Annotated in this window: 43 protein-coding genes and 1 tRNA gene; 22 read left to right on the plus strand and 22 right to left on the minus strand. The window is 61.3% G+C overall.

All coding sequences use genetic code 11. The annotated features are described in order from the left end of the window. Positions 1-249: 249 nt before the first annotated feature. The 4 genes from garD to kdgD form a co-directional block, all read right to left on the minus strand. Complete coding sequence (garD, locus tag J3361_RS06015) at positions 250-1,803, minus strand: galactarate dehydratase (RefSeq protein ID WP_207963256.1); 1,554 nt, start codon at positions 1,801-1,803, stop codon at positions 250-252. Between the two features lie 12 nt (positions 1,804-1,815). Beyond that, positions 1,816-3,180, minus strand: a complete 1,365-nt coding sequence (locus tag J3361_RS06020) for an MFS transporter (RefSeq protein ID WP_207963258.1) — start codon at positions 3,178-3,180, stop codon at positions 1,816-1,818. 85 nt (positions 3,181-3,265) lie between these two features. Continuing rightward, entirely contained in the window at positions 3,266-4,711 is a 1,446-nt protein-coding gene (locus J3361_RS06025) for an aldehyde dehydrogenase family protein (protein ID WP_207963260.1), read from the minus strand. 130 nt (positions 4,712-4,841) lie between these two features. Beyond that, entirely contained in the window at positions 4,842-5,753 is a 912-nt protein-coding gene (gene kdgD / locus J3361_RS06030; protein WP_207963262.1) for a 5-dehydro-4-deoxyglucarate dehydratase, read from the minus strand. A 382-nt stretch (positions 5,754-6,135) separates the two neighbouring features. Between kdgD and J3361_RS06035 the strand changes: the two genes are divergently transcribed. After that, positions 6,136-6,528 (plus strand): hypothetical protein, encoded by a 393-nt coding sequence (locus J3361_RS06035; RefSeq protein WP_207963264.1) that lies wholly within the window; start codon positions 6,136-6,138, stop codon positions 6,526-6,528. A gap of 219 nt (positions 6,529-6,747) precedes the next feature. Here J3361_RS06035 and J3361_RS06040 read toward each other — a convergent pair whose 3' ends face one another. From J3361_RS06040 to J3361_RS06055, 4 genes are all read right to left on the minus strand, one after another. Continuing rightward, positions 6,748-7,494 (minus strand): FadR/GntR family transcriptional regulator, encoded by a 747-nt coding sequence (locus tag J3361_RS06040; RefSeq protein WP_030139831.1) that lies wholly within the window; start codon positions 7,492-7,494, stop codon positions 6,748-6,750. A gap of 280 nt (positions 7,495-7,774) precedes the next feature. Then, entirely contained in the window at positions 7,775-9,502 is a 1,728-nt protein-coding gene (locus J3361_RS06045) for an ABC transporter ATP-binding protein/permease (protein ID WP_207963266.1), read from the minus strand. Between the two features lie 91 nt (positions 9,503-9,593). Further along, positions 9,594-10,154 carry a response regulator transcription factor gene (locus tag J3361_RS06050; protein ID WP_003177957.1) on the minus strand — a complete coding sequence of 187 codons (561 nt, stop codon included), beginning with the start codon at positions 10,152-10,154 and terminating at the stop codon, positions 9,594-9,596. Further along, positions 10,151-11,410: an ATP-binding protein gene (locus J3361_RS06055; protein WP_207963268.1), complete on the minus strand. Its 1,260-nt coding sequence runs from the start codon at positions 11,408-11,410 to the stop codon at positions 10,151-10,153. Before J3361_RS06055 ends, J3361_RS06050 begins: the two co-directional genes overlap by 4 nt. Before the next feature lie 382 nt (positions 11,411-11,792). Here J3361_RS06055 and J3361_RS06060 point away from each other — a divergent pair, with 382 nt between their 5' ends. Then, positions 11,793-12,509: an SIMPL domain-containing protein gene (locus J3361_RS06060; protein WP_207963270.1), complete on the plus strand. Its 717-nt coding sequence runs from the start codon at positions 11,793-11,795 to the stop codon at positions 12,507-12,509. 200 nt (positions 12,510-12,709) lie between these two features. On the opposite strand, the gene J3361_RS06065 is transcribed toward J3361_RS06060, so the two are convergent. Beyond that, positions 12,710-13,093 carry a DUF6124 family protein gene (locus tag J3361_RS06065; protein ID WP_207963272.1) on the minus strand — a complete coding sequence of 128 codons (384 nt, stop codon included), beginning with the start codon at positions 13,091-13,093 and terminating at the stop codon, positions 12,710-12,712. A 1,917-nt stretch (positions 13,094-15,010) separates the two neighbouring features. Here J3361_RS06065 and J3361_RS06070 point away from each other — a divergent pair. The 8 genes from J3361_RS06070 (at position 15,011) to J3361_RS06105 (ending at position 25,819) form a co-directional block, all read left to right on the plus strand. After that, positions 15,011-16,636, plus strand: a complete 1,626-nt coding sequence (locus J3361_RS06070) for an ABC transporter substrate-binding protein (protein WP_207963274.1) — start codon at positions 15,011-15,013, stop codon at positions 16,634-16,636. A gap of 398 nt (positions 16,637-17,034) precedes the next feature. Continuing rightward, positions 17,035-18,636, plus strand: coding sequence for an ABC transporter substrate-binding protein (locus J3361_RS06075; RefSeq protein WP_207963276.1), 1,602 nt, complete (start codon positions 17,035-17,037; stop codon positions 18,634-18,636). Between the two features lie 171 nt (positions 18,637-18,807). Next, the gene (locus J3361_RS06080; protein ID WP_207963278.1) at positions 18,808-20,181 is read left to right on the plus strand and encodes an OprD family porin; all 1,374 of its coding nucleotides are present in this window, start codon (positions 18,808-18,810) and stop codon (positions 20,179-20,181) included. A gap of 74 nt (positions 20,182-20,255) precedes the next feature. Then, positions 20,256-21,851, plus strand: a complete 1,596-nt coding sequence (locus tag J3361_RS06085; protein ID WP_207963280.1) for an ABC transporter substrate-binding protein — start codon at positions 20,256-20,258, stop codon at positions 21,849-21,851. 76 nt (positions 21,852-21,927) lie between these two features. Then, positions 21,928-22,938 carry an ABC transporter permease subunit gene (locus tag J3361_RS06090; protein ID WP_053118417.1) on the plus strand — a complete coding sequence of 337 codons (1,011 nt, stop codon included), beginning with the start codon at positions 21,928-21,930 and terminating at the stop codon, positions 22,936-22,938. A 10-nt stretch (positions 22,939-22,948) separates the two neighbouring features. Beyond that, entirely contained in the window at positions 22,949-23,860 is a 912-nt protein-coding gene (locus J3361_RS06095; protein WP_039592279.1) for an ABC transporter permease subunit, read from the plus strand. 10 nt (positions 23,861-23,870) lie between these two features. Continuing rightward, positions 23,871-24,839 (plus strand): ABC transporter ATP-binding protein, encoded by a 969-nt coding sequence (locus J3361_RS06100; RefSeq protein WP_207963281.1) that lies wholly within the window; start codon positions 23,871-23,873, stop codon positions 24,837-24,839. After that, positions 24,839-25,819, plus strand: a complete 981-nt coding sequence (locus J3361_RS06105; RefSeq protein WP_207963283.1) for a peptide ABC transporter ATP-binding protein — start codon at positions 24,839-24,841, stop codon at positions 25,817-25,819. Before J3361_RS06100 ends, J3361_RS06105 begins: the two co-directional genes overlap by 1 nt. Positions 25,820-26,059: 240 nt before the next feature. Here J3361_RS06105 and J3361_RS06110 read toward each other — a convergent pair whose 3' ends face one another. Then, on the minus strand, positions 26,060-26,311 hold the full coding sequence (locus tag J3361_RS06110) for a hypothetical protein (protein ID WP_207963285.1): 252 nt from the start codon (positions 26,309-26,311) through the stop codon (positions 26,060-26,062). 1,068 nt (positions 26,312-27,379) lie between these two features. On the opposite strand from J3361_RS06110, the gene J3361_RS06115 reads away from it, so the two are divergent. Continuing rightward, positions 27,380-27,739, plus strand: coding sequence for a DUF6124 family protein (locus J3361_RS06115; protein ID WP_207963287.1), 360 nt, complete (start codon positions 27,380-27,382; stop codon positions 27,737-27,739). Positions 27,740-28,218: 479 nt separating this feature from the next. Continuing rightward, positions 28,219-28,581, plus strand: a complete 363-nt coding sequence (locus tag J3361_RS06120) for a DUF4440 domain-containing protein (protein ID WP_207963289.1) — start codon at positions 28,219-28,221, stop codon at positions 28,579-28,581. An 84-nt stretch (positions 28,582-28,665) separates the two neighbouring features. Here the strand turns inward: J3361_RS06120 and J3361_RS06125 are convergent, their stop codons facing one another. Together J3361_RS06125 and J3361_RS06130 are read right to left on the minus strand one after the other, a co-directional pair. Next, positions 28,666-30,255 (minus strand): peptide chain release factor 3, encoded by a 1,590-nt coding sequence (locus tag J3361_RS06125; RefSeq protein WP_207963291.1) that lies wholly within the window; start codon positions 30,253-30,255, stop codon positions 28,666-28,668. A 214-nt stretch (positions 30,256-30,469) separates the two neighbouring features. Further along, entirely contained in the window at positions 30,470-30,799 is a 330-nt protein-coding gene (locus tag J3361_RS06130; RefSeq protein WP_030139816.1) for an XRE family transcriptional regulator, read from the minus strand. Between the two features lie 487 nt (positions 30,800-31,286). On the opposite strand from J3361_RS06130, the gene J3361_RS06135 reads away from it, so the two are divergent. The 6 genes from J3361_RS06135 (at position 31,287) to J3361_RS06160 (ending at position 39,578) form a co-directional block, all read left to right on the plus strand. Then, complete coding sequence (locus J3361_RS06135) at positions 31,287-32,003, plus strand: ABC transporter permease (RefSeq protein ID WP_207963293.1); 717 nt, start codon at positions 31,287-31,289, stop codon at positions 32,001-32,003. 25 nt (positions 32,004-32,028) lie between these two features. Further along, a complete protein-coding gene (locus J3361_RS06140; RefSeq protein WP_207963295.1) occupies positions 32,029-32,931 on the plus strand; it encodes a glycine betaine ABC transporter substrate-binding protein in 903 nt (300 codons plus the stop codon). Positions 32,932-32,946: 15 nt separating this feature from the next. Further along, complete coding sequence (locus J3361_RS06145; protein ID WP_207963297.1) at positions 32,947-33,600, plus strand: ABC transporter permease; 654 nt, start codon at positions 32,947-32,949, stop codon at positions 33,598-33,600. Then, positions 33,597-34,754: an ABC transporter ATP-binding protein gene (locus J3361_RS06150; protein WP_207963299.1), complete on the plus strand. Its 1,158-nt coding sequence runs from the start codon at positions 33,597-33,599 to the stop codon at positions 34,752-34,754. The genes J3361_RS06145 and J3361_RS06150 overlap by 4 nt, the downstream gene beginning before the upstream one ends. Positions 34,755-35,299: 545 nt before the next feature. After that, positions 35,300-36,463, plus strand: a complete 1,164-nt coding sequence (locus J3361_RS06155; protein ID WP_207963300.1) for a type III PLP-dependent enzyme — start codon at positions 35,300-35,302, stop codon at positions 36,461-36,463. A gap of 589 nt (positions 36,464-37,052) precedes the next feature. Further along, positions 37,053-39,578, plus strand: coding sequence for a sulfite reductase flavoprotein subunit alpha (locus J3361_RS06160; RefSeq protein WP_207963438.1), 2,526 nt, complete (start codon positions 37,053-37,055; stop codon positions 39,576-39,578). Between the two features lie 137 nt (positions 39,579-39,715). On the opposite strand, the gene J3361_RS06165 is transcribed toward J3361_RS06160, so the two are convergent. The 4 genes from J3361_RS06165 to ptsP form a co-directional block, all read right to left on the minus strand. After that, positions 39,716-41,257, minus strand: a complete 1,542-nt coding sequence (locus J3361_RS06165; RefSeq protein WP_207963302.1) for an alkaline phosphatase D family protein — start codon at positions 41,255-41,257, stop codon at positions 39,716-39,718. A gap of 192 nt (positions 41,258-41,449) precedes the next feature. After that, on the minus strand, positions 41,450-43,195 hold the full coding sequence (locus tag J3361_RS06170; protein ID WP_207963304.1) for a PTS fructose-like transporter subunit IIB: 1,746 nt from the start codon (positions 43,193-43,195) through the stop codon (positions 41,450-41,452). Between the two features lie 14 nt (positions 43,196-43,209). After that, entirely contained in the window at positions 43,210-44,151 is a 942-nt protein-coding gene (pfkB, locus tag J3361_RS06175; protein ID WP_207963306.1) for a 1-phosphofructokinase, read from the minus strand. Continuing rightward, complete coding sequence (ptsP, locus tag J3361_RS06180; protein ID WP_207963308.1) at positions 44,151-47,015, minus strand: phosphoenolpyruvate--protein phosphotransferase; 2,865 nt, start codon at positions 47,013-47,015, stop codon at positions 44,151-44,153. The genes pfkB and ptsP overlap by 1 nt, the downstream gene beginning before the upstream one ends. A 289-nt stretch (positions 47,016-47,304) precedes the next feature. On the opposite strand from ptsP, the gene cra reads away from it, so the two are divergent. Further along, positions 47,305-48,300, plus strand: coding sequence for a catabolite repressor/activator (gene cra, locus J3361_RS06185; RefSeq protein WP_207963310.1), 996 nt, complete (start codon positions 47,305-47,307; stop codon positions 48,298-48,300). 20 nt (positions 48,301-48,320) lie between these two features. Further along, positions 48,321-49,097 carry a TatD family hydrolase gene (locus J3361_RS06190; protein ID WP_207963312.1) on the plus strand — a complete coding sequence of 259 codons (777 nt, stop codon included), beginning with the start codon at positions 48,321-48,323 and terminating at the stop codon, positions 49,095-49,097. A 116-nt stretch (positions 49,098-49,213) separates the two neighbouring features. On the opposite strand, the gene J3361_RS06195 is transcribed toward J3361_RS06190, so the two are convergent. The 4 genes from J3361_RS06195 to J3361_RS06210 all read right to left on the minus strand — a co-directional run bounded on the left by J3361_RS06195 (position 49,214) and on the right by J3361_RS06210 (position 55,218). Next, positions 49,214-51,244 carry a methyl-accepting chemotaxis protein gene (locus J3361_RS06195; RefSeq protein WP_207963314.1) on the minus strand — a complete coding sequence of 677 codons (2,031 nt, stop codon included), beginning with the start codon at positions 51,242-51,244 and terminating at the stop codon, positions 49,214-49,216. A 302-nt stretch (positions 51,245-51,546) separates the two neighbouring features. Beyond that, positions 51,547-52,383, minus strand: a complete 837-nt coding sequence (ampE, locus tag J3361_RS06200; RefSeq protein ID WP_207963316.1) for a regulatory signaling modulator protein AmpE — start codon at positions 52,381-52,383, stop codon at positions 51,547-51,549. Then, positions 52,380-52,940, minus strand: coding sequence for a 1,6-anhydro-N-acetylmuramyl-L-alanine amidase AmpD (gene ampD, locus J3361_RS06205; RefSeq protein ID WP_207963318.1), 561 nt, complete (start codon positions 52,938-52,940; stop codon positions 52,380-52,382). The genes ampE and ampD overlap by 4 nt, the downstream gene beginning before the upstream one ends. A 64-nt stretch (positions 52,941-53,004) precedes the next feature. Next, positions 53,005-55,218, minus strand: a complete 2,214-nt coding sequence (locus J3361_RS06210; protein ID WP_207963320.1) for a DUF1631 domain-containing protein — start codon at positions 55,216-55,218, stop codon at positions 53,005-53,007. A 225-nt stretch (positions 55,219-55,443) separates the two neighbouring features. Between J3361_RS06210 and nadC the strand changes: the two genes are divergently transcribed. After that, a complete protein-coding gene (nadC, locus tag J3361_RS06215) occupies positions 55,444-56,292 on the plus strand; it encodes a carboxylating nicotinate-nucleotide diphosphorylase (RefSeq protein WP_207963322.1) in 849 nt (282 codons plus the stop codon). Positions 56,293-56,361: 69 nt separating this feature from the next. Here nadC and J3361_RS06220 read toward each other — a convergent pair whose 3' ends face one another. After that, positions 56,362-56,667 carry a DUF6388 family protein gene (locus J3361_RS06220; protein ID WP_207963324.1) on the minus strand — a complete coding sequence of 102 codons (306 nt, stop codon included), beginning with the start codon at positions 56,665-56,667 and terminating at the stop codon, positions 56,362-56,364. A 305-nt stretch (positions 56,668-56,972) separates the two neighbouring features. Here J3361_RS06220 and J3361_RS06225 point away from each other — a divergent pair, with 305 nt between their 5' ends. Continuing rightward, positions 56,973-57,521 carry a hypothetical protein gene (locus J3361_RS06225; protein ID WP_186705988.1) on the plus strand — a complete coding sequence of 183 codons (549 nt, stop codon included), beginning with the start codon at positions 56,973-56,975 and terminating at the stop codon, positions 57,519-57,521. 10 nt (positions 57,522-57,531) lie between these two features. On the opposite strand, the gene J3361_RS06230 is transcribed toward J3361_RS06225, so the two are convergent. Beyond that, positions 57,532-57,607: transfer RNA gene (locus J3361_RS06230), tRNA-Thr, on the minus strand. Between the last annotated feature and the right edge of the window lie 64 nt (positions 57,608-57,671).

Raw genomic sequence — 57,671 nt, forward strand, 5'->3', positions numbered from 1 at the left:
CCTGCGATCGCAAAACCCACACTCCCCCCACATCCCTGTGGGAGCGGGCTTGCTCGCGAAGACGGCAGCACATCCAACATCAATGCCAACTGAACCACCGCTTTCGCGAGCAAGCCCGCTCCCACACCGGTTCTCCTGCGATCGCAAAACCCACACTCCCCCGCTCCCACACTGGTTCTCCTGCGATCGCAAAATCCACATTCACCCCACATCCCTGTGGGAGCGAGCCTGCTCGCGATCAGCGCCGGATCAGGTAATCGGCGCCGGGTTGAACAACGTGATGTCGTTGTACAGCTTGTGCCGCTCGGCCCAGGTCTGTTTCTTGCCGCTGGCCACTTCCAAGTAGTAGTGGAACAGTTCCCAACCCAACTCTTCGATGGTCGCCCGCCCGGTGGCGATGCGGCCGGCGTCGATGTCGATCAGGTCCGGCCAGCGCTGGGCCAGTTCGGTGCGGGTCGAGACCTTCACCACCGGCGCCATCGCCAGGCCGTACGGCGTGCCCCGGCCGGTAGTGAACACGTGCAGGTTCATCCCCGCCGCCAGTTGCAGCGTGCCGCAGACAAAATCACTCGCCGGCGTAGCGCAGAAGATCAGGCCCTTTTGCTTGAAGCGCTCGCCCGGGCCAAGCACGCCGTTGATGGCGCTGCTGCCGGATTTGACGATCGAGCCCAGGGACTTCTCGACGATGTTCGACAACCCACCCTTCTTGTTGCCCGGCGTGGTGTTGGCACTGCGATCGGCTTCGCCCTTGGCCAGGTAACGGTCGTACCAGTCCATTTCCCGCACCAGTTCCTGGGCCACTTCCTGGGTTTGCGCCCGTGAAGTCAGCAGGTAAATCGCATCGCGCACTTCGGTGACTTCGGAGAACATCACCGTTGCCCCCGCCCGCAGCAACAGGTCCGAGGCATAGCCCAACGCCGGGTTGGCGGTGATGCCGGAAAACGCATCGCTGCCGCCGCACTGCATGCCCAGGATCAATTCCGAGGCGGGTACAGTTTCGCGCCGGCGCTGGTCGAGTTTCTTCAGGCGGGTCTCAGCCAGTTCCATGATCTGCTCGATCATTTCGGTGAAGCCGTGGCTGGAATCCTGCAAGCGATACAACCACGGCTCGCTGAGGTCCACCGAACTGTCGCCTTCATGCATCACCTGCCCGGCCTGCAATTTCTCGCAGCCCAGGCTGATCACCAGCGCCTCGCCCCCCAGGTTCGGGTTGCGCGCCAGGTTGCGCACAGTGCGGATCGGAATGTAGGCATCGGTGGCGGTGATCGCCACGCCACAGCCATAGCTGTGGGTCAGCGCCACCACGTCATCGACGTTCGGGTACTTGGGCAGCAGCTCATCCTTGATGCGCTTGACCGCATGGTCCAACACCCCGGTCACGCACTGCACCGTGGTGGTGATGCCCAGGATGTTACGCGTGCCGACGGTACCGTCGGCGTTGCGATAACCCTCGAAGGTGTAGCCCTCCAGCGGCGCATCGGCCGCCGGCACATCGGTGGACAGCGGCAAGCTGTCCAGCGGCGGCGCGGTAGGCATGCGCAACTGGTCTTCCTTGACCCAACTGCCACGGGGAATCGGTTGCAGCGCGTAGCCAATGACCTGGCCGTAGCGAATCACCTCGCCGCCCTCGGGAATGTCCACCAGGGTGACTTTGTGGCTTTGCGGGACGAAGTCGACGGTGACCAGGCCGTCCGGGAACTCGGTCCCGGCCGGTACGCCTTGGTCGTTGACGACAATCACCACGTTGTCGCGCTCGTGCAGGCGGATGTAACGGGGCGAATCGGCATGTTCAATCAGATTCATCGATGCCGCTCCTCAGGATTTGGCTTCAGACAGGCTGGAAAGATCGGCTTCTTTGGCCGCTGGTTCCTTGAGCACTACTCGCTTGATCGGGCCCACGATGACCAGGTAGCTGAACACCGCCATCAACGCGTTGCAACCGACGAACACCAGTGCCCATTTGAACGAACCCGTGGAGCTGATGATGTAGCCGATGACGATTGGCGTGGTGATCGACGCCAGGTTGCCAAAGGTGTTGAACAGGCCACCGCTCAAGCCGGCGATCTGTTTTGGCGAGGTGTCGGAGACCACGGCCCAGCCCAGTGCGCCGACGCCTTTACCGAAGAACGCCAGGGCCATGAAGCCCACCACCATCCATTCGATGTCGACGTAGTTGCACGCCACAATACTGCTGGACACCAGCAGGCCGGCGATGATCGGCGCCTTGCGGGCGAAGGTCAGCGAGTGGCCCTTGCGCAGCAGGTAATCGGAAATCACCCCACCGAGCACGCCGCCGATGAAGCCGCAGATCGCCGGCAAGGAGGCAATGAAACCGGCCTTGAGGATGGTCATGCCGCGTTCCTGCACCAGGTACACCGGGAACCAGGTCAGGAAGAAGTAGGTGATGCCGTTGATGCAGTATTGGCCCAGGTATACGCCGAGCATCATGCGGTTGGTCAGCAGTTGACGGATGTAGTCCCACTTCGGACCGTCGGCTTTCTTTTCCTTGCCCTTGTCCTGGTCCATATCGACCATCGCGCCGTTGGAAGCGATGTGATTGAACTCGGCCTCGTTGATCATCGGGTGCTGGCGCGGGCTGTGGATAATCTTCAGCCAGACCAGCGAGAACACGATGCCGATCACGCCCATCACGATGAACACGTGCTGCCAGCCGAAGCGATAGACGATCCAGCCCATCAGCGGTGCGAACAACACGGTGGCGAAATATTGCGCCGAGTTGAAGATCGCCGAGGCAGTACCGCGTTCAGCGGTGGGGAACCAGGCGGCGACGATCCGGGCGTTGCCCGGGAAGGAAGGCGCTTCGGCCAACCCCACCAGAAAGCGCAGCATGAACAGCGCAACCACGGCCGTGGACATGCCGAATTCACCGACATAGCCCTGCAGCACGGTGAACAGCGACCAGGTGAAAATGCTCAAGGCATAGATTTTTTTCGAGCCGAAACGGTCGAGCAGCCAGCCGCCGGGAATCTGCCCGGCCACGTAGGCCCAGCCGAAGGCGGAGAAGATATAACCGAGGGTGACGGCGTCGATGCCGAGGTCTTTTTGCAGGCTGGAACCAGCGATCGCGATGGTGGCACGGTCGGCGTAATTGATCGTTGTCACCAAAAACAGCATGAGCAGGATCAAATAGCGGACGTGCGTCGGCTTGGTCTCTTGCATGTAATCTACTTCCACTATTTATTTTTATGCGGGAAATCAAATTGTACGGTCGGCGCCGGAGCCCGGCGCCGACCGGTGTTGCGTATTACGAGCCGATGTAGGAGGTCTTCACCACGGTGTAGAACTCTTGCGCATAGCGACCTTGCTCACGTGAACCGTAGGACGAACCTTTGCGCCCGCCGAACGGCACGTGGTAATCCACGCCGGCGGTGGGCAGGTTGACCATTACCATGCCCGCCTGGGAATGGCGCTTGAAGTGGTTGGCGTACTTCAACGACGTCGTGGCGATACCGGCCGACAAGCCGAACTCGGTGTCGTTGGCCATCGCCAGCGCCGCCTCGTAGTCGGCCACGCGCACAACGTTGGCCACCGGGCCGAAGATCTCTTCGCGGCTGATGCGCATCGAAGCTTCGCTGTCGGCGAACAGGGTCGGCGCCAGGAAGTAACCTTCGGTGTCGCACGTCACCACACCGCCACCGCTGACCAGCCGCGCACCTTCGCTCTGGCCGATGTCGATGTACTTCAAGTCCTGGTTGAGCTGGGCATCGGACACCACCGGGCCGATGTCGGTGCCAGCCTTCAACGCATGGCCGACCTTGATCGATTGCATGCGCTCGGCCATCGCCGCGACGAACTTGTCGTGGATGCCGGCCGTGACGATCAGGCGGCTCGACGCGGTGCAACGCTGGCCGGTGGAGTAGAACGCGCTCTGCACCGCCAGTTCGACGGCCTGCTTGAGGTCGGCGTCGTCGAGGATGATCTGCGGGTTCTTGCCGCCCATTTCCAACTGCACCTTGGCCTGGCGCGACACGCAGTTGACCGCAATCTGCCGACCCACGCCCACCGAACCGGTGAAGCTGATGCCGTCGACTTTCGGGCTGTTGACCAGGATGTCACCGACCACGCGGCCGCTGCCCATCACCAGGTTGAACGCACCGGCCGGGAAACCGGCGCGGGAAATGATCTCGGCCAGGGCCCAGGCGCAACCCGGCACCAGCTCGGCAGGCTTGATCACCACGCAGTTGCCGTAGGCCAGGGCCGGGGCGATTTTCCACGCGGGAATGGCAATCGGGAAGTTCCACGGGGTAATCAGGCCAACCACGCCGAGGGCTTCGCGGGTCACTTCGACGTTGACGCCCGGACGCACCGACGGCACGTAATCGCCGGACAGGCGCAGGCATTCACCGGCGAAGAATTTGAAAATGTTGCCGGCGCGGGTCACTTCGCCGATGGCTTCGGGCAAGGTCTTGCCCTCTTCCCGGGCCAGCAGTTGGCCGAGCTCTTCACGGCGGGCGAGGATCTCGCTGCCGACTTTGTCCAGCGCATCATGGCGGGCCTGGATGCCCGAGGTCGACCAGGCCGGGAACGCGGCGCGGGCGGCTTCGATGGCGGCGTTGACTTGCGCTGCGTCAGCCTTGGCGTATTCGCCGATGACATCGGACAAGTCAGACGGGTTGATGTTGGTGCAATAGTCAGCACCGGCCACCCACTCGCCGTTGATGTAGTTATCGAAACGCTTTGCATCTGCCACGGAGCTTCTCCTCTCACAAAAGCTGTCTAGGAACGCAGTGCGTCCCTGGCTGCGTTCCCACGCCAGAGCGTAGGAACGATCAAGCCTTACGCAAAAAGCCGCTGATTGCTCAGCGGCCTTATCGGGTCTGTTACTGTTTGCCTTGCTTGTCGATCAGCGCGGCCAGGGCTTCGTATTCTTCTGGCAGCAGGTCGGTCAGTGGCGTGCGCACAGGGCCCGCGTCATAGCCAACGATCTTCGCGCCAGCCTTGACGATGCTTACCGCGTAACCGGCCTTGCGGTTGCGGATGTCCAGGTACGGCAGGAAGAAGTCGTCGATGATCTTGCCGACAGTGGCGTGATCTTCGCGGGCAATGGCGTGGTAGAAGTCCATCGCGGTTTTCGGGATGAAGTTGAACACCGCCGAAGAGTAGACCGGCACGCCCAGGGCCTTGTAGGCCGCGGCATAGACTTCAGCGGTCGGCAGGCCGCCCAGGTAGCTGAAACGATCGCCGAGGCGACGACGGATCGACACCATCAGTTCGATGTCGCCCAGGCCGTCCTTGTAGCCGATCAGGTTCGGGCAGCGCTCGGCCAGTTGTTCCAGCTGAGTGGCGTTCAGGCGGCAGACGTTGCGGTTGTACACCACGACGCCGATCTTCACCGATTTGCACACGGCTTCAACGTGGGCGGCAACGCCGTCCTGGCTGGCTTCGGTCAGGTAGTGCGGCAGCAGCAACAGGCCCTTGGCGCCCAGGCGCTCGGCCTCTTGAGCGTATTCGATGGCCTGGCGGGTGGCACCGCCGACACCGGCAAGGATTGGCACGCTGGTGGCGCAGGTATCGACGGCCGTCTTGATGACTTGCGAGTACTCACTGGCGGCCAGGGAGAAGAATTCACCGGTGCCGCCCGCTGCGAACAAAGCAGAGGCGCCGTACGGGGCCAGCCACTCAAGGCGCTTGATGTAGCTGTCGCGATTGAAATCGCCATTGGCAGTGAAATCGGTGACCGGGAACGACAGCAGGCCAGACGAGAGGATGGACTTCAGTTCTTGTGGATTCATTATTCGAACACCCTGGACGCAAATGTTGTGTTGTAAGGAAACGGTTCAGCTTCATGTGAAGTTGTAGGTCATCGTACAACTTAAAATATGAACGTCAACTGTATTTCGTCTCTTGGCGGGTGCCGGGGTTGGGGGGTTTGTCGCGAAGCCTTGTAGATCGGGGGTTTGGGGGTGATGGGGAGACGGATGAAACTTGCCGGTTGGGGCACCAGGACCGCTCGTCGCCACTGTCAACTCTGCCAGTAGGCGGCGTTACGGCATGGGGGCATAACCAAGCATGGCTGTGCTGTGCTGTGCTGTGCACGGCCATAGCCTCTTCTATAATTTTTCAAGTGAGTCGCCCGTACCCGACGACAAGGGCCGCCTCACAAGGAGCGACACCATGACGACGCTTGCCAAGCCAGCTATTAAGGGTTTCCCGACAGATCCATCTACGGGAAAAGTCGGTATCAGCCTGTCAGCGATAAAAGATGGGAGCGGATTAATCGTCACGATTACGGATGGCCAACAAATCAGCCCATACGACTCTGCTTTCTTGATGCTTGGTTCCGATCGCGAAAACCCCGAATGGAAAAGCTCATGGGCAGAACGCGCAGAAATGGGAGAAGGTGGAGGCCCAGAGGAAGATCCCAAGCTGAAGACCGGGGTTACATTGACTCTGCCCAAGCAATATCTAACCACCTACAAGGACAAAGAGGTCCAACTACGCTATGTGACGCGTGGTGAGTCAGGGTTAAACAATTTTTCCGAACCGATCACGCTGAAGGTCCAGTAGTAAGCGATTCAGATCAAACCTGCATATTTTTGCGTGCTAAACCGGCGCACGGATCTGAAGTTAAACAAAGCACCTCTGTGGCGAGGGAGCTTGCTCCCGCTCGGTTGCGCAGCAACCGCCATCAACCTGGGGCCGCTTCGCAGCCCAGCGGGAGCAAGCTCCCTCGCCACAACAGCATCCTTGCCACGAAAGCAATCTTGCCAGTGGGCAGTGTGCGATTCAGCCCTGCGCCTGCGCCTCTTCATGGGCCTGGCGCAGCCGTTCGCGGCTGTTGGTCAAATGCAAGCGCATGGCCGCGCGGGCCGCATCCGAATCCTGGCGAGCGATGGCTTCGTAGATTTCCTCGTGCTCGCGGCTCAGGCGGTCCATGTAGTGCTGGTGGTCGTCATGGGCCAGGCGTGCCGAGTTCAACCGGGTGCGCGGAATGATGCTGGTGCCCAGGTGGGTCATGATGTCGGTGAAATAGCGGTTGCCGGTGGACAAGGCGATTTCCAGGTGGAAGGCGAAGTCCGAGGCCACCGCATCGCTGGCGTGGGCCGCGCTTTCGTTCAAGGCATCGAGGGCCGCGCGCATGGCCGCCAACTGTTCATCGCTGCGCCGCTGTGCCGCCAGCCCGGCGGATTCCACTTCCAGGCTGATGCGCAATTCGAGGATCGCCAGTACATCGCGCAAGGTGACCACCGTCGCCGGATCGATGCGAAAGCCGCTCGGGCTGGGCGTGTCCAGCACGAAAGTGCCGATACCGTGACGGGTTTCCACCTGGCCGGCCGCCTGCAACCGGGAAATCGCCTCGCGCACCACGGTGCGGCTGACGCCATGGGCCTCCATGATCGCCGACTCGGTGGGCAATTTATCGCCACGCTTGAGCAATCCGTCGCGAATCTGCTCGGTCAGTACCGTCACCAGCTCCTGCGCCAGGCTGCGGCGCTTGCGGGGAAGGCGTGGGACGTTGATCGGGTTTTCCATGGTGTGTCTCTATATTTGGCAAGCGGCTAAGTGAGCATCATAGCGCAAGGTGGTTGTACGATCACTGTTGGTGCATTGGGTGGGTCTGGCGCAAATACCGAGTCGCCGTCTTCGCGAGCAGGCTCGCTCCCACATTGGATCGGCTTTTGACACTGGCATCCGGTTCACCAGCAAACCCTTGTGGGAGCGGGCTTGCTCGCGAAAGCGGTGCGTCAGATATAGCTATTACAACTGACACACCGCCTTCGCGAGCAAGCCCGCTCCCACGGGTTCTGAGGTGTCAGGCGGTCACTGCCTGCTCCACCAGTTGGCCATTTTCGATACGCACATGTCGCGGATGGAAACGTTTCAAGCTGCTTCGATGGCCAACGCTGACAATGCTCAGGCCCGGCAACTGGTCGATCAACGCCTGGTACAGCGTTGCTTCGTCCTCTTCGTCCATCGCCGACGTGGCTTCGTCCATGTACAGCCATTGCGGTGCATAAAGCAGTGCGCGGGCAAAGGCCAGGCGTTGTTGCTCGCCAGGCGAGAGCATCCGCTGCCAGTGATTGCTCTCATCCAGCCGCGGGATCAGGTGCGGCAGGCGGCAGGTTTCCAGCACTTGTGCATAACGTTCGTTGGGGTAGATGTCGCCGGCCTGTGGATAACTCAATACTTCCCGCAGGCTGCCAATCGGCAGATAGGGCTTTTGCGGCAGAAACAGGTAACGCGCCGCCGGCAGCCGGATCGTCCCGTGCCCTGCAGGCCACAAATGCCCCATCGCGCGGAACAGCGTGGACTTGCCACTGCCGGAACGACCGCTGAGCATGACCCGATCGCCAGGTTCCACATTCATATCGGCGTTGTCGAGCAGATGACGTCCGTCAGCCAGGTCCAACCCGAGGTTTTGAACCGTCAACGCGCTGCCCTGGTTCTGCACATCGATAGCCGGCACGCGGTCTTCGTTGTCGCTCATGGCCTGGCGGAAGCTCAGCAGACGATCACAGGTGGCGCGCCACGCGGCGAGGTCGGCATAGGCGCTGATAAACCAACTGAAATTCTCCTGCACATTGCCGAAGGCCGAGTTGATCTGCATGAGCTCGCCCAGTTGGATCTTGCCGGCGAAGTAGCGCGGCGCGGCGACGATGAACGGGAAGATGATCGCGATCTGGCCGTAGCCGGAGGTGAAGAACGTCAAGCGCTTGGACACCCGCATGATGTCCCAGAAGTTATGCCAGACCAGGCCGAAACGCCCGCTCAGGCGACGGTTCTCGTTCGGTTCGCCGTTGTACAGTGCGATACTCTCGGCGTTTTCACGCACCCGGACCATGGAGAAACGCAGGTCGGCTTCGAAGCGTTGCTGGTTGTTGTTCAGCCCGATCAGGCGCCGGCCGATCAGGTGCGTCAGCCAACTGCCCACCGCCGCATACACCAACGCAGCCCAGAACATATAGCCGGGGATGGTGTAGCCGAACACTTCGATGCTGCCGGACACGCCCCACAGGATGATCGAAAACGACACCAGGCTGACCACGGTGCGCAGCAATCCCAGGCCCAGGCCCAGGGTGTTGGTGGTGAAACTGTTGAGGTCTTCGGAAATCCGCTGGTCCGGGTTGTCGGTGTAGCCGCCCTGCTCCAGCCGGTAGTAGTTCTTGTTGCCCAGCCAGCGGGCAAAATGCTGCTCGGTGAGCCAGGCCCGCCAGCGAATGGTGAGCATCTGCGTGAGGTACAAACGGTACACCGCGCCGAGGATCGCCACCGCCGCGATGCCGCAGAAATACAGGATCAGCCGCCAGAACGCCACGCTGTCCTTCTCTTGCAGGGCGTTGTAGAAATCCTTGTACCAACTGTTGATCCACACCGAAATCGCCACGCTGAACAGCGACAGCGCGATCACGGCGATCAACAGCGTCCAGGCCTTGCCCTTCTCCTCACTGCGCCAGTACGGCGTGGTCATTTGCCAGACACGGCGGAAAAACTGGCCGCGCACCGCGTCATTGACCGCGGAATATTCAGCGTTCTGATTCATGCTAAAGGCTCATAGGAGAAAAAACTCGGGCCGATCATAAAGCAACGGCCCGACGTGTCGCGAGGGTGGACAGCATTTGTTCAGCGCAGGTTCAGCGACGTACCGGGCGCTTCTGCAATTTGCGCTGCAACGTCCGCCGGTGCATGCCCAAGGCGCGGGCGGTGGCGGAGATATTGCCTTCGTGCTCGGTCAGCACCCGCTGGATGTGTTCCCATTGCAGGCGATCCACCGACATGGGGTTTTCCGGCACCAGGGTGTCGAGGTCGGCGTGTTCGGACAACAGCGCCGCCAGCACGTCATCGGCATCCGCTGGTTTGCACAGGTAGTTGCAAGCGCCGCGCTTGATGGCCTCGACCGCGGTGGCGATGCTCGAATAACCGGTGAGGATCACCACGCGCATCTCCGGGTCCAGCTCCAGCAGTTTGGGCAGCAGCACCAGGCCCGAATCGCCGTCCATTTTCAGGTCCAGGGCAGCATAGTCCGGCAGGTCGGCCTGAGCGATGGTCAGGCCCTCTTCGGCGGAACCTGCGGTACTCACGCGAAAACCGCGGCGAGACATGGCCCGGGCCATGACGCGGGTGAAGGTGGCGTCGTCATCCACCAGCAGCAGGTGCGGCAGTTCTTCGCCGTCGACTTGGATCTCGTCACTCATGTTTCGTCTCCTCGGTCGGCATGGGGCAGGCGCAGCTCGGTGAGCGTGCCGCCTTCCTCATGGGGGTAGAGTTTCACCGAGCCGCCGGCGCGTGTCACGCTGGCTTTGCTCAAGAATAGGCCCAGGCCGAAACCCTTGCCCTTGGTCGTGAAAAACGGTTTGCCGATCTGCTCGGCAATCGCCAGCGGCACACCGGCGCCGTGGTCGCGGATACAGATCGTCAATTCATAGGCGTCCCAATCCAATACCACTTCCAAACCTTCGGGGCAGGCGTCGGCGGCATTGTTCAGCAGGTTCAGCAAGGCCTGGGTCAAATCCGGCGGCGGCGCCATGCGCGGCACCGTGCCCTTGCCCAGGCACTGGAAACGATAACTGGCCTCCGGACGCATCAAATGCCAGCGATTCAGGGCATCGTCGAGCCAGAAGGTGACCGCTTGCATGTCGATGTCCAGTCGACGATTGGCCTCGGCGGCGCGCACCAGATATTGCAAAGTCTCCTTGCAGAGCTTGACCTGGTCCTGCAGCACGCTGAGATCTTCCTGCAACGCCGGGTCTTTATGATCCTGGCGCATTTCCTTGAGCAGCACGCTCATCGTCGCCAGCGGCGTGCCCAACTCATGGGCGGCGCCGGCGGCCTGGGTCGCCACGGCCAACAGCTGCTCGTCCCGCAGCCCTTCTTCGCGGCGGATCGCCCGCAGCTCCTCCTGGCGACGCAACTCCTCGGCCATGCGCGCGGCAAAAAAAGTGATGACCGCCGCGGCCAGGGCGAAACTCAGCCACATGCCGTAGATCTGCAGGTTTTCCCGGGCGATGGGGAAAGTTTCCAGCGGATAGAAACGCGCCAGCAGCAAGGTGTACAGCGCCAGGGCGATGCCGGAAAGGATCAGCGAATACCGCCACGGCAACGTCACCGCGGCGATGGTCAGCGGCACCAGGTAATAGGAGACGAAGGGATTGGTGGAGCCGCCGGAGAAATACAGCAGCGCACTGTGGATAAACAGATCGCAGGCCAGCTGCACGGCGTATTCCAACTCGGTCACCGGCCACGAGGCGCGCAGGCGAATCGCCGTCAGCGCGCAGAGCACGCTGGAACAGACCAGGGTGATCGCCAGTTGCAGCCAGGGCAGCGGCAGCAGGTCGAACCAATAGGCGAGCCCCACCGAACCGGCCTGGGCCGCCAGGACCAGGATGCGGATGAATGTCAGGCGCCAGAGGTTCTGGCGAGAGGCGGAAGTCATTTGCAAAGGGGCGAGCATGAGCTCTCCTGATGAGCGCTCCAGGCGAATCGCACGGAGTATAACCAAGGCGCGGCTTGCAGCGGCAGATATGCGGCAAAGCGCCACAGCCTCCAGCCTCGCCGCCTGCCCTCATGTGGTGAAGAGATACTGTGGGAGCAAGGCTTGCCCGCGATGAAGGCGCTGCGGTCTTTCAAGGATAGAGGTGCCTGTTTCGCGAGCAAGCTTTGCTCCCACAGCGGGGCGGTGTGACGTTTCGCTAAATCCCCTCGCCACAAAAGCTCCACCAACCTTCGCATCTGTATAGAAGTTGTAACTGTGCGAACCCGCCCATAAAAGCTAGAGTCTTATCGTTCACGCAGGCCTGGAACCTACCCCTGCGCATCATTTCCAAGGAGCTTTCATGCACACGTTCAGTCGCCCCGCCGCCCTGCTCGCCCTCAGCCTCGGCACTGTCGCCAGCCTGCCGGCCCTGGCCGCCGACGAGCTTCACTACAACCAGATTTCCCTGCGCGCCGAAGCCAGCCAGGAAGTGGCCCGCGACCTGATGATCGTCACCCTCTACACCGAGGAACAAAACACCGACCCGGCCAAACTCGCCGCCGCCGTCAGCACCACGCTGAACAAAGCCATCGGCCAGGCCAAAGAGGTCAAGGACATCAACCTGCGCCAAGGCAGCCGCAACAGCTACCCGATCTACGACAACAAAGGCCAGAAAATCACCGGTTGGCGCGAGCGCGCCGAACTGCGCCTGGAAAGCGCCGACTTCGCCGCCCTGTCCAAACTCACCGGCGAACTGCTGGGCGGCATGAAAATGGCCGGCATGGACTTCGCCATCGCCACCGCCACCCGCCAGACCAGCGAAGACGCCCTGCTCAAGGACGCCGTCAACGCCTTCAAGGCCCGCGCCCAACTGGCCACCGAAGCCTTGGGCGGCAAGGGTTATAAAATCGTCAACCTGAACTTCAATACCAACGGTTATCCACAACCGTACATGCGCCCGCAAATGATGATGAAAGCGGCGTCGATGGATGCCGAGTCGGTGACGCCAGAAGTCGAAGCGGGCACCAGCAAGGTGACGATGACGGCGGATGGGGTGGTTGAGGTGTTGATGCAGTGATGGTGGACAGCGGGTTCAGCCAGCTTCGTACTGGCTGAACCCTGAAGCCCTGCGACAAAATTCCCGTGGCGAGGGAGCTTGCTCCCGCTGGGTTGCGCAGCAGCCCCCAAACCTGACACCTCGGTGTATCAGATGGATACAGTCGCCTCTGTTGGGGCCGCTTCGCGCCCCAGCGGGAGCAAGCTCCCTCGCCACAGGGGTCACGGTGCAGGGCTGGCCGGTGCTTCGAGCTGATCCAACGCCTTATCCACCAGCAACTGGCACAACTCCACCAACTGATGAATCCCCAGCGCCACACTGCGCCGCGTGCCCTCCACTTCGAAAGCCAGGTCCTCGGCCATGGCTTTTATCGAGGCCAGGGTTTCGGAGGTGCTGGTCAGTAGTGTGTCGGCGTCGGCTTTTGCGGTGACGGAGAACAGGCTGTCGATGCGCTGATCGGTGCTTGGTTCTTGGGGTTTGGGATTGAGGTAATGATTGAGGGCGCGCTCGGCGGCGGCGCGGTCTTTGAGTAGGTCTTCGATGGAGTCGAAGCCGGAAAGGGGGTTGGTTTTGTTGAAGGGTGGGTCGGGGACTGACTTATCCATATGTAATACTCCTGTATAAAATTGGAGCCATCCCTGTGTCGTTTCCACGCGACAATAGGTGGCAGCGGTACGCGGGGTGGAAATACCGGTTAACAGGACCCGGCCAGACCGAAGTCTGCCCACGCACAGCCGCCAAGACGCAGTTTGCAGACGAAATGAGACGTCGGCAACACGATGTTCAGCCATGCACTGTTAAAAGGTTCAGGTTTCCACACCCGGTCGCTGAATGGCAGCGACGTTCAAAGGTTAGAGAGCCCACTTCCGAGCGGCAACCTTAAAAAGCTGTGGGATGTTTCCTTTCGGGGCCGGTGATCCTTCCGACACAAATGAATGACTCATCACACCTCCTGGCGCTGCAACCCCCATGGCGAGGGAGCTTGCTCCCGCTGGGCTGCGCAGCGGCCCCCAAACCTGACGCCTCGGTTCGTCAGATGGATGCAGTCGCTGCTGTTGGGGCCGCTTCGCGCCCCAGCGGGAGCAAGCTCCCTCGCCACGGGTTTGGTGGTCGACGGGACATAGGCATCTCGCTTCGACCTCTGCACAATAGTTTTGACGTCTCCAAAAACAGCACGACAGAACTGTCCACGTTTTATGGAATGTGGACAGCGAAAGATTAGGGCTCCTTGAAAAGTAAGAATATTTTTCTTAGGCATGAAATAACCAGTCTTCACACCTGGGCTTTCAGGCCACCTTCGCGAACAAACCCACACACAACTGATCGGGCACATTCGTGAGAGATAGGCCGGCTACTAGGCCGCCTTCGCGAGCAGGCTCGCTCCCACAATGAATTGGGGTATGACCGGGAGAGCCAGGTCGGCTACCAGGCCGCCTCGCGAGCAAGCTTTGCTCCCACAGATTTGAAGGGTGCACGACCGCAAGAGCCAGGTCGGCTATAAGGCCGCCTCGGCCCGGCTTTTGATCTTGAGGCCCCGTTAACCACGATGGCCGAACGCAGGCATTGCGCAGTGGGCATCCCGGCATGGATGCCGGGATAGCCGCGCTGGGCCATGGATGGCCCTTCGCGGCGGACCCACGGAGCAATGCCGGAGTGAGGGCACACCGAGCCTTAGCGAGGCGCCAAGTGGTGGGGCATAAGCGTTTTGGTTACTTTTGCGCTTTTCAAAAGTGACCCGCCGTCAGGGCGGAACCCTAAGCAGCCGTTACCGCAGCAATGGATATGTACTCGACCAACAAGACCAACCGTAGGGCCGCCTTCGCGAGCAAGCCCTCTCCCACACTCAGATCGGCGTACGACCGGGAAGCCAGGCCGGCTATTAGGCCGCCTCGCGAGCAAGCTTTGCTCCCACAAGCCTGACTGGTGCACACCGAGTGAGACAGCCTCACCCTCCAAAACAACAAGGCGCCACCCAGGGAAGCCGCAGGTAGCGCCGAGTACCACCCCCAACTCATGAGCAATGACGGTGCAACGCGCATCCCCCTAACGCACGAATGCCCAGCACAAATCCCCCAGCAGAATGAAATCAAGACCATCGTCAGCAAGAATGAAACAAGCACATCAAGCACGCAAAAAATGGCGGACATGCTGCAACGATTTACATCTGCCACCCCGATAACCAACAACTGACTAGCACGATAAACAGGGATTTCAAACCCAGTCCATTCGGCCTCACACCCTTCTACGGCGTGGGTTTGAAGAAGTGATACCCGCCCATTTCCGGTGCGTTACGGCCGCGCAGCGCACCGGGAAAGAGCGAGTTTTGCCCCTAAAAAACGCGCGCAAACGATCAAATGCGTCAGAAGTTACACAGATGCGACATTAAGGTACGTTCGTGCCACTGTTTCAGACTTGAAACCGCTCTGGATCTTGCATTGGGTATGGGGCCTGCATAAGTATCCGCAGGACGACTCACGAGGTCGCCCTCAAATCCAAAAATGACAACAAATCATGAGGCCAACATGCTTAAACACGCGGTCATTCCGTTTTTAGTCGGTGCAGGCTTGTTAGCCAGCGCTCCCTTCGCTTCCGCCGCGACTAACCTGGTGTTCTGCTCCGAAGGCAGCCCGGCCGGTTTCGACCCTGGTCAGTACACCACCGGAACCGACTTCGACGCCTCTGCAGAAACCATGTTCAACCGCCTGACCCAGTTTGAGCGCGGCGGCACCGCCGTGATTCCTGGCCTGGCCACCAAGTGGGACATTTCCGAAGACGGCCTCACCTACACCTTCCACCTGCGTGAAGGCGTCAAGTTCCACACCACCCCGTACTTCAAGCCGACCCGCGAATTCAACGCCGACGACGTGCTGTTCACCTTCAATCGCATGATCAGCAAGGATGACCCGTTCCGTAAGGCCTACCCGACCGAATTCCCGTACTTCACCGACATGGGGATGGACACCAACATCACCAAGATCGATAAAGTCGACGACCACACCGTCAAGTTCACCCTCAAAGATGTCGACGCCGCGTTCATCCAGAACATGGCCATGAGCTTCGCCTCGATCCAGTCCGCCGAATACGCCGCCCAGTTGCTCAAGGATGGCAAGGCCCCCGACATCAACCAGAAGCCGGTCGGCACTGGCCCGTTCGTGTTCAAGAGCTACCAGAAAGACTCCAACATCCGCTACACCGGGAACAAGGACTACTGGAAGCCTGATGACGTGAAGATCGATAACCTGATCTTCGCCATTACCACCGACCCGTCGGTGCGCATTCAGAAACTCAAGAAGAACGAATGCCAGATCACCCTTTTCCCGCGCCCGGCCGACCTCAAGGCCCTGAAGGAAGACAAGGCACTGAAGATGCCTGACCAGGCGGGTTTCAACCTGGGCTACATCGCCTACAACGTGATGGACAAGATCAAGGGCAGCAACGAGCCGAACGTGCTGGCTGACCTGAAAGTCCGCCAGGCGCTGGACATGGCGGTCAACAAGCCGCAGATCATCGATTCGGTCTACCAGGGCGCCGGCCAACTGGCCGTCAACGCCATGCCGCCAACCCAATGGTCCTACGACACCACCATCAAGGACGCCAAGTACGACCCTGAGAAAGCCAAGGCGCTGCTCAAGGAAGCCGGCGTCAAGGAAGGCACCAACATCACCCTGTGGGCAATGCCGGTGCAGCGTCCGTACAACCCGAACGCCAAGCTGATGGCCGAGATGCTGCAGTCCGACTGGAAGAAGATCGGCCTGAACGTCAACATCGTCAGCTATGAATGGGGCGAGTACATCAAGCGTTCCAAAGGCGGCGAGAACCAGGCGATGATCATCGGCTGGAGCGGTGATAACGGTGACCCGGACAACTGGCTCAACGTGCTGTTCGGCTGCGACTCGCTGGCCGGCAACAACTTCTCCAAATGGTGCGACAAGAAGTTCGACGGTCTCGTGAAAGAAGCCAAGCGCACCACCGACCAGGCCAAGCGCACCGAACTGTACAAACAGGCACAACACGTCCTCAAGGACGCTGTGCCGATGACACCTATCGCTCACTCGACGGTGTATCAACCCATGCGCGCCAACGTGCAGGACTTCAAGATCAGCCCATTTGGCTTGAACTCCTTCTACGGCGTCAGCGTCAGCAAATAAAGTGACCTGTGGCGAGGGAGCTTGCTCCCGCTGGGCCGGTCCGACGCCTCGGGCGTTACGGCCCCTTTTTTAAGCGCGATGGCGGTGTACCAACAACACCATCGCGAGCAGGGCTCGCTCCCACGGCATGCCGTTGCTTTAAGCCAAGACTCAGGAAATCGCCTACATCCAAAAGCACTGCGTACCACAGCAGTTGGTTAGGGACGTATCGCCTTTTCCTACAAGTCTTTCAGGTATTACGCATTTACCGCCCGGCCCACGGCTCATACCGTCGGCACCGGGGCGACTTGCCAGCCCTGCGGCATCGCTACGCAATGGAATGAGCTCAGTGCGCCGGACCTGCCCTCGGACAGACACCGGCTCACTGTTACAACACCCCGAACGAGAGAGGGAGCGTCATGCGCCATACCTTGGTTTTATCCGCATTGCTGGGCACCGGCCTGTTGGCCGCGACATCCGCAGCCCAGGCCGCCGGCGGCAGCCTGGTGTTCTGTTCCGAAGGCAGCCCTGCTGGGTTCGACACCGCGCAATACACCACGGCCACCGACAACGATGCCGCCGAACCGCTGTACAACCGCCTGGCCGAGTTTGAAAAGGGCGCGACCAACGTCGTCCCGGGCCTGGCGACGAGCTGGGACATTTCCGAAGACGGCCTGAAGTACACGTTTCACCTGCGCGAAGGGGTGAAATTTCATACCACCGATTACTTCACGCCGACCCGGGATTTCAACGCCGACGACGTGCTGTTCACCTTCAACCGCATGCTCGATCCGCAGCATCCGTTCCGCAAGGCCTACCCCACCGAGTTCCCCTACTTCAACGGCATGAGCCTGAACAAGAACATCGCCAAGGTGGAAGCGACCGGGCCGTTGACCGTGGTCATGACCCTCAACAGCGTGGACGCCGCGTTCGTTCAGAACATCGCCATGAGCTTCGCCGCGATCCTGTCGGCCGAATACGCCGACCAGTTGCTCAAGGGCGGCAAGCCGAGCGACATCAACCAGAAGCCGATCGGCACCGGGCCGTTCGAATTCAAGAGCTACCAGAAAGACTCCAACATCCGCTACGTCGCCAACGATAAGTACTGGGCGCCGGAACGGGTGAAGCTGAAAAACCTGATTTTCTCCATCAACACCGACGCGTCGGTGCGGGTGCAGAAGCTCAAGGCCAATGAATGCCAGGTCACCCTGCATCCGCGTCCGGCCGACGTGCCGGCCTTGAAGAACGACCCCAAGCTGCAACTGATCGAAAAGCCTGGCTTCAACCTCGGCTATATCGCCTATAACACCCGCCACAAACCGTTCGACCAGGTCGAAGTGCGCCGGGCGCTGGACATGGCGGTGAACAAGCAAGGCATTCTCAATGCCGTGTACCAGGGCGCGGGGCAACTGGCGCAGAACGCCATGCCGCCAACCCAATGGTCCTACGACGACACCATCAAGGACGTGCCCTACAACCCGGAAAAAGCCAAGGAGTTGCTCAAGGCCGCCGGGGTCAAGGAAGGCACCGAAATCACATTGTGGGCGATGCCTGTACAACGCCCCTACAACCCCAACGCCAAGCTGATGGCCGAAATGCTCCAGGCCGACTGGGCGAAGATCGGCCTGAAAGTGAAGATCGTCAGCTACGAATGGGGCGAGTACATCAAGCGCACCAAGAATGGCGAGCACGACATCAGCCTGATCGGCTGGACCGGCGACAACGGCGACCCGGACAACTGGCTGGGCACGCTCTACAGCTGCGACGCCATTGGCGGCAACAACTACTCCATGTGGTGTGACCAGGACTACGACAAGCTGATCAAGCAGGCCAAGGTCGTCACCGACCGCGACCAGCGCACCGTGCTCTACAAACAGGCCCAGCAGTTGCTCAAGCAGCAAGTGCCGATCACCCCTGTTGCCCACTCGACGGTCAACCAGCCGCTGAGTGCCAAAGTCGAAGGGTTCAAAGTCAGCCCCTTCGGTCGCAACGTGTTCTCGGGCGTCAGCCTGAACCCATAACCGTATAGCCACACAGCGAGGGCTTCCCTGGAAGCCCTCACGCAGATGTCTTGCCTGAATTCGTCGATCTGGCGTGATGCAAACGTTTGCTAGCTGTGGATGAGTTGTAAACCGTTAGCCGAATCATCCAAAAAGATCGGCACTAAAAAGAAAGAAAAAGGAGCGTTACCGATGAAACTGAGCAGCACCGCGATACTGGCCTTGGCCATCAGCAGCATTACCGCAACGGCTTTCGCAGAATCCCAGAGCCAGGATTTCGTTCCGACCGAACTGGCGAGCACCAGCGCCCAATCCGAAGCCAAGGGTTTCGTCGACGGCCAAAGCCTGTCAGGCACCACGCGTAACTGGTACGCCAACGAGCTCCTGAAGCGGGGCAACTTCAGCTATCAGAAACACGGTGAGACACGTCCCACCGATCGTCGTATCAACTGGGTCCAGGGCACCATCCTCAACTACACCTCGGGCTTTACCCAAGGCACCGTTGGTTTCAGCACCGAAGTCGCTGCCTACAACGTAGTGGTCCTGGACCGCAGCCGCAAGGATATCGCCAACGGCGGTAACCGTACCCTGGCTGAAAACAACGGCGACGCCGTTGATCAATGGAGCAAGCTGGGCCTGGCCAACGTCAAGGCGCGGGTTTCCAATACCACGCTGACCGCCGGTCGACAGAACTTCAGCACCCCGATTGTCGATGTCATCGGCAACCGTGCCCTGCCTTCGAGCTTTGAAGGTGTAAGCCTGCACAGCGAAGAGTTCAGCAATCTATCGTTTGACGCTGGCGTGTTCGACCGCGTATCGCCACGAACCGAACAGAGCCTGTCGAAGTTCCGCTCCGAATACACCAACAATAAAGCTGAAACCGATAAGGTCAGCGTCGTCGGCCTGAACTATCAGCCGCTCAAGAGCCTGAAGACCAGCCTGTACGCGTCCAAGGTCGAAGACTTCTGGAACCAGTACTACTTCGGCGCCACCCACGAGTTGGGCGACGCATCGGTGCTGGCGCTGACGACCGGTCTGAACTACTACAAGACCGTGGATGAAGGCAAAAAAGAGATGGGTGAAATCGACAACGATACCTACTCTCTGTCGCTGGGCCTGACCCACCAGGCTCACAGCTTGACGTTCTCTTACCAGGCTGTGAACGGTAACGAGTACTTCGACTACCTGCACGAAACCAACGGCATCTACCTGGCCAACTCCCTGTTGTCGGATTTCAACGGCCCGAACGAGAAATCCTTCCAGATCGCCTACGGCATCAACATGGCCGAATACGGCGTACCAGGCCTCAAGTTCAACGTCTACCGTGCCCGTGGCTGGGGCATCGACGGCACCCACTACACCGGCACCGCCTATGACGTGCGCGGCCTGAATGATGAAAACCACTATGAAACCGGCGTCGGCGCTTCCTACGCCGTACAAAGTGGCCCTCTGAAGGCCACGGCGATCCGTGCCACCTACACAGAACACCGCTCCAGCCGCAATCAACTCGATGGCAGCATCAACGAGTTCCGCCTGGTCACCACCATCCCGTTCAACATTCTCTAAACTGCCACCGGGCGGTCGACTCACGAGGTCGTCCGCCCGGTCTTTTGCCATTACCCGATTGCAGAGGATTGACGATGAACATGATTCCCCTACGCGCCGCCATCGCCGCCGCGCTGCTGAGCGTTGCCGTTGGCGCCACGGCCAAGCCCCTGGTGGTTTGCACAGAAGCCAGCCCGGAAGGCTTCGACATGGTCCAGTACACGACTGCAGTCACAGGCGACGCGGTGTCCGAGACCATTTTCAATCGTCTGGTGGGCTTCAAGCCCGGCACTACCGAAGTGATTCCCTCCCTGGCAGAGACTTGGGAAATCAGTGAAGACGGCCTGACGTACACCTTCCACCTGCGCAAAGGCGTCAAGTTCCACACCACCGACTACTTCAAGCCGACCCGCGACATGAACGCCGATGACGTGGTCTGGAGCTTCCAGCGCCAGCTGGACCCGAACCACCCGTGGCACAAACTGTCGAGCGTGGGCTTTCCCTACTTTGAAAGCATGGGCTTCAAGGAACTGCTGAAGAATGTCGAGAAAGTCGACGAACACACGGTCAAGTTCAGCCTGACCCGCCGTGAAGCGCCTTTTTTGGCCGACATCGCCATGGCCTTCTCTTCGATCTATCCGGCCGAATACGCCGACCAATTGCTCAAGGCCGGCAAGACCGGCGATCTCAACAGCAAGCCAATCGGCACCGGCCCGTTCGTCTTCCAGCGCTACAACAAGGACGCTCAGGTTCGCTTCAAGGCCAACCCGGACTACTTCCTCGGCAAGCCGCCGGCGGATGCGCTGGTATTGGCCATCGCCACCGACAACAACGTGCGCATGCAGAAACTCAAGACCAACGAGTGCCAGATCGCGCTGTACCCCAAACCCGATGACATCCCTGGCATCAAGAAAGACCCGAACCTGAAGGTCACCGAGCTGGACGCGATGACTGTCTCGTACACCGCGTTGAACACCAGCAAGAAGTACATGAGCGACGTGCGGGTGCGCAAAGCCATTGACCTGGCCTTCGACAAGGAGGCCTACGTCAACGCGTTGTTCGGCAAGGGCAACGCCACCGCGGCGGTCAACCCGTACCCGCCGACCCTGCTGGGCTTCAACCACGACCTGAAGAACCCGACCCGCGACCTGGACAAAGCCCGCCAGTTGCTCAAGGAAGCCGGCGTGCCGGAAGGCACCGTGTTCACCCTGTTCACCCGCAACGGCGGCGGCCCGACTAACCCCAACCCGATGCTCGGCGCGCAGATGATGCAGGCCGACCTGGCAAAAGTCGGGATCAAGGTCGACATCCGCGTGATGGAATGGGGCGAAATGCTCAAGCGCGCGAAAAACGGCGAGCACGACATGGTGTCCGCCGGATGGGCGGGCGACAACGGCGACCCGGATAACTTCCTGACGCCTATGCTCAGTTGCGAGGCCGCCAAGAACGGCGAAAACTACGCGCGCTGGTGCAACGAGAAATTCCAGGCGCTGCTCGACCAGGCACGCGCCTCAGTGAACCCCGAGGAACGCGCCAAGCTCTATGAACAGGCCCAGGTGATTTTCAACCAGGACCAGCCATGGATCAGCATGGCCCACACCCGCATGTTCACGGCAATGCGCAAGAACGTAGAGGGTTATGTGATTAGCCCGCTCACCACCAACAACTTCGCCACCACCCAGGTGAAGTAGATAAGAAAACGCCCGACGATTCTTGACCCCAAGAGTCGCCGGGCACGCCTAACCGGCTGATGAGGTACACCTGAAGATGTTTAGTTTTATTGCCCGCCGACTGGGATTACTGATCCCTACGTTCTTCGGCATCACCTTGCTGACCTTCGCGTTGATTCGCATGATCCCCGGCGACCCCGTGGAAGTGATGATGGGCGAACGTCGGGTCGATCCCGAAATGCATGCACAGGCAATGGAACGCCTTGGCCTCAACAAACCGCTGTATGCCCAGTATCTGGACTACATCGGCAAACTGGCCCAGGGCGATCTCGGCGAATCGCTGCGCACCCGTGAAAGCGTCTGGACCGAGTTCAGCTCCCTGTTTCCCGCGACCCTGGAACTGTCCATGGCCGCCCTGTTGTTCGCCGGTATCCTGGGCCTGCTGGCCGGGGTGATCGCGGCACTCAAGCGAGGATCCCTGTTCGACCATGGGGTGATGGGCATCTCCCTGGCGGGGTATTCGATGCCGATCTTCTGGTGGGGCCTGATCCTGATCATGTTCTTCTCGGTGTCCCTGGGCTGGACGCCGGTGTCGGGACGGATCGACCTGCTCTACGACATCGAACCGAAAACCGGCTTCATGCTCATCGACACGCTGCTGGCCGACGAGCCAGGCGCGTTCCTCGATGCCCTGCACCACCTGATCCTGCCGGCCATCGTGCTGGGCACCATTCCGCTGGCGGTGATCGCCCGCATGACCCGTTCTTCGATGCTCGAAGTGCTGCGCGAAGACTACATCCGTACCGCCAAGGCCAAGGGCCTGTCGCCGTCGCGCGTGGTGTTCGTGCATGGCTTGCGCAACGCGCTGATCCCGGTGCTGACCGTGGTCGGCCTGCAAGTCGGCACGCTGCTGGCCGGTGCGGTCCTGACCGAAACGATCTTCTCCTGGCCGGGCATCGGCAAGTGGCTGATCGAAGCCATCGGCGCCCGGGACTATCCCGTGGTGCAGAACGGCATCCTGTTAATCGCCTGCCTGGTGATTCTGGTCAACTTCGTCGTGGACATCCTCTACGGCTTTGCCAACCCACGCATCCGTCACCAGCGCTGAGATCAAGACCATGAGTACTCCAACTACCGCGGTAGCAGTCGATCAAAGCCTGCTTTACCCATCCCCGTACAAAGAATTCTGGCAAGCGTTTTCCCGCAACAAGGGCGCCGTCGCCGGGCTGCTGTTCATGACCCTGATCGTGTTCTGCGCGATCTTCGCCCCGTGGGTTGCGCCTCATGATCCGAGCGAGCAATACCGCGATTTCCTGCTGACGCCACCGGCGTGGCTTGAAGGTGGGCAGATGCAATTCCTGCTGGGCACCGACGAACTGGGCCGCGACCTGCTGTCGCGCCTGATCCAGGGCTCGCGGCTGTCGTTGCTGATCGGCTTGTCGTCGGTGGTGATGTCGTTGATCCCGGGCATCCTGCTGGGGCTGTTCGCCGGGTTCTTCCCGCGCATCCTCGGCCCGACCATCATGCGCCTGATGGACATCATGCTCGCCCTGCCGTCGCTGCTGCTGGCCGTGGCGATCGTCGCCATCCTCGGCCCAGGCCTGATCAACACCGTGATCGCCATCGCCATCGTCTCGCTGCCGTCCTACGTGCGCCTGACCCGTGCCGCCGTGATGGGCGAACTGAACCGCGACTACGTGACCGCCGCCCGCCTGGCCGGCGCCGGCCTGCCGCGCCTGATGTTCATCACCGTGCTGCCCAACTGCATGGCACCGCTGATCGTCCAGGCGACCTTGAGCTTTTCCTCGGCGATCCTCGACGCCGCTGCCCTGGGCTTCCTCGGCCTTGGCGTGCAACCGCCCACCCCTGAGTGGGGCACCATGCTGGCCTCGGCCCGCGACTACATCGAACGCGCCTGGTGGGTCGTGAGCCTGCCTGGCTTGACCATTTTGCTCAGCGTGCTGGCAATCAACCTGATGGGCGACGGGCTGCGCGATGCGCTGGACCCGAAACTCAAGAATGCCGCCTGAGGAGATTCCCATGTCACTGCTAGAAATCAAGAATCTCAACGTCCGCTTCGGCGATGCCACCGCCGTGCCGGTGGTCGACGGCCTCGACTTGAGCGTGGAAAAAGGCGAAGTCCTGGCCATCGTCGGCGAATCGGGCTCGGGTAAATCCGTGACCATGATGGCGCTGATGGGCCTGATCGAGCACCCTGGTATCGTCACCGCCGATGCGCTGAACTTCGACGGCAAGAACATGCTCAAGCTGAGCAACCGCCAGCGCCGGCAGATCGTCGGCAAGGACCTGGCGATGGTGTTCCAAGACCCGATGACCGCGCTCAACCCCAGCTACACCGTGGGTTTCCAGATCGAAGAAGTACTGCGCCTGCACCTGAAGATGTCCGGCAAGGCCGCCCGCAAGCGCGCCATCGAGCTGCTGGAAAAAGTCGAGATCCCCGGCGCCGCCAGCCGCATGGACGCCTACCCGCATCAATTGTCCGGCGGCATGAGCCAGCGCGTGGCGATTGCCATGGCGATTGCCGGTGAGCCGAAACTGCTGATTGCCGACGAACCGACCACCGCCCTCGACGTGACCATCCAGGCCCAGATCATGGACCTGCTGCTGGCCCTGCAAAAAGAGCAGGACATGGGCCTGGTGCTGATCACTCACGACTTGGCCGTCGTCGCTGAAACCGCTCAGCGCGTGTGCGTGATGTACGCCGGCCAAGCCGTGGAAGTGGGTAAGGTGCCGGAGCTGTTCGACATTCCGGCCCATCCGTACAGCGAAGCGCTGCTGGCGGCGATCCCCGAACACAGCATGGGCGCCGAGCGCCTGGCGACCTTGCCCGGCATCGTCCCCGGTCGCTACGACCGTCCGCAAGGCTGCCTGCTGTCGCCGCGCTGCCCGTACGTGCGAGACAACTGCCGTCAACAGCGCCCGGCCCTCGATCCGAAATCCAACAGCCTCGCCCGCTGCTTCTACCCGTTGAACCAGGAGGTGGCATGATGGCCGTCGTACTTACCGCCCGTGACCTGACCCGTCATTACGAAGTGTCCCGTGGCATGTTCAAGGGCCATGCGACCGTGCGCGCCCTCAACGGTGTGTCGTTCGAACTGGAAGCCGGCAAGACCCTGGCCGTGGTGGGTGAATCCGGTTGCGGCAAGTCCACCCTCGCCCGGGCCCTGACGCTGATCGAAGAGCCGTCCGCCGGCTCCTTGAAAATCGCCGGCCAGGAAGTAGCCGGCGCCAACAAGGCCGAACGCAAGCAACTGCGCAAAGACGTGCAGATGGTCTTCCAGAGCCCTTACGCGTCCCTCAACCCACGGCAGAAAATCGGTGATCAACTGGCCGAGCCATTGCTCATCAACACCAACCTGTCGGCCACCGAGCGGCGGGAGAAAGTCCAGGCGATGATGAAGCAGGTGGGCCTGCGCCCCGAGCATTACCAGCGCTACCCGCACATGTTCTCCGGCGGCCAGCGCCAGCGCATCGCCCTGGCCCGCGCCATGATGCTGCAGCCCAAGGTGCTGGTGGCGGATGAGCCAACGTCGGCGCTGGACGTGTCGATCCAGGCCCAGGTGCTGAACCTGTTCATGGACCTGCAACAGGAATTCAACACCGCCTACGTGTTCATTTCCCACAACCTGGCGGTGGTGCAGCATGTGGCTGACGACGTGATGGTGATGTACCTCGGCCGCCCAGTGGAAATGGGCCCCAACGAGTCCATCTACAGCCGCCCGCTGCACCCGTACACCCAGGCGCTGCTGTCGGCCACCCCGACCATCCACCCGGACCCGAACAAGCCGAAGATCAAGATCGTCGGCGAACTGCCCAACCCGCTCAACCCGCCGTCCGGCTGCGCCTTCCACAAGCGCTGCCCGTATGCGACCGAGCGTTGCAAGACTGAAGAACCGGCGTTGCGGCCGTTGGATAACCGGTTGGTGGCGTGTCACTACGCCGAGCGGTTCCTCGAAGGCGCGGCGTAAGGCAAAAAGGCAAAAAGGCAAAAAGGCAAAAAGGCAAAAAGGCTAAGGGGCTAAGGGGCTAAAAGGCAGAAAAGCACTTAAGGCAGAAAAGCACTTGTGGCGAGGGAGCTTGCTCCCGCTGGACTGCGCAGCAGTCCCAAAAAAGGGCCGCTACGCGCCCCAGCGGGAGCAAGCTCCCTCGCCACGGGCAATAAAAAACCTCCAGTCCGATCAAGGCTGGAGGTTTTTCATGTTGGATATCTACGTCTGGCTATCGCCCTCCGAATCCTCATCCTCATCCGGCGTGTCGATTGGCGAACCATCATCATCCTCGCCATCATCCGGATCGCCTGCATCCGCATCGGTCGCGGCAAGCATCAACTCACCCTGCGCCACCGATCCGCTCGATGCATGTTTTTCATGCTCATCGCACTCAGCCCAGGCAACCGTTGAACCGAGGGACAGCATCACCAATACCTTTAGCAAAAACATCATGCGCAGCAGCTTATTCATAGCCCAATTCCTTCTTTGCGGATAAAGCAGAGCCCGACGGCGCTCAAGAGAACCTATATATGAATAGCTCGGTTCACCAGATAAGACGCCCCGGAAGAGCCAGAAATGCCGCCGTTCTACAGATTGGTTTCGAATAAGCCTTATCTCCAAACCAACTAACCACGCAAATCCCTGTGGGAAGCTAGCTTGCTCGCGATGACGTTGGCACATTCAACATCCAGGCAAGCCGACCCACCGCTTTCGCGAGCAGGCTCGCTCCCACAGAGAGATCTGCGCCGGATACAAATTTTCTGTTCTATGAAGATCCAGTGTGGGAGCGAGCCTGCTCGCGAAGAGGCCGGCACATCCAACATCCAGGCAAGCTGACCTACCGCTATCGCGAGCAAGCTTTGCTCCCACAGAGGAAACAGTGCCGGACACAAGTTTCTTGCCCACTGAAGATCCAGTGTGGGAGCGAGCCTGCTCGCGAAGAGGCCAGCACATCCAACATCCTGGCAAGCTGACCCACCGCTTTCGCGAGCAGGCTTAGCTCCCACAGAGGGATCTGTGCAGAACACAAGTTTCTTGCCCACTGAAGATCCAGTGTGGGAGCGAGCCTGCTCGCGAAGAGGCCAGCACATCCAACATCCTGGCAAGCTGACCCACCGCTTTCGCGAGCAAGCTCGCTCCCACAGGTTGGGTTCGCATGATATTGGTGCTAACACCCGCCCTTCTTAAAGCCTTACAGACGTATACCCAATAACACGGAGCACTAGTCCCGAGGCTACGTTGCCTTGCGCCTTTGCCTACAACTAAGCCAGAATCCGCCCGCTTGTGCGCCTTGGGGCGGGACTTTATGGTTACCGGGTCGCTGAACATCAGCGGTCGGGTTTAGCAGCCTGAATCCCTAGACGCACAGTGCTCCACATTATGAGCAGGCCTTGATGCCTGCCATGTAATGGCGGTTGTGCGTGGGAGACCTTCGGGTCTGCCGGCTCTAGGGGTCCGGTCTGCTAACCCGCGTACAGTCGCCACCCTCTTCGTTTAGCAGCGATACCTGGCGGCTCCATTACCCCTAGGAGCGTCATCATGTTCAAAGCCACACCCAACCCACCAGAATCAGACCCCACCTCGTCCTACTCAAGCCTCGACCCGGAAAAATTCCACGAAGCCACTGAGCGGGCGCTCGATTACTACTTGAAGCCGGAACAGGCCAAGGCCAAGAAAGAGCCGCGAGCAGCTCAGCTCTTGACCGTCGTGGAGGGGATTGATAGCGAAAGCCTGCTCGCCAACCTCAGCGAAAACCTGGCCTCCGCCAACGCCATGATCAGCGACTTGGCATTCGACCTTGAAGGCTCTCGCCGGCATGTTGCGATGGGGATCCTGCAAGTGATTGAGGTCAGTGAGCTGCTGGCGAATCGGGCGTTGGATATCGCCGATCCGCGTTAGCAACGTGCCCCATACCAAAAGGGCTGGCCGGCATTTGTAGATACTTCGACTACAAGGCCGGCAGCTCTCCCCATGCAAGCTGACACACCGCCATCGCGAGCAGGCTCGCTCCCACAGGGGACTATGGGCGAGCGGGAAATTGAGGGCTGACACAAAACCCGTGTGGGAGCGAGCCTGCTCGCGATGACGACGGCACATCCAACATCCAGGCGAGCTGACCCACCGCTTTCGCGAGCAAGCCCGCTCCCACAGGGGACTATGGGCGACCGGGAAATTGAGGGCTGACATAAAACCCGTGTGGGAGCGGGCTTGCCCGCGAAGAGGCCGGCACATCCAACATCCAGGCAAGCTGACCCACCGCTATCGCGAGCAAGCTTTGCTCCCACAGTTACCTCACAAAGGTCTTTAACGGGAGCTCGCATCCGCGAAAGGCCCCGCCTGCGCTATGGTAGACCGAAACTCTTCAAAGGCTCCCCGACATGAATCTGTCGCAAACCCTGATGCAACTGGAACATAGCCTTTTGTCCCAAGACACACGGCGTGACGCAGCGGCAATCTCTCGCCTGATCGCCGAGGACTTCATCGAATTCGGCGCCAGCGGTAGCGTCTGGGCCAAGGCTCAGGTGGTCGAGCAGTTACCCCAACAACCCTTCACTCAACGCACCATCAGCGAGTTTTCAGCCAAACCGCTGTCGGAACACACCGTGTTGGTCACCTATCGATGTCACAACCTGTCCGCCGATAGACAGTCATCCACCCACAGCCTGCGCAGTTCGATCTGGCGCAAGCGAGGTGAAGAGTGGGAAATGGTGTTTCATCAGGGAACACCCATTCCCCAGTGAAACTGTCCATGCTCAAGACAAAGCGCAGGCCATAAAAAACCCCGCTACTTTCGCAGCGGGGTTTTCGGTTTCAACGCTTGATGCTTAGTGATGCTCCCGCGTCGCACGGAATTTCACATCCGGCCAGCGCTCTTCCATCAGCGCCAGGTTGACCCGGGTCGGGGCCAGGTAGGTCAGGTGACCGCCGCCATCCAGCGCGAGGTTTTCCACGGCCTTGTTGGAGAATTCCTCGAGCTTCTTCTTGTCACCGCATTCGACCCAACGCGCCGAATACACGGTGATCGGCTCGTAGGAGCACTCAACCTTGTATTCCTCTTTCAAGCGACTGGCGACGACGTCGAACTGCAGCACACCGACGGCACCAAGAATGATGTCGTTGCTGCGCTCCGGGAAGAACACCTGGGTGGCGCCCTCTTCGGCCAATTGCTGCAAACCTTGGCGCAGTTGCTTGGACTTGAGCGGGTCCTTCAGGCGTACGCGGCGGAACAGTTCCGGGGCGAAGTGCGGGATGCCGGTGAAGCCCAGGGCTTCGCCTTCGGTGAAGGTGTCGCCGATCTGGATGGTGCCGTGGTTATGCAGGCCGATGATGTCGCCAGCAAAAGCTTCTTCCAGTTGCTCGCGCTCCGAGGAGAAGAACGTCAAGGCGTCGCCGATGCGCACGTCCTTGCCGGTGCGCACGTGGCGCATCTTCATGCCTTTTTCGTATTTGCCGGAGCAGATGCGCATGAAGGCGATGCGGTCGCGGTGCTTGGGGTCCATGTTCGCCTGGATCTTGAACACGAAGCCCGAGAACTTCTCTTCCACCGGCTCCACGGTGCGCTCGTTGGCAACGCGTGGCAGCGGGCGCGGGGCCCAATCGACCACGGCGTCGAGCACATGGTCGACACCGAAGTTGCCCAGGGCGGTACCGAAGAACACCGGGGTCAGTTGGCCGTCGATGAATTCCTGCTGGTTGAACTCATGGCAGGCGCCCTGCACCAGCTCCAATTGCTCGACGAAACGATCGTATTCGTCGCCCAGGTGGGCGCGGGCTTCATCGGAGTCGAGCTTCTCGATGATCTTGGTTTCGGTGCGCTCGTGCCCGTGACCGGCGGTGTAGACGATGATGTAGTCATCGGCCAGGTGGTACACACCCTTGAAGTCGCGGTAGCAACCGATCGGCCAGGTGATCGGCGCGGCCTTGATCTTCAGGACCGCTTCGATCTCGTCGAGCAGTTCGATCGGGTCGCGGATGTCGCGGTCGAGTTTGTTGATGAAACTGACAATCGGCGTGTCCCGCAGACGGCAGACGTCCATCAGCGCGATGGTCCGTGGCTCGACGCCCTTACCGCCGTCGAGGACCATCAAGGCCGAGTCCACCGCCGTCAGGGTGCGGTAGGTGTCTTCGGAGAAGTCTTCGTGGCCCGGGGTGTCGAGCAGGTTGATCATGTGATCGCGATACGGGAACTGCATGACCGACGTGGTAATGGAAATACCCCGTTGTTTTTCCATTTCCATCCAGTCGGAGGTGGCATGGCGATCGGACTTGCGGGATTTCACCGTGCCGGCCACCGCAATCGCCTTGCCCATCAGCAAGAGCTTTTCGGTGATGGTGGTCTTACCGGCATCGGGGTGGGAAATAATGGCAAACGTGCGTCTGGCATTGACTTCATTGACAATTTTGCTGTCGGACATCGTTCAAAATCTCGATTGTGCATGCTGTTATGCACACACTGAAAAATTTGCTTTTGGCCGATTGCACAGGCCAGTACAGGGAACCGCGCATTGTAACAAAGGGCGGACGGGAGTGCTCGGTACGATGCCCTATGGCGCTTGGCTGGAACTGCGCCCTCGCCGAAAGAGGATGACTGAAAAACCAAAAGGCCATCCGTCTGGATGGCCTTTTTTCTTACTTGAAGTCCGCGTTCAGGTCACGAAGACCTTCCAGCTTCACGGGGCCACGACCTGGAAGCCGGGCAACCAATTCCAGCGTTCCCCCCATAGCCTCAACATATTCACGCAGCGTAGAGAGCAGCATGTCGGTACGCTTCTCCACTTTAGAGACGTTGCCTTGCTTCATGTGGAGAAGACCGGCCATAGTCTCCTGCGTGAGATTCAGCTCCTTGCGCAGTTCCTGCAGGGTCATCTGTTCTGCAATGAGCTCTGCGCCGCGCTGTTCGATCTTCTGTCGACGGGCCGCGGGAAGCCCTTTCATAATCTCGTCGATTGACTTAGCCATTGCCTTACCCTTTCTTCAGTGTGCTTAGGTGCCGGTCAAAGCGGGCATCTGCTGTCTTGATTAAGTCCTTATAGAACTTCTTCTGGCTTCCGCCTGACTTGTCATCACCAATCAGCAGACGATCCCGGCCAATTCCATACGGCATGTTTGGTCACGGGAAATCGCCTGGCGGGTGACTCAAAAAAGGGCAGAAACTATAGCCCAACTTGTGCCAGGCACCGAACCGTTGAGCACATCCAGGGTGGTCAGATCTTCCCTTACATGGGAACCTTTAGCCCCGTGGAGGCGTCCACCTCCCTGATACGAGCAACCGTCAGGGCCTGAAAAATCAGCAAGTTAGCCTGACGAGGCTGCGCTCATGGCTCGCTTCGACGGTCCTTTGACCCACATCGAAAAGAGCTGCTTCTCGCGAACGTTTTCCCGGCAACCCATGACGGTTTGTCGCCCGGGACAGCGTGCGCCGACTGAAAGATAAAGGAGTCCGCCTGTGGCTATCCGCTATGGCAAAGGGCTTATTGGAGGTGCGGTCGTCGTCGCCCTCCTTGCCCTGTTGGTCCACTGGATCGGCATCGATACGATCCAACGCTACCGCGACGATCTGCTGTTCTACCTGCAAGCACACCTGATGCTTGTCTTGGCCTCCATGCTGGCGGCCCTGATTGTCGGCATCCCCGCCGGCATCGCCCTCAGCCGCCCCGGCATGGTCGGGCGTGCCGAACGCTTCATGCAAGTGTTCAACATCGGCAATACCGTGCCGCCCCTGGCTGTACTGGCCATCGCCCTCGGCATCCTGGGCATCGGCAGCGGGCCCGCCATCTTCGCCCTGTTCCTCGCCTCACTGCTGCCCATCGTGCGCAACACCTATGAAGGCCTGAAGAATGTCCAGGGCTCCCTCAAGGAAGCCGCCGTCGGCATCGGCATGACGCCACGCCAGGTGCTGTGGAAAGTCGAGTTGCCCAACGCCGTGCCGATCATCGTCGGCGGCGTGCGCGTAGCGTTGGCGATCAACGTCGGCACCGCCCCGCTGGCTTTCCTGATCGGCGCCAACAGCCTCGGCAGCCTGATCTTCCCTGGCATTGCCTTGAACAACCAGCCGCAATTGTTGCTCGGCGCCGCTTGCACGGCGCTGCTGGCGCTGCTGCTCGACGGCCTGGTGACTCTGGCCAGCCGCCTCTGGCTGGAACGCGGTCTGCGACCGTCATAAGCCGGCTGGATAAAGGAAATCGTTTATGAAGAAGTTGAGCTTGATACTGGGCTGTGTCCTGCTGTTCGCAGGGTTCGCCCAAGCCGATGAAAAACCGCTGATCCGCCTCGGCGCCCGGGTGTTCACCGAGCAGACGCTGCTGGCGGAAATCACCGCGCAATACTTGCGCAGCAAGGGCTACGACGCGCAGATCACCGGCGGCCTGGGCAGCACCCTAGCCCGCAGTGCTCATGAGACCGGGCAATTGGACGTGCTCTGGGAATACACCGGCGTGTCGCTGGTGTCCTACAACCATGTCACGGAAAAACTCGACAGCGCCCAGTCCTACGCCCGAGTCAAAGAACTCGACGCCAAAAAAGGCCTGGTCTGGCTCGAACCGTCGAAATTCAGCAACACCTTCGCCCTGGCCCTGCCGGAAAAAGTTGCGCGGGAATATCCGCAGATCAACACCATCAGCCAGTTGAACACGGTGTTGCAGGCCGAGGCCGACCAGAACCACCTGGTGGCCCTGGACACCGAGTTCGCCAACCGTTCCGACGGTTTGGCCGGCATGGTCAAGCAGTACGGCATGAACCTGACCCGCGAGAACATCCGGCAGATGGACGCGGGACTGGTTTATACGGCGCTGCGCAACAGCCAGGTATTCGCCGGCCTGGTCTACACCACCGACGGGCGCCTGAATGCTTTCAAATTGAAGCTGCTGGAAGACGACAAACACTACTTCCCCGACTACACCGCCGCGCCGGTGGTGCGCCGGGCGTTCCTCGACGCGCACCCGCAACTGGCCGCACAGCTCAAGCCTATGGTCGAGCTGTTCGATGATGAAACCATGCGCCAGCTCAACGCCCGCGTGGACGTCGATCACGAGAGCCCTTCCGCCGTTGCCGCCGATTTCCTGCGCCAGCATTCGCTGCTCTCACCCCAATGACCTGGAGGAAAAGCCATGGATTTTCTTGACGCCTTTTCCCATCTGGACTGGCCGCTGGTGCTGCACCTGACCTGGCAGCACATCACCCTGGTGGGCATCGCCGTGACCCTGGCGATTTTCATAGGTGTGCCGCTGGGCATTTTCATGACCCGCTTTCCGGCACTCGCCGGCCCCTTGCAGGCCAGCGCCACGGTGCTGCTGACGATTCCGTCGATCGCCCTGTTCGGCCTGCTGCTGCCGTTCTATTCCAAGTTCGGCCAGGGCCTGGGGCCGATGCCGGCGATCACTGCGGTGTTTCTCTATTCACTGTTGCCAATCATGCGCAACACCTACCTGGCCCTGACCGGCGTCGAACCCGGCATTCGTGAAGCCGCCCGAGGCATCGGCATGACCTTCGGCCAGCGCCTGCGCATGGTCGAACTGCCCATCGCCGTGCCGGTGATCCTGGCCGGCGTACGCACCGCCGTGGTCATGAACATCGGCGTCATGACCATCGCCGCCACCATCGGTGCCGGTGGCCTGGGCGTGCTCATCCTCGCTTCCATCAGTCGCAGCGACATGTCGATGCTGATCGTCGGCGCCGTGCTGGTCAGTCTCCTGGCCATTTTCGCCGACCTGCTCCTGCAATGGCTGCAACGCTCGCTGACTCCAAAAGGATTACTGAAATGATCGAACTTCAAAACCTCAGCAAAACCTTCAAGAGCAACGGCAAAGACGTCAAAGCCGTGGACTCGGTGAACCTGACTGTCAACGAAGGCGAGATCTGCGTGTTCCTCGGGCCGTCGGGCTGTGGCAAAAGCACCACGCTGAAGATGATCAACCGATTGATTCCGCCGACCTCGGGCAAGGTGTTGATCAACGGCGAAGACACCACTGGCCTCGACGAGGTGACCCTGCGCCGCAACATCGGCTACGTGATCCAACAGATCGGCCTGTTTCCGAACATGACCATCGAGGAAAACATCACCGTGGTCCCGCGCCTGCTCGGCTGGGACAAGCAGAAATGCCACGCCCGCGCCCGCGAATTGATGAGCATGATCAAGCTCGAACCCAAGCAATACCTGCACCGCTACCCTCGTGAATTGTCCGGTGGCCAACAACAACGAATCGGTGTGATCCGTGCCCTGGCGGCCGATGCGCCGTTGCTGCTGATGGACGAACCCTTCGGCGCGGTCGACCCGATCAACCGCGAGATGATCCAGAACGAGTTCTTCGAGATGCAACGGGCGCTGAACAAGACCGTGATCATGGTCAGCCACGACATCGACGAGGCCATCAAGCTGGGGGACAAGATCGCAATCTTCCGCGCCGGCAAGCTGGTCCAGTGCGATCACCCGGACACGTTGCTGGCGCATCCGGCCGACGAGTTTGTCAGTAATTTTGTCGGTCAGGACAGCACGCTCAAGCGCCTGTTGCTGGTCAAGGCCGAAGACGCGGCGGACAACGCCCCGTCGGTCAGCCCCGAGACGCCAGTGGCTGAGGCACTGGAGTTGATGGACGAACATGACCGGCGCTACGTGGTGGTCACCTGTGCCGAGAACAAAGCCCTGGGCTACGTGCGCCGCCGCGACCTGCACCGCCAGACCGGCACCTGCGGACAATACCTGCGCGAGTTCAACGCCACCGCCGCCTACGACGAACACCTGCGGATCCTGCTGTCGCGCATGTACGAGTTCAACCGCTCATGGCTGCCGGTATTGGATGCCGAGCGGGTGTTTCTTGGCGAAGTGACCCAGGAATCGATTGCCGAGTACCTGAGCTCGGGGCGTTCGCGCGGGGGCAAGACCAGCATTGTCTCGCCGGCCGAGACTGCGTCAGCCTGATCGGGCACCGCAGCCTTTGTTGCTGGCTTTTGTGGCTGCTTTTGTGGCTGCTTGTGTGGCTGCTTGTGTGGCTGCTTGTGTGGCGAGGGAGCTTGCTCCCGCTTGAGTGCGAAGCGCTCATCGCTTTTTTGGGGCGGCTTCGCCACCCAGCGGGAGCAAGCTCCCTCGCACAAAGGCAAAAGCCATATCGAGCAGGCTCGAATACCAATCCGGGGGAACATCAATCTGTCACGCAGGTCGGTTACATCATGAGCTGTCGCGGGCCGCACGACGGATGTGTGCAAAAACGCGACATTTTTAGTTGATCTCAGGCCCCTCACGCCCTAAAGTTCGCGCCGAACGTCCATGCTGGAAACGATCCATCCGGCTCAAGTACTGACGACGAGACAGCAAGGCCAAGGGAATCAAGCGTCCCATGGCCTTTTTGCTTTCGGCGACATGCCTTGGGAAGTAGGCGAACCAAAGTGGGGATACGGAGGACGTTCACGAGGGCTGCTTGCCCTCACACCCATTGATCCTGATGTTTGCCAGTAGGAGTCCCAAGTATGTCGATCCAGGTCGAAGATTATTTCGCGCGCGAAACTTTCCAGAAAATGAAAGCGTTCGCCGACAAGCAGGAAACCCCGTTCGTGGTGATCGACACCGCGATGATCTCCCAGGCCTATGACGACCTGCGCGCTGGTTTCGAATTCGCCAAGGTCTACTACGCCGTCAAGGCCAACCCGGCGGTAGAAATCATCGACCTGCTCAAGGAAAAAGGCTCGAACTTCGACATCGCCTCGATCTATGAGCTGGACAAGGTCATGAGCCGCGGCGTCGGCCCGGAGCAGATCAGCTACGGCAACACCATCAAGAAATCCAAGGACATCCGCTACTTCTACGAGAAGGGCGTGCGCCTGTACGCCACCGACTCCGAAGCCGACCTGCGCAACATCGCCAAGGCCGCGCCGGGTTCGAAAGTCTATGTGCGGATCCTTACCGAAGGCTCGACCACCGCTGACTGGCCGTTGTCGCGCAAGTTCGGCTGCCAGACCGACATGGCCATGGACCTGCTGATACTGGCTCGCGACCTGGGCCTGGTGCCGTACGGCATTTCGTTCCACGTCGGCTCGCAACAGCGCGACATCAGCGTCTGGGACGCGGCCATTGCCAAGGTCAAGGTGATCTTCGAGCGCTTGAAGGAAGAAGATGGCATCGTCCTGAAGCTGATCAACATGGGTGGCGGCTTCCCGGCCAACTACATCACCCGCACCAACAGCCTGGAAACCTACGCCGAGGAAATCATCCGCTTCCTGAAGGAAGACTTCGGTGACGATCTGCCGGAAATCATCCTGGAGCCGGGCCGTTCGTTGATCGCCAACGCCGGGATCCTGGTCAGCGAAGTGGTGCTGGTGGCGCGCAAGTCCCGTACCGCTGTCGAGCGTTGGGTGTACACGGATGTGGGCAAGTTCTCCGGCCTGATCGAAACCATGGACGAAGCCATCAAGTTCCCGATCTGGACCGAGAAGAAAGGCGAGATGGAAGAAGTGGTCATCGCCGGGCCTACCTGTGACAGCGCTGACATCATGTATGAGAACTACAAGTACGGGTTGCCGTTGAACCTGGCCATTGGTGATCGCCTGTATTGGCTGTCGACCGGGGCCTATACCACCAGCTATAGCGCGGTGGAATTCAATGGCTTTCCGCCGCTGAAATCGTTTTACGTGTGATGCGTTTGGGCGCTTGAGCTCGTAGTTCTTGCCCTGTTGCGTAATAAAAAACGGCGCCTTTCAGAAATGGAAGGCGCCGTTTTTTTTCCGGTCGCACTCCGATCCAATCGTGGGAGCGGGCTTGCTCGCGAAGGCGGTGTCCCAGTTGGCGAAAATGTTGGATGTACTGGCCTCATCGCGAGCAGGCTCGCTCCCACAGGGGGATTGGGTGCACATGGGTATTGTGTCTGCTGAAAATCCAATGTGGGAGCGAGCCTGCTCGCGAAGGCGATCTCCCAGTCGGCGAAAATGTTGGATGTACCGGCCTCATCGCGAGCAGGCTCGCTCCCACAGGGGGATTGGGTGCACATGGGTTTTGTGTCTGTTGAAAATCCAGTGTGGGAGCGGGCTTGCTCGCGAAAGCGGTGTTCCAGTCGGCGAAGATGTTGGATGTGCCGGCCTCTTCGCGAGCAGACTCGCTCCCACAGGATTTCGTCGCCTGCCCGTTCATGCAAATGATCGAGGCTTTTAGGTGTGTTTATGAATGCTTCTCGATAACACACGGCATAATGCACGCCGTGATGAACAGTAGATGAACAAGGCGAGCGACGTGTTGAAGAAAACCCTGTTCCAGTTGCACTGGTTTTTCGGCATCAGTGCCGGGCTGGTCCTGGCGTTGATGGGCGTTACCGGGGCGGTGGTGTCGTTCCAGGATGAAATCCTGCGGGCCTTGAACCCGCAGGTGCTGACGGTGGAGAAACAACCGGCCGGCGTCCTGCCGCCCGCCGAACTGGTGGAACAGATCGAAGCCACCGCCGGCAAGACCGTCGCCATGCTCTGGGTCGAAACCGACAGCGGCAACGCCGCGCGGGTGATCTTCGCGGCGCCCCCCGGGGAAAAACGTGGCGCCATGCGCTATTTCAACCCCTACACCGCACAGTTCATGGGTGAGGTGACCGGCCAGGATTTTTTCGGCCTGATGCTCAGGCTGCACCGCGTCCTGACCCTGGACGACGTGGGTCGGCAGATCACCGGTGCCTGCACGCTGATCCTGGTGTTCTTCTGCCTGTCCGGGTTGTACCTGCGCTGGCCGCGCCAGTGGAAAAACTGGCGCGCCTGGCTAACCCTCGATTGGCGAAAAAAAGGCCGCGGCTTCAATTGGGACCTGCACTCGGTGGCGGGCACCTGGTGCCTGGTGTTCTATTTGCTGGCGGCACTCACCGGACTGACCTGGTCCTACGAGTGGTACAACAAAGGCGTGACCCGCCTGCTCTCCGATTCGCCGGAAGAGGAACGGGTGCGCAATCGCGGCCCGGCGCCGAGCGGTCCACTGCCCGTGGCTGATTATCGGGCCATGTGGAGCAGCATCTACAGCGCCGCCGGCCCGGGCCTGTCCGCCTACAACGTGCGCATGCCGCCCGTGGCCGGGCAACCGGCGACCGTGTTCTATCTGCTGGAAAGTTCGCCCCACGACCGGGCACTGAACCAGCTCATCCTCGACCCGGCCACTGGCGTCGTCAGCCGGCACAGCCGCTACAGTGACAAGAGCCTCAAGGCGCAATTGCTCACCAGCGTCTATGCCTTGCATATCGGCAGCTACTTCGGCCTGGTCGGGCGGGTCCTGGTCACCGTGGCCGCGCTGACCATGCCGCTGTTCTTCATCACCGGCTGGCTGCTGTACCTGGACCGTCGCCGCAAGCAGCGCCAGGCCAGGAACGCCCGCCAGGCCCTGAGCGCCAACCCGACCGATGCGCCGGCCTGGCTGATCGGTTTCGCCAGCCAAAGCGGTTTCGCCGAGCGACTGGCCTGGCAGACCGCCGGCCAGCTCCAGGCCGCCGGCTTGCCCGTGAACGTCCAGCCTCTGGCCGGTGTGCGTGAGCAAGACCTGAACAACGCCACCCACGCGCTGTTTGTCGTCAGCACCTTCGGCGACGGCGAAGGCCCGGACAGTGCCCGCGGTTTCGAACGCAAGGTCTTGGGCCAAGCCTTGAGCCTGGAGCGCCTGCAGTATTCGGTGCTGGGCCTGGGCGACCGGCAATATGAACACTTCTGCGGCTTCGCCCGGCGCCTGCACGCCTGGCTGGCGGAACACGGCGGCAAGACCCTGTTCGCGCCGGTGGAAGTGGACAGCGGCGACCCTTACGCCCTGCGTCACTGGCAACAACAATTGGCGGAGCTGACCGGCCAAGCCCCGCTGGACACTTGGCAGGCGCCAAGCTTCGAAAACTGGACCCTCAGCCAGCGTACCCTGCTCAACCCCGACAGCAGCGGCTCGGGCGTGTACCTGCTGGGCCTCGCCGCCCCTGGGCCGAGCAGTTGGCTGGCCGGTGACCTGGTGGAAATCCTGCCGCGCAATGACCTGTCGGCCATCGAACATTTCCTCGATGGCCTCGGCCTATCCGGCCACGCGCGCGTGCAGATCGATGGCCTGCCGCAGAGCCTCGACCAGGCCCTGGCGACCCGCCAATTGCCGGAGAACCGCACCCATCTGGTCGGCCTGCATGCCCAAGCCCTGGTGGATGCACTGGCACCGCTGGCGATACGCGAGTACTCCATCGCCTCGATCCCGGCCGACGGCGTGCTGGAGCTGATCGTGCGCCAGGAACGCCACCCCGACGGCAGCCTGGGCGTCGGTTCCGGCTGGTTGACCGAGCACGCAGCGCTGGGCAGCGCCATCAGCCTGCGACTGCGCCGCAACAGCAGCTTCCACCTACCGGCACAGGGCGTGCCGATGATCCTGCTGGGCAACGGCACCGGCCTGGCGGGCCTGCGCAGCCTGCTCAAGGCGCGTGTCACCGAGGGCATGCAGCGCAACTGGCTGCTGTTTGGCGAACGCCACCGCGAACATGATTTCCACTGCCGTGATGAGTTGCAGGAATGGGTGACTTCCGGCGACTTGGAACGCTTGGACCTGGCGTTCTCCCGGGATCAGAAGCAGAAGATCTACGTCCAGGACCGCCTGCTGGAATCGGCCGCGCTGCTCAAGCAATGGCTGGCAGACGGTGCGGTGATCTATGTCTGCGGCAGCTTGCAGGGCATGGCCTCCGGGGTGGATCACGTGCTCAACAGCGTGCTGGGGCGCGAGGCCGTGGAACGGCTGATCGAGCAAGGGCGGTATCGGCGGGATGTTTACTGATCCTGACCAAGACCTCAAATCCTGTGGGAGCGAGCCTGCTCGCGAAGGCGGTGTGTCAGTTTGCACAAGTGTTGCCTGGGACACCGCTTTCGCGAGCAGGCTCGCTCCCACATGGGTTCTGTGTTGAGCTTCAGAACTCACACCGGCTGCAACTTCTTCTCGAACACCGCCACGCCTTCCAGATCCCGCAACACCACGCCCATCTCCCCGCTCTGCCCGTCGATGTTCACCTCGCCAAAGAACTGATACCCGGCGAACGGCGAGGTGTTCTGGGTCGCAGGCGCTTTCTGGAACACCACCTCCGGGCCAAAGGTCTTGTCCAGGGCGTTGGGCCCGAAGCTGCCGGCGTTCAATGGCCCGGCGACGAACTCCCAGAACGGTTCGAAATCCTGGAACGCGGCCTGTTCGGGGTGGTAGTGATGGGCGGCGCAATAGTGAACATCGGCGGTGAGCCAGACATAGTTGCGCACCTGATGCTTGCGCAGGTAACCGAGCAGTTCGGCGATCTCCACTTCGCGCCCCTGGGCCGCGCCCGGGTCACCATTGGCGACCGCTTCCCAACGCGGCACACCGGGGCTGACCTCGCCATCCGGCACACCGAGGCCGATGGGCATGTCGGCGGCGATGACTTTCCATTGGGCCCGGGACTGCTTCAACTCGCGCTTGAGCCAATTCAGTTGCTCCCGCCCCAGGAACGGTTTGGCCGCGCCGAGGTTGGCGTCGTTGGCTTCGCGGTAGCTGCGCATGTCCAGCACGAACACATCCAGCAGCGGCCCGTAACCGAGCTTGCGGTAGATGCGTCCGCCGCCGTCGGCCTTCTGCCGGCGCATCGGCGCGTACTCCAGCCAGGCCTGGCGCGCACGGCCCACGAGGCTGTGGATATCCTTGGTCTGGTAGCGCTCGTCCAGTTGCTTGCCCGGCGACCAGTTGTTGACCACCTCATGGTCGTCCCACTGCCAGATCTGCGGCACCTCGGCATTGAAACGGCGGACGTTTTCGTCCATCAGGTTGTAGCGATAGTTGCCGCGATACTCATCCAGGGTTTCGGCGACCTTGCTCTTGGCTTCGGTGGTGAGGTTGCGCCAGATACGACCGCCCTCCGTCGTCACCTGCGCTGGCACCGGGCCGTCGGCGTAGATGGTGTCGCCACTGTGAATGAAGAAATCCGGCAGGCGCAGGCGCATGGCTTCGTAGATGCGCATGCCACCAATGTCCGGGTTGATGCCGAAGCCCTGGCCGACGGTGTCGCCGCTCCAGACAAACCGGATGTTGCGCTTGAACTGCGGCACGCTGCGCAGGTGGCCAAGCCAAGGTTCGCTGGCGACGCCGCTCTGGGCGTCTTCAAAATGCACCCGGTAGAAAATCGCCTGGTCGCGGGGCAGCCCGGTGAGTTCGACCCGGGCGGTGAAATCGCTGCGGGCATCGACCATGGGCGAGACGAAGCGGCGCGGATTGCTGAACTTGCTGCGGGTGTCCCACTCCACCACCATCCGCGCCGGGCGGTCGCTGCGGCTCCAGATCATCGCCCGGTCGCCCTGCAAATCGCCAGACTGCACGCCGTCGGTAAGCACCGGCCGATCCTTGACCGAAGCGATCACCGCCGGGGCTAGCCCGGGCAGCAATAAACCAGCGCCTACGGCTTGCATCACACGACGACGGCCCAGGTCGAATTCGCTCATGGTGTTCTCCCTTGAAATGGGAAAACTTAAGCATGGGAGTGTGAAGTGGGTGTGACAGGGATTACATGAGCATCGATGCCCCTGTGGGAGCGAGCCTGCTCGCGATAGCGATGTATCAGTCGACAAATAGGCTGTCTGACACTCCGCTATCGCGAGCAGGCTCGCTCCCACAGTAGGCAAAGCAGTGTGGGCTCAGGCCTTGGCCGGCGCCAACGCCATCTCTACCACCTCAGGCCGCTTGAGCAGCGCATACGCCACCGCCGTCAGCAGGCTCCCCGCCACGATCGCCAGCAGGTACAACAGCGCGTGGTTGATGGCGTTGGGGATCAGCATCACGAACAGGCCGCCGTGGGGAGCCATGAGCTTGCAGCCGAAGTACATCGACAGCGCACCGGTCAGCGCGCCGCCGGCGATGCTGGCCGGGATCACCCGCAGCGGGTCCTTGGCCGCGAACGGGATCGCGCCTTCGGAAATGAAGCACAGCCCCAACACCAGCGCCGCTTTACCGGCCTCGCGTTCGGTCTGGGCGAATTTGCGCCGGGCGATGAACGTGGCGATCCCCAGGCCAATGGGCGGCACCATGCCTGCAGCCATGGCCGCGGCCATCGGGGCATAACTCTGGGACGCCAGCAGCCCCACGGAAAATGCATAGGCAGCCTTGTTGATCGGCCCGCCGAGGTCGACGCACATCATCGCCCCCAGCAACACGCCCAAAAGGATTGCATTGGTGGTGCCCATGCTGTCGAGGAAGTGGGTCAGGGCTTCGAGCATGCCCGCCACCGGTTTGCCGACGATGTAGATCATCACCAGGCCGGTGAACAGGCTCGCCAGCAGCGGAATGATCAGGATCGGCTTGAGCGCTTCCAGGCTCTGGGGCAGGCGCGCGTAGCGGTTGATCGCCTTGGCCGCGTAACCGGCCAGGAACCCGGCGATGATCCCGCCAATGAAACCGGCGCCGAGGGTGCTCGCCAGCATCCCGCCGATCATCCCCGGGGCCAGGCCCGGACGGTCGGCGATGGAATAGGCGATGTAGCCGGCCAGCAGCGGCACCATCAATTTGAACGCGGTCTCGCCGCCGATTTGCATCAGCGCCGCCGCCAGGGTTCCCTGTTCCTTGAAAGCCTCGATGCCAAACACGAACGACAAAGCGATCATCAAACCACCGGCTACCACCATCGGCAGCATGAACGATACGCCCGTCAGCAGGTGCTTATAGGCACCGCTTTTTTCCGCTTTCGCCGCAGGACCGGAAGCCCCACTCGCCGCGCTTTCCTGCCGACCTTCGGCCAAGGCTTTTTTCAGCGTGGCTTCGGCCTGTTTCAAGGCGATGCCGGTGCCACAACGATAAATTTTCTTGCCGGCAAAACGTTCGGTGGCGACTTCGATATCCGTCGCCAGCAATACCACATCGGCCTCGGCGATCGCCTCGGGACTCAACGGATTGCGCGCGCCCACCGAGCCCTGGGTTTCGATCTTCAAGTCGTAACCCAAGCGCGCCGCTGCCTGCTGCAAGGCTTCGGCGGCCATGAAGGTGTGGGCGACACCGGTCGGGCAAGCCGTGATCGCCACCAGGCGTGGAGCGCGCTCGGTCGGAGTCGCCGGTTCTTGCGCGAACACGTCGGCCTCGCCCAGGACCTCAGCTTCTTCGGCGCCACGACGCAGCACCGCATCAACGTCCTGGAGGGCCAGGGCCGGCGTGCTGCGAAACACCCGCTTGCCAACGAACCGCGACAGGTCCACCGGGCCGCTGGCGACCAGCAACACCCACTCGGCCGCTTCGAGAGTCGCCGCCGACAATTGGCGTTCCGGATGGGCCGCGTCATGGACTTCAACACTGGTGCTCCAACCCTGGCGCTGCGCCGCGGCGTCCAGCAGGCGGGCGCACAACACACTGGTAACCATGCCGTTCGGGCAGGCCGTCACAATGGCTAGTTTCATTCTTGCGAACCCTCTTATTGTTCTGTCAGGGGGCGCACGCGCACGCCCTGTTCAAGCGACGCCAGCAACGCGGTGTCGTGGATGCCAAAACCGATCTGCGTGACCGCCATGGCGGCAATGGCCGTGGCGGTGCGCAGCGTCTGCTCCGGGGTGTCGGCGCTGAGCAGGCCGTGCAGCATGCCCGCCAGCAGCGAATCCCCGGCGCCCACGGTACTGGCAACCGTCACCTTGGGTGGCGAAGCATGCAGCGCCGAACCGACACTGAACCAGTTCACGCCATCGGCACCGTGGGAAATCACCACATGCTCGACGCCCAGGGCATGCAGGCGCTGCGCCGCTTGCGCCTGGGCCAATTCGCTCACTACCTCGCAACCCAGCGCGTCGGCCAGTTCCTCGGTGTTCGGTTTGATCAGCCACGGCCCCGCCGCCAGGGCGACGCGCAAGGCTTCGCCGCTGGTGTCGAGGGCCACGTTCAGACCGAGTTGTTTCAGGCGCAGGATCAGCGCCTGCAACCACTGTGGGCTGACGCCACGGGGCAGGCTGCCGGCCACCACAACCACGTCGTGGCCGGGAGCGATTTGCTCAAGGCGCGCCAGCAACGCTTGCTGCGCGGCTTCGTCGACCATCGGTCCCGGGCCATTGAGATCGGTGATACGTCCGTCCTGTTCAGCCAGTTTGATATTGCTGCGGGTTTCGCCGGGGACCCGGATAAAGGCGTCGACAAAACCACGCTGGGCGAACAATGTTTCAAATACCTGGGCGTTGTCCTCGCCGAGAAAACCACTGACCGTCAGCGTATGGCCGAGATCGGCCAACACCTGGGCTACGTTCACGCCCTTGCCGGCGGCGTGGGCGTGCATGGCGTCGCTGCGGTTGACCTGGCCCGGTTCCAGGCGCGCCAACTCCACCGTGAGGTCGAGCGCCGGGTTCAGGGTCAGGGTAAGAATCTTCGCCATTACAGCGCCTCCACTAATGCGCGCACGTCATCGGCGCTGCCCACGGCCAGAGCCTCTTGGGCCAGGGTTTGTACTTGCGCCAGGCTCAATTCGCGAACCCGCGCCTTGACCTCGGCAATGCTGCGGGCCGAGACACTCAGTTCGTCCACGCCCAGGCCCACCAGCACCGGCACCGCCAGCGGGTCGGCCGCCAGTTCGCCACACACACCGACCCATTTGCCATGGGCATGGGCGGCGCGCACGGTGATGTCGATCAGTTGCAGCACGGCCGGGTGCAAACCATCGGCCTGGGCCGACAGCGTCGGGTGACCACGGTCGATCGCCAGGGTGTATTGCGTCAGGTCGTTGGTGCCGACGCTGAAGAAGTCGACTTCTTTGGCAAGCACCGGCGCCAGCAACGCGGCGGACGGCACTTCGATCATGATCCCCAGTTGCAGGTCCGCCACGGGAATTTCCCGGCGCAGGCGCTCGGTCATGTCCCGGGCCTGGCGCCACTCATCGACGCTGCCCACCATCGGGAACATGATCCGCAGCGGACGGCTGTCCGCCGAGCGCAACAAGGCCCGCAGTTGCGCTTCCATGACCTGCGGACGCTGCAACGTCAGGCGGATGCCACGCACGCCGAGGAACGGGTTTTCTTCTTTCGCGATCGGCCAGTACGGCAGCGGCTTGTCGCCGCCCACATCGAGGGTGCGCACCACCAGCGGCCGACCGGCCAGGCCATCGAGCACCTTGCGGTATTCGACTTCCTGGGTCGCTTCGTCCGGCGCCTGGGTGTGGGCCATGAAAATCAGTTCGGTGCGCAACAAGCCAATGCCTTCAGCCCCCTGCTCCACCGCGCTGGCGACGCCGGCGCTTTCGCCAATGTTGGCGAACACTTCCACGGCATGACCGTCACGGGTCACCGCCGGTTCGTGACGCTGCTCGGCGGCAACCTTGAGACGCTGCTCGCGGGTGTCGCGTTCTTCCTTGGCGCGCTGCAACGTGGCGGCGTCAGGGTCCACGTGCAGGCGACCGCGCTGGCCATCCAGCAGCAACGATGTGCCCGGTGCCAGTAGCAACACCGCCGCACCGGCGCCCACCAGCGCCGGAATGCCCAGGGCGCGGGCGACAATGGCGCTGTGGGCGGTGGCGCCACCACGGGCGGTGAGGATCCCCGCCACGCGAGCCGGGTCCAGACGGGCGACATCGGACGGGCCGACTTCGTCCATCACCAGGATGTAGGGTTGCTCGGGTTCAGCCGGGGTTTCGACGCCGCACAGCTGCGCCAGCACCCGACGGCCAACATCCCGCAGGTCGGCGGCACGTTCGGCCAGCAAGGCATCCTGCAAGGCTTCCTGCTCTTTGGCGGCAGCTTCGATCACGCCCATCCACGCTGCTTGCGCACTCTCGCCCAGCTTCAAGCGGGTGTCGACTTCGTCGGTCAGTTCCGGGTCGTCGAGCATTTCCTGGTGGGTAATGAAGATCTCGCGGATGGCCTTGGCCTTGGCGCGTTCGATCAAACCCTGGATATCGCGGCGCACCTGGTTCAAGGCGTTTTGCAAGCGCTCGCGCTCGATGGCCGCCGACTCACCGCGCATCGGATAATCGATGGCCTGCAAGACCTGGATGTGGGCCGGGCCGATGGCGATGCCCGGGGCGGCGGCGACAGCCTGGATCAAGCTGCCGGATTCGGGCGCCAGCATGACCGTCGCGACTTCGGCCATTACGGTTTCCTGCGGCGCACTCGGCGGCGGCAGCGGTTCGACCTCTTCGCCCAGGCCTTCTTCGATGGCGGCCAGCAGCGCCGGCAACGCGTCGGCGGCGATGCTCGGCTCGGCGATGAATTCCAGGACCTGGCCGCGACGGGCGCCCAGGCTCAACAGCTTGCTCAGGCTCTTGGCCGACACGGCGCTGTCCTGGCCGTCGACGATGCGCACGCGGATCTCACCTTCGAAGCTTTTCGCCAATTGGGCGAGAATCTTCGCCGGACGGGCATGCAGGCCATGGGCATTGGCCAGGCCGATGCGCGCGCTGGGCCAGTCGGCGGGCAATTCGCCGCCGAGCACTTCCAGCACTTTGCGGCTGCTGGTGGCGCGGCCCAATTCATGGCCGCGGCCTTCGATCAGCAATGCGCAGAGCCGTTCAAGCAAGGCCTGGTGGGCCTCGCCGAGGCTGGCGAGGCAGAACAGACCGCTCAAGGGTTGGCCCAGGTAACGGATGGGTTTGTCTGGAGTGACGAACGCCAGGCCCGGGCGCTTGACGGTTTGTTCGCTGTGCAGCCACCACAAGCCATCACCGAGTGGCAGCGCATCGACTTGCTGCAATACGCCGGCAAAGCCGTTGCTCACGCAGTCGGCCTGGCGCAGCAGGCGGGCGCCGCGCCACACCAGCTCTTCAAAATCGTCAGCCGACACACCGAGGCCGATCATCTGGGCATCCAGGGCCAGTTCCTGCGGCGCACCTTGCAACAGCTTCAGCAAGGCTTCGGCGCTACCGGCACGACGCAGGGCCTGGCCCAGGTCCGTCTCGCCGAGGGCGCGGGTCAGCAGTTGCAGCAGGCGCAGGTGTTCGTCGGATTTGGCGGCAATGCCGATGGCCAGGTAGACAATCTGGCCGTCGCCCCAGTCCACGCCGTCGGGGAATTGCAACAGGCGCACGCCGGTGGAATAGACCAGGTCGCGGGTCTGCGGGGTGCCGTGGGGGATGGCAATACCTTGGCCAAGAAAGGTCGAACCCTGGGCTTCGCGCGCCTGCAAGCCGGCAAGGTAACCCTCGGCTACCAGGCCATCGGCCACCAGCTTGTCGGCGAGCAGTTGCAGTGCAGCGTCTTTATCCACAGCCGTCTGCGCCATGGATATCTGCTCTAGAGTGAGCTCGAGCATGCTTTCTCCTTTTTGGCGTCCGGTTGGCGCCAGGTATTGTTTTGAATGAATCAGCTTAGCGTTGCAGGACAGCTTTTGGCGGTATCGCGGCAGAGCGGCCAAAAAATCCTGCTACCCTTGAAAATACGCTTGCTGAAACGTTTAATCTAGAAAGATTGGCACGTTACTCGATAATCTCTCATCCTTGAAGTGCAACTTGTCGTAAGCGTTCGGACGGTGACCGTCGGCTTGAATCGGGTAGGATGGCCCTTATCGTCGGGGCTAACTCGAAAAAACAAGGAAAACCGGGTTGAAACTCAGTGATATTGCCCAACTGGCCGGTGTGTCCGTGACCACCGCCAGTTACGTCATCAACGGCAAGGCCGAACAGCAACGCATCAGCAGCGCCACCGTCGAACGGGTGCGGGCGGTGGTCGAGGAACACGGCTTCACGCCCAACCCCCAGGCCGCCGGGCTGCGCAGCCGGCATACCCGAACCCTGGGCTTCATCCTGCCGGACCTGGAAAACCCCAGTTACGCCCGCATCGCCAAGTTGCTGGAACAAGGCGCACGGGCGCGGGGCTATCAACTGCTGATCGCCAGTTCCGACGACGCACCTGAGAGTGAACGGCAACTGCTGCAATTGTTCCGTGCCCGGCGCTGCGATGCGTTGATCGTCGCCAGTTGCCTACCGGCCGGCGACGACAGCTACCTGCAATTGCAGGCCAAGGGCATTCCGATCATCGCCATCGACCGGGTGATGGAACCGGCGCGCTTCTGCTCGGTAATCAGCGACGACCGCCAGGCCAGCCTGCACCTGACCCGCAGCCTGCTGGAGACTCACCCTCGACAAATCGCGCTGATCAGCGCCCGCCCCGAGTTGAGCATCAGCCAGGAACGGGCCGCGGGCTTTCGCGAAGCCTTGGCCGGGTTCGAGGGCCAGGTATTGATCGAACATGGCGAGTCGTTCAGCCGTGAGTGCGGCCGCCAGTTGATGGATGAAATGCTCGCGCGCCTGGGGCATTTGCCCGACGCGCTGATCACCACATCCTACGTGCTGCTGCAAGGGGTGTTCGACGCCCTGCACGACTTCCCGCTCAAGGCGCGCCCGCTGCGCCTGGGCACGTTCGGTGACACGCAGTTGCTGGATTTCCTGCCGCTGCCGGTCAATGCCATGTCCCAGCAACATCAACTGATCGCCGACAAGGCTCTGGAACTGGCCTTGGCGGCCATCGAAAACGATGACTACCAGCCTGGCGTGCAAGCCATCGCACGGACGTTCAAGCAGCGGATCCACCAGGGCTGACGTTTCTTCAGGATTGATGCATGGAGTTGATCGACACCCACACCCACCTGGACTTTCCAGACTTTGACGTGGATCGCCCGGCCCTGCTGGTCGAGAGCCGCGCCTTGGGCGTGCGGCAAATGGTGGTACTGGGCGTGTACCGGGACAATTGGCAGCGGGTCTGGGAGCTGGTGCAAAGTGACCCGGACCTGCACGCTGCCTTGGGGCTGCACCCGGTGTACCTCGACCAGCATCGACCCGACGACCTGGCCCTGTTGCGCGAATGGCTCGGCCGCCTGGCCGGGCACCGGCAACTCTGTGCGGTGGGGGAAATCGGCCTGGATTATTACATCGAGCCCCTGGACCGGGGCCGCCAGCAAGCGCTGTTCGAAGCACAACTGGAACTGGCCGTGGAGTTCGAACTGCCGGCACTGATCCACGTGCGTCGCAGCCATGCCGCCGTGATCGCCACCCTCAAGCGCATCAGCCCGGCACGCGCGGGCATCATCCACGCCTTCGCCGGCAGTTTTGAAGAGGCCCGCGAGTACATCAAGCTCGGCTTCAAGCTCGGCCTGGGCGGCGCCGCGACCTGGCCCCAGGCCCTGCGCATGCACCGGGTGCTGGCGAAACTGCCGCTGGAGGCGGTGGTGCTGGAAACCGACTCACCGGACATGGCCCCGGCGATGTTCCCCGGCCAACGCAACAGCCCGGCGCATTTGCCGGCGATTTGCGAGGCGTTGGCGGGGATCATGGGCATCAGCCCAGAACGCTTGGCCGAGGCCAGTACGGCCAATGCCCGCGAACTGTTCAACTGGTGATTCCTCCTGTGGGAGCGGGCTTGCTCGCGAAAGCGGAGTGTCAGATAACCTGTTTGTCGATTGACACACCGCTTTCGCGAGCAAGCCCGCTCCCACATTGGATCGGCGACCGATAGCTACACCCGAAACGCATTGATCAACTGCTTGAGCTGCACCACCTGGGCGGACAGTGCACGGCTGGCATCTTCGGTCTGGTGAGCGCCTTCGGCGGTGCGCTCGCCGGCGCGGTTGATCTCGACGATGTTCTGGTCGATGTCATGGGCCACGGCCGTCTGCTGTTCCACAGCGGCGGCGATCTGCTGGTTCTGGTCGACGATCATGCCGACCGCACCGAGGATATTTTCCAGGGCTTGCTGGACCTGTTCCGACTGGCCGACCGTGCCACTGGCCATTTCATGACTGGTGCCCATCGCCTTGACGGCGGCACCGACTCCGCCGTGCAGGCGGGTGATCATCGCTTCGATTTCTTCGGTCGATTGCTGGGTCCGCTTGGCCAGGGTCCGGACTTCATCGGCCACCACCGCGAAACCACGGCCCTGCTCACCGGCCCGGGCGGCTTCGATGGCGGCATTGAGCGCCAGCAGGTTGGTCTGTTCGGCGATGCTCTTGATCACATCCAGCACGCGGCTGATGGCCTGGCTGTCGGTCGCCAGTTGGTTGATCACCTGCACCGACTGATCGATCTCGCTGGCCAAGCGGGCAATGCTGCCCTGCTGGGACTCCACCAGCCCGCGCCCGCTGAGGGTTTCGTCGTTCACGCTGTGGGCGCTGCTCACCGCGGCGGCGGCGCTGCGGGCCACCTCCTGGGCCGTGGCCGACATCTGGTTCATCGCCGTGGCCACCAGTTCGATCTGGCTACGCTGGCCGGCGACAGCCTGGTTGCTCTGGGCCGATACCGTTTCCACCTGCCCGGCCTGGCGTTCGACTTCCGCGACGGTGCGACCGACCTGTTCGATCAGGTCGTGGATTTTCGCCACCGTACCGTTGAACACCTCACCCAGCTCACCCAGTTCGTCTTTGCTGCGAGCGACGAAATTGACCGTCATGTCCCCCGCCGCCACCTTATCCATCATCTGACCCAGGTGCTGAAGGGTGGTGCGGGTCGACGCGTAGAACCCGGCGTACAGGTAGAAAATCAACAGGAACACTGCCATCAGCGCCACGGCTTGCAGCACCATATGGCTGCGATTCTGCTCCAGGCGCTGTTGCAACTGCACACCCAAAAATCCCTGGGTCGCTTCGTTCAATTGGTAGGTCTGCTCCATCAGGCCGCTGACCTGATCAAAGAATGCAGGCCACGGCGCATCGAGGGTGTCGGCCATCACCACCTGTTCCTCGATCAGCTCCGAGGCTTTTTTCAGGGTGCCTTTGCTGCCCTCGGCCTGGGTCGCAAGGGCTTGTCCAGCCGCGTTGCTGGAACCGAGGGCGTCCTGCAGTTTCAAGTCGTACTCGCCCTGGAGCTTTTCGATCTGCCCCAGCAACTCATCGAAGCGGGTGCTCGACGCCGAATTGAGAAACCCCAGCCCCAACGAGGACGCCCCCAGCGCCCGGCCTTCACCGAGGATCTGGGTGACCTTGGGGGTAGTGCCGATGATCAGTTCGCTGAGTTGGCGGATGTCGCTCTGGTTGTCGCGGCTCAGCCCCGCCTGGCTGGCGATGATCTGGCTGAACATCTGGGCGCTGTTGAGCAACTTGCCAATCAGCGCACTTTTGCTCTGCAGGGAGCTTTCGGCCTGCTGGGCCTTGAAAGCGCCGATCATCTCGTCGCGCTTGGCCTCGAAGGCGCTGACCTGCTCAGGCTCGATGGCCATGGCGGTCATGCCTTGCAGCCGTGTGAGGACCTGTTGTTCCAGGCTGCCGATCTTCGCTTCGACATCACCGGCCTTGCCGGACTGGCCCAGGCTGGCGTTGATCTGCACCAGGTTGTTGAGGGTTTCCAGGTCTCGGCGCAGGGTCAGGCTGCTGCCTAGCAGGTCGAGGCTTTGCAGCTCCACTTGGGTGCCCTGGAATTCCCGATAGGAATCACGCACCAGAAAGAAGTTGGTCACCAGCATAGGCAGCAGGAACAGCACGCTGATCAGGCTGAACTTCATGCCGAAGCTCAGGCGGTTCATCAGCGCGACGGCGGGCCAGAGCAAACTCTTCACAAGGACGTCTCCCGGTAGTGTTCTTATTGTTATGAGCTCGCGCACGGAGACAGCAGAAAGCCACTATTCGGGCGCTGTGCCTGTATAGCCTAAATCGGCGGGGAGATTTGTAACTTAAGGTTAACGAGAGAGATGGACCACGAAAACACTGTGGCGAGGGAGCTTGCTCCCGCTGGCCTGCGAAGCTGGCCCCCGGGTTCCTTCAGGAAGATCGCTTTGTCCGGGTTTGCGGCTGCTGCGCAGCCGAGCGGGAGCAAGCTCCCTCGCCACAAAAAGCGCTTATATACAACCTTGTACGTTGATCAGGCCAACACCGTCCACAACGCAAACCCGGCATACCAGAGCACCGCCGCACGCAGCAGCAGTTCCCACAGACGGTCGAGGCTGTTGATGCCGTCCGGCCCGGCGACGGGCTTGGGGATCTCGCCTGCCACCAGGCCAACCTTGTCGATGAGGTCGGCGGCGCTGATGTTCCAGTTCAACAGTTCATGCAACATGACCCGGCTGACCGCAACGAAATTGCCCACCAAGGCGAAGCTCGCCGCCAGCAATCGCACCGGGACCCAATCGAAGGCATGGCGCATTTGCGCGGCCCGCTCGGCCACGCCGGGGTTCTGGCTGTGCTCGGCGGCCAGCGCCAGCAATCGATAGCTCAAGGCCGCGACCGGGCCCAACACGAAATACCAGAAAATCACCGCGAAAAAGCTCTGGTAGGCCTGCCACAACAAATGGCCCTGGACCCGCTCCAGCAACCGCTCACCGTCATCGGCTTCAATGTCCAGGTCGCGTTTGGCCACGTGGGCCGCCGCTTGCAGGTCCTCCCGACGCCAGGCGTCGCGAAACGGCCCGAGGGCAGCCAGCAGATCACCGCGTCCCAGGCTATAAATCACCACCAGCAAATGCACCGGCAGCGCCAGCAAACCATAGGCCACCGGCTCCAGCACCCACAAAAGCAACGCCAGCAGGGCCACGGGCAGCAGGACCATCGCCGTCAACACCAGCCAAGGCCGGTTGACCCACCGTGGGCTCGCCTCGAGTTTGTTCAGCTCGCGCAGCCAACCGCCGTCGCGCTGGACCCGCTGGCGCAAGGCCGAGAACTTCTCGATCCAGACGGCCAGCAGCAACACCAGAAAACTCATTGTCCTTCCCCTTCTATCAGGGCCGCGCGATAGCGCGCCCAGTCGAATGCCGGTCCCGGATCGGTCTTGCGCCCCGGTGCGATGTCGCTGTGCCCGCAGATACGCTGCACAGTGATCGCCTTGAACGCCGCTTGCAACTGCCGGGTCAGGTCCACCAGTGCGACATATTGCGCGTCGGTGAACGGCAGATCATCCGTGCCCTCCAGCTCGATGCCCAGGGAAAAATCGTTACAGGTCTCCCGCCCCTCGAAGCACGAGACGCCCGCATGCCACGCGCGATCCAGACAAGAGACAAACTGGGTCACGCTGCCGTCACGTTCGATCAGGAAATGTGCGGAGACGCGCAAGTCGGCGATACCGGCAAAGTAGGGATGTTCCGTGACATCCAGACGATTCTGGAAGAATTCCTGCACCTTGCCCGTGGCGAATTGTGCCGGTGGCAGGCTGATGTTGTGGATCACCAGCAAGGAGATTTCGCCTTCCGGGCGCGCATTGAAGTTGGGCGACGGGCAATGACGCACCCCCTCGCACCAACCGCTCGCGGAGTCCAACTGCATACAGGTTCCTTCGATGACGACGGTGAATGCCGTCAGTATGCCGTGATCGGGCCGGGCTGCGCGATCACTTGCCGCGATTGAGCTGGCGCAGATTGCCCAGCACCGACTCCAGCGCCCGGTCGAACAACAGGGTGTCGTCCAACAGCCGCGCCGCGCCCCGGCGGAACTCCAGGGCCAGGCTGGTGCGGCTGTGCTCCAGCACCTTGAGGCCAGTGCGATTGACGAAGACGTATTTGCCGGTGGCCTCGATGATCGCCGCCAGCTTGCAACGCAGGGCATTGTCCTCGTCCTCCTGGAATTCGACCCAGCTCCCCAAGTGCAGTTGGTCGACCTGCAGAAGCCCGACATCATCCGCCGGCAAATGCACCGCCACGTTTTCCCCCGGCGACTTTTGCGACGCACGCAAAACGATTCTTTCCGACACCTCGACCATGGCCGGCAAATCGAGCGACCGGGCCTGTTCCGTTGTCTGGCCCATGCGTTCAAGCGCCTGCACATGCAGGACTTCCAGCTCACTGAAAAACTCGCTGGTGGCGAATGGGTCGAACGCCGAACGGCTCAGGCCTTCACGCAGGGCCTTGAGCAGCTCCGGCACCATCGCCAGCAGACGTAGGCCGGCGTCGGGCTCGTCGTGAGGCTGGACGCTCCAGATCAACTGTTCCAAGGTCAGGACGTCAGCCTGCCACTCGGCGGAGTACTTGCCGTGCTTGAAACAGGTCAGCAACAACACCTGGCTCCAGGCCTGCTGCACGAACTCCACCACCGCTTGTGGCAAGACTTTGCCCAGCATCACCTGGTTCAGCGCCCCTTCGACACGCTGGCGCGCCAGTTCGGCCTTGGCCCGACCTTCTTCGGCGTCGCGGATACGCTGTTCAAGCAACTCGCTGCGGCGCCGCTCATCACTGGTGAAGGCGAGGAAATCGGCGAGCAGTTCGGAGAAAATCGCCGGGTCATCGACGAAGTCATTCAGCAAGCGCTGCACGACCTGCTCAATGCGCAAGTACAGGCTGTCGCGCTGATGATCGTCGCAATCGCCCCAGCCCATCGCCGCGGCCGCGATTTCGTTGAGCAGTCGCCGGGCCGGATGATTGCCGCGACTGAAAAAGCTCTTGTCCTGCACCGCGACCTTGAGCATCGGGATTTGCAGGCGACCGATCAGGGCCTTGAAGGAATCTGGCAGGTTATGGTCGTCGAGGATGAATTCGAACATCATCGAGATCAGGTTGATCACGTCTTCATCAGCACCGTCGACCACCCGGGACTTGCCACTCCTGACGCTGACCCGGGTCAGCAATTGTTCGAGCTGGCTACGCAGATCGAACTCGTCCTGCACGGCAGGCGCAGGCACGTATTGCTGCAAATGGGAAAGCAGCCGCAGCAGGTCGCGGGTGGAAATGGGCTGGGGCGGCACGCTGGGCTCCAGGGTCGGCGCCACGCTGCCACGCACTTGCATCAATAGCTTCTGCAAGGCGGCGAACACCTCCTGCACGCTGTCGTCGACTTCGGCATCGCTGGGCTTGGCGGCGATTTCGGCGCTGGGCCTGGGGTTATCCTCGGGACGATCGGAGACCCGGCGCGCCGGGGTCACCTTGAGCTCCGGCAAGATCCCCGTGGCCGCCAGCAACTGGTTGGCCTCGATATAAAGTTGGTCGCATTCGCTGAGCACATAACGCTCGAACAGTTTGAGCAGGATCAGCTTGACCTTGATGCCCACGCCCAGGTTGCGCCCGGCTTGCAGGAATTTCTCGCACAGCAGGGCCGGGCTCAGGGGGTTGTACTGGTTGGCCAGCGGTCGGTCCAGCAGCACACCGAACCGGGCCGTCAGCTGCTCCAGCGCCACGCCATCGCGCCTGAGCACCCGAGAAACCATGGCCTCGACCGCCAACTGCCGCTCCAGGTCGTCGTGGGAGCGCTGGGGTTGACCGTCCGACGCCAGGGCAGGCGCCAAGGTGGCGTGGGTCAGGTCGTATTGGGCCAGACTGACGAAGGTCTCGAAAAACTGCTCGATGAATTCCCGCTCGATGCTTTTGCGCTTCAGGCGCAGGTCCCGCATGGCCTCGAAGTACAGGTTCTGCTCGACGTCATCGCGCGCCCGGTCGGCCATTTCGAACAAGGTGTCATCAGCGTTATCGAACAGCCCCTGCAAGCCCAGCCGCAACTGCTGGGCGGCCTTGTCGCGAACCTGAAGCAGAATCACAGGCAGGCGGGCGAGCGGCGAACGATTCGCCTGATCGGTAGCCACCTTGTGCAAAGGCACTACATTCCCGTCGTTGTGCATCCTGGCCTCCTGAAACGGTTCTTCGGCTCATGACGTCAAAGCTATGGCGTCAATCGAAAGGCGGATTATGGGTAAAAGAACCCCGCCGCACCAGCGGTACTCTGTGACGCAGCTCGAAATACGGCGCAACTAGTGACCGAAGAAATGAGGAATTGTTGCGAGGACGCGACCAAATGCAGGTTTCGACACCCTATAATCCAGGCCACTTTGTTTGTGGAGCCCGTTATGCCGAATCTACGCCTCGCCGACCTGACCGCCGAAATCGAAGCCAACGTGCGCCGTGCGTTGCTTGAAGACATCGGCAGCGGCGACATCACCGCGCAACTGATCCCCGCCGAACGCCTGGCCAAGGCCACCATCATCACCCGCGATGCGGCGATCATCAGTGGCACGGCCTGGGTCGATGCCGTGTTCCGGCAACTGGACCCGCGTGTCGCGGTGCATTGGCAAGTGCGCGATGGCGACCGGGTCAGCCCCGACCAGGTGCTGTTCCACTTGGAAGGCCCGGCCCGCTCCCTGCTGACCGGCGAACGCAGCGCGCTGAACTTCCTGCAAATGCTTTCCGGCGTCGCCACCCGGGCCCGCTACCTGGCCGACTTCGTCGCCGGGACCCAAGTCAAGTTGCTGGACACCCGCAAGACCCTGCCCGGGCTGCGCCTGGCCCAGAAATACGCAGTCACCTGCGGCGGTTGCCATAACCACCGCATCGGCCTGTACGACGCCTTCCTGATCAAGGAAAACCACATCGCCGCCTGCGGCGGGATCGCCCAGGCCATCGCCGCCGCCCATAAGATCGCACCGGGCAAACCGGTGGAAGTCGAAGTGGAGAGCCTGGCGGAATTGAAAGAAGCGCTGGCGGCCGACGCAGACATCATCATGCTCGACGAACTGAGCCTGGACGACATGCGCGAAGCCGTACGCCTCAATGGCGGCAAGGCGAAACTGGAAGCCAGCGGCGGCATCAACGAAAGCACGTTGCGCCCGATTGCCGAGACCGGGGTGGACTACATCTCGATCGGGGCAATGACCAAGGATGTGAAGGCGGTGGATCTGTCGATGCGCCTTAGTCTCTAAGGAGCTTCAAGCCTCAAGCTGCAAGCTTCAAGCCGTGCTTGCCTTGCAGCTTGCAGCTTGTAGCTGCTTTTAAACTACAAGATTATTCATCTCGCAGTATTCATCCCATTCCACACCCAATACCTCGGCCGCTTCCTTGTGCAACGCAAGGCGCTGCACCTCGAACTCTTCAGGCGTGCTGGTGTACTTGAGCGTCAACTCCCAGGGTTGCAGCCCCTGGGCTTCGGCCTCGTCCTCGAATGCCCATTGGATCTGGTCTTTCTGATCGTCGGCGGACAAGTCCTTGATCTCTTCCAGCAGTTGGGGCGCATCCAGCACATATTTCTTCAGTGCTTCTTCGTGCCTGGCTTCCTGGGACAATGCTTTAACAGTCATGGCGTTCTCGTTGATCTGGGGAATGGAAGATGGATCTGGATCATCAAGGATCTCTCTGACGCAGAAAACCGTTAACAAGCCCGGTTTACCTGGCCTTCAGAACCATTCGTGGATCATCTGAAAACTGCTGGGCGATGCACATGCAGGCAGTGAATATAGGATGTTTTGCCAACGATTTACACGGCTCTTTACATCTATCCCACAAAAAACCATGTGCATACGAAGCTAAGGGGACTAGGGAACATCTGTCAGAACAACCAGTCATAGCAATGTGCCATTCCGGCATCTCACAAGGAACCCCAGTGATGCGCAGCTTTTCGAAACGTTCGTCGACCCGTCTTGCTACCGCGACCTTGCTACTCGGCAGCCTGACCTTGGCCGGCGTTGCCCAAGCGGCGGTTGAAGTCTCCTCCGATGGTCCCTCTGACCACGATGCCATTCCTGCACTTCATTACAACCAATTCGATAAGTACGTACTCGTCAAGACCAACGTGAGCGCCAGCGCTTTGGAAAACCTGCCAAAAGCCGTAAAGAACAATGCCGACGAACTAGAAAACCAGAAACGCACCCTCAGCGACCAGGCCCGCCAGATCGAAGAACTCAAGCGCAACAGCGGGTCCAGCTCCACCTCCAGCAGCAAGGAGATCGACGAGCTCAAGCGCACCATCAAGGAACAGGAAAGCGATCTGAAGGATCTTGGCAAGCAGGTGGAAGAACTCAAGCGCAATAGCGGCTCCAGTTCGAGTTCGAGCAACAGCGAGATTTCGTCCCTGAAACGGGAACTCAGCGATCAGGACAACGAGATGGACCAGCTCAAACGCACGGTCGAGGAGCTGAGCAGGAAGGTGAAATAACGAGGGGAGATGGTGCCCGAGACAGGAATCGAACCTGCGACCTTCGCGTTACGAGTGCGCTGCTCTACCGACTGAGCTACACGGGCGGTGGCTAAAACTAGCACCGTCCCCCGTAGCCAGGCAACCTGCCTGGCGGTGATTTTCACCACA

The organism is Pseudomonas sp. OA65 (assembly GCF_017498305.1).
Taxonomy (GTDB): Bacteria; Pseudomonadota; Gammaproteobacteria; order Pseudomonadales; family Pseudomonadaceae; genus Aquipseudomonas; species Aquipseudomonas zanjanensis.

Bases quoted from the DNA above. Each gene is read 5' to 3' on its own strand.
- J3361_RS06055 (WP_207963268.1), bottom strand. From the start codon at position 11,410: ATGCTCGCCCCTTTGCAAATGACTTCCGCCTCTCGCCAGAACCTCTGG.
- J3361_RS06125 (WP_207963291.1), bottom strand. From the start codon at position 30,255: ATGTCCGACAGCAAAATTGTCAATGAAGTCAATGCCAGACGCACGTTT.
- J3361_RS06110 (WP_207963285.1), bottom strand. From the start codon at position 26,311: ATGAATAAGCTGCTGCGCATGATGTTTTTGCTAAAGGTATTGGTGATG.
- J3361_RS06150 (WP_207963299.1), top strand. From the start codon at position 33,597: ATGATCGAACTTCAAAACCTCAGCAAAACCTTCAAGAGCAACGGCAAA.
- J3361_RS06220 (WP_207963324.1), bottom strand. From the start codon at position 56,667: ATGACTGTTAAAGCATTGTCCCAGGAAGCCAGGCACGAAGAAGCACTG.
- J3361_RS06080 (WP_207963278.1), top strand. From the start codon at position 18,808: ATGAAACTGAGCAGCACCGCGATACTGGCCTTGGCCATCAGCAGCATT.
- J3361_RS06060 (WP_207963270.1), top strand. From the start codon at position 11,793: ATGCACACGTTCAGTCGCCCCGCCGCCCTGCTCGCCCTCAGCCTCGGC.
- garD (WP_207963256.1), bottom strand. From the start codon at position 1,803: ATGAATCTGATTGAACATGCCGATTCGCCCCGTTACATCCGCCTGCAC.
- J3361_RS06085 (WP_207963280.1), top strand. From the start codon at position 20,256: ATGAACATGATTCCCCTACGCGCCGCCATCGCCGCCGCGCTGCTGAGC.
- ptsP (WP_207963308.1), bottom strand. From the start codon at position 47,015: ATGCTCGAGCTCACTCTAGAGCAGATATCCATGGCGCAGACGGCTGTG.
- J3361_RS06225 (WP_186705988.1), top strand. From the start codon at position 56,973: ATGCGCAGCTTTTCGAAACGTTCGTCGACCCGTCTTGCTACCGCGACC.
- J3361_RS06100 (WP_207963281.1), top strand. From the start codon at position 23,871: ATGTCACTGCTAGAAATCAAGAATCTCAACGTCCGCTTCGGCGATGCC.
- J3361_RS06065 (WP_207963272.1), bottom strand. From the start codon at position 13,093: ATGGATAAGTCAGTCCCCGACCCACCCTTCAACAAAACCAACCCCCTT.
- kdgD (WP_207963262.1), bottom strand. From the start codon at position 5,753: ATGAATCCACAAGAACTGAAGTCCATCCTCTCGTCTGGCCTGCTGTCG.
- J3361_RS06170 (WP_207963304.1), bottom strand. From the start codon at position 43,195: ATGAAACTAGCCATTGTGACGGCCTGCCCGAACGGCATGGTTACCAGT.
- ampE (WP_207963316.1), bottom strand. From the start codon at position 52,383: ATGAGTTTTCTGGTGTTGCTGCTGGCCGTCTGGATCGAGAAGTTCTCG.
- J3361_RS06070 (WP_207963274.1), top strand. From the start codon at position 15,011: ATGCTTAAACACGCGGTCATTCCGTTTTTAGTCGGTGCAGGCTTGTTA.
- ampD (WP_207963318.1), bottom strand. From the start codon at position 52,940: ATGCAGTTGGACTCCGCGAGCGGTTGGTGCGAGGGGGTGCGTCATTGC.
- J3361_RS06130 (WP_030139816.1), bottom strand. From the start codon at position 30,799: ATGGCTAAGTCAATCGACGAGATTATGAAAGGGCTTCCCGCGGCCCGT.
- J3361_RS06090 (WP_053118417.1), top strand. From the start codon at position 21,928: ATGTTTAGTTTTATTGCCCGCCGACTGGGATTACTGATCCCTACGTTC.
- J3361_RS06020 (WP_207963258.1), bottom strand. From the start codon at position 3,180: ATGCAAGAGACCAAGCCGACGCACGTCCGCTATTTGATCCTGCTCATG.
- pfkB (WP_207963306.1), bottom strand. From the start codon at position 44,151: ATGGCGAAGATTCTTACCCTGACCCTGAACCCGGCGCTCGACCTCACG.
- J3361_RS06155 (WP_207963300.1), top strand. From the start codon at position 35,300: ATGTCGATCCAGGTCGAAGATTATTTCGCGCGCGAAACTTTCCAGAAA.
- J3361_RS06140 (WP_207963295.1), top strand. From the start codon at position 32,029: ATGAAGAAGTTGAGCTTGATACTGGGCTGTGTCCTGCTGTTCGCAGGG.
- J3361_RS06040 (WP_030139831.1), bottom strand. From the start codon at position 7,494: ATGGAAAACCCGATCAACGTCCCACGCCTTCCCCGCAAGCGCCGCAGC.
- J3361_RS06210 (WP_207963320.1), bottom strand. From the start codon at position 55,218: ATGCACAACGACGGGAATGTAGTGCCTTTGCACAAGGTGGCTACCGAT.
- J3361_RS06120 (WP_207963289.1), top strand. From the start codon at position 28,219: ATGAATCTGTCGCAAACCCTGATGCAACTGGAACATAGCCTTTTGTCC.
- J3361_RS06145 (WP_207963297.1), top strand. From the start codon at position 32,947: ATGGATTTTCTTGACGCCTTTTCCCATCTGGACTGGCCGCTGGTGCTG.
- J3361_RS06035 (WP_207963264.1), top strand. From the start codon at position 6,136: ATGACGACGCTTGCCAAGCCAGCTATTAAGGGTTTCCCGACAGATCCA.
- J3361_RS06050 (WP_003177957.1), bottom strand. From the start codon at position 10,154: ATGAGTGACGAGATCCAAGTCGACGGCGAAGAACTGCCGCACCTGCTG.
- J3361_RS06115 (WP_207963287.1), top strand. From the start codon at position 27,380: ATGTTCAAAGCCACACCCAACCCACCAGAATCAGACCCCACCTCGTCC.
- J3361_RS06190 (WP_207963312.1), top strand. From the start codon at position 48,321: ATGGAGTTGATCGACACCCACACCCACCTGGACTTTCCAGACTTTGAC.
- nadC (WP_207963322.1), top strand. From the start codon at position 55,444: ATGCCGAATCTACGCCTCGCCGACCTGACCGCCGAAATCGAAGCCAAC.
- J3361_RS06105 (WP_207963283.1), top strand. From the start codon at position 24,839: ATGGCCGTCGTACTTACCGCCCGTGACCTGACCCGTCATTACGAAGTG.
- J3361_RS06075 (WP_207963276.1), top strand. From the start codon at position 17,035: ATGCGCCATACCTTGGTTTTATCCGCATTGCTGGGCACCGGCCTGTTG.
- J3361_RS06095 (WP_039592279.1), top strand. From the start codon at position 22,949: ATGAGTACTCCAACTACCGCGGTAGCAGTCGATCAAAGCCTGCTTTAC.
- J3361_RS06165 (WP_207963302.1), bottom strand. From the start codon at position 41,257: ATGAGCGAATTCGACCTGGGCCGTCGTCGTGTGATGCAAGCCGTAGGC.
- J3361_RS06045 (WP_207963266.1), bottom strand. From the start codon at position 9,502: ATGAATCAGAACGCTGAATATTCCGCGGTCAATGACGCGGTGCGCGGC.